Here is a 57,671-nt window from a genome sequence, read left to right as displayed (position 1 = left end):
CTGTCGTAATGAATGCCTGCCTCAGATAACGCGTTAAACAAATGCTCCAGATCAGGAGGCGGCATGCCGAAGCGATTTCTGACCGTCAGTACATCCATGGGGCTTGTTGGCGACAGGGTGTTTCTAAACGGCGACTGATTGGAGTTGCGCACGACATGACTGATGTCCTGATAGCTTTCTCCGTAAGGGCTCTGGAATTTTGCCAGTGTGTAGTTTTTTATCATTCCCGGCCGGGAAGTCCCTGCCAGCAGTTTGTCGGTCAAGACGTAGGGATGCGCCAGTGAGCTTGAGGTTGAGGGTGTTGGGCGCTGGGTATCCAGAAGGGCGAACGGGCTTGCCTGCTTACTGACTGCCCGATGCAATCCGGGGTCGACCAGCTCATGGCCATGCGGCGCATAGACGTGCAGTTCAGTGCCATTCGGGATGGCTGCATTTTTACTCCATGGCAGGTAATAACCATGGCTGCTGACCACCAGTGTGCGCGCTTGTCGGGTTTCGGCGGTCCACAGCAGAAACTGACGTTTGAGCTTCCAGGCTTTCACTGCCAGGGTGGAGAACCCGGGGTGACCTGGAAGGGTCCAGGCTTTTAGCACGGCCTCAGTACTGAAAAAACTTTCCATACGGGTTTCCCGGTTCAGCATCGAACGGTTGAGCCAGATGCTGAAATTTTTAGTGCTTGATGCTGAAGCGATCGCACGCGTTAAAACAGGTTTGACCGGTGTTGTCAGTTTGCGCAGGGCATTGGTCAGACGGGGCATGGCAGGTGGCAATTGCAGTAATCCCACAGACAGGGCACTGAGCAACGCCTGTTGCTTCTCGGCATAACGCGCACCCGGTAGGTTCGCCGAGCTGATATTCAGTACCGTTACCCCCAGTTCGATCGCCAGTGAGGCAATCAACGCAGGCGTCAGCAGTATCGACATGGGCGCCATCAGAAACTGCAGGTGGTGGAGCTGGCGAGTCCAGTAGCGAAGTGAGACCTCTTGGGAGGTGACCACCGTGTCATCCGCGTTCCATAGGCTGTTCTGCCTGAGCATGCTTGCAATGTGGGCGAAGGGTGACTCGGTGATGTTCTGCTCACTCAGTTCCTGCGCCAGAACCTTGCGCGTGTCTTGATTGATCAACACGTCAGTCCATGGGCGTAACAAAGAAACCGGTTCGCTGGGCAGACGATCACCAGCCCAGACTTTCAAAATGTAAGTAAGCCGCTCGTGGTGTCGCACGGGGACGTAATCAAGAAGCGTTCCTCGCCACGTCTGACTGCGTGCAGCATGGCGCAGGTAACGATTGAGCAGCTCCTCATTTTCGAATTCGACGAACGCCTTGAGTGCGCCTGCCTGATAGAGCACCCGCTGCGTTTTGTCTGGACGGCTCAGTACCAAAAGGCTTGGGCAGTATTGGGCGGTCGGACCGTCGAACAGGGAGTGCTGTAGATACACGCCGGGGATCGACCATTGGACCCGATCGCCCCGGTTTTTGATGTTCAGTTGCTCCAACGCGTTGACGATCAGATCGAACCCGTGGCGCTGCACAGTGCGGTGTTTGAGGCATAGCAATGCCTGGGTCACGAACTGGCCTTGCAGGGTCGCCTCGATGGCAGCCTTCTGCTGCGCCCAGAACTCACCGATTTCCTGGTGCATCACGTTCAGAAAATTGATCTCACGAATGACATTTTCAATAGCCTGAGCGTCCATGGGCAGCTCTTGCCGGGCATCCCACTTGCCCGTGCGGGTGACGTCGAGATACACCGCATTACGGCCTCCGTTATCGATGTAACCGACTGGCGATGCGACGCGGTAATTGCTTACCAGGGCCTCGCTCAGACTGATGGGCTTTTCATCCGGGACCTGAATGTCGAGGGCAGGATGACGGGCGTCACCTAGCGGAGTGGTGGACTGCCCCCGCAGATAACGAATGAACACTTGATCGGGGTTAACGCCCCATTGATGTTTTTCCCGCAATGCCTTGGCCATGATTCTGGCGGCAGTGGTCAAAGGAACCGGGATCTGCTGCAGAACTTCGGGGTGCGACTGCCAGATATCCACCGCGCCGAGCAGGCTCAGGCCTCGTTCTATGATTTTGAATGGATGGGGCTGAGCGCTTAGGCCGACCTGTGTCTCGATATAGTCCCGGCAGCGTTTTTCCTGGGCTGCGGTGATAGCCGAAAAAATATCACCGTTGATTTCCGTCAGTCTTGCTGGCCCGGAGTAGTCATTTAGGCCAGGGAGTGTCTTCAGGGCATCAACGAACTTTTTACTCATGTGCGTTGGTTCATTGCTGATGTACTCCACAGTCGGCGTTCGACCTCCCGGCATGTGGATAAAGCAATGTGATGTGTTGTTCGACCTTATCTGAAACGCGTCGGGTAGATTCTGGTCGTTGATAGACAGCAGGTGCGCAACAGCGCGCTGTCCTCGCGCGGATATTTCAAGGCAGGCTGCCGAATCCGGGAATGCCTCGAGCCCCAAGGCGTCCAGAGCGAGTTCATAGCCTTCGCGCGTGATCTGTTTGCGAGCGTATTGCCGCGCCAGCTTGTCCAGAAAAGACAGCTTGGCCAGCGCCCGGTAGGTGCCCCGATGCCTGGCCCAGAAACTTTCCATCAGCGCGGGGTAGTCGAGGAACCAGCGGCTATTGATGATCAGGTTGAGTGCAGCCTGTGCGGTAAGAGCAGGAGTTGATTTATCCAGAGGCTTGTCTGCGAAGGTGTACTGCAGAAGCGCACGCATCATCGCGCCGTTGAAGGACAATACGCCGATATCGGTTAGCGTCATGCGCCGCGAGTAACGCTCACGGCCTTGATCATCGACCTCAGGGTTGGTTTCAGTGCAAAACCGGATGCTGAGCTTGTCGGGGGACAGTACTTTACCGGTGGTCTGTTGCAGCAGATGCTTCAACTGCTCGCGTACGTAAGCGCGCAGGGTGGGAGGGTAGTCCATGTCCAGCTGGGTGGCTTTGAGCAGCAGAGGCGAATGGGCGATGAGTTTGAAACCGGGGCTTTTGGTAAGGTTCTCCAGGCGTTGGCGATGAGCGTCTGTGTGCAGCGTTTGATCATTCATGAAAAAGCCGATGTAGTGAGTTGAAGCTTCACTATGTCGGCTGGTTTTTTGTGATTGGGCTAATTATGTATGGGGCTCAAGCACAAGGCTCTATGCACTCATGAACAACATAAAAACTACAGATTGAAATGCACTTTTGAAGGAGCTGCCGAAGGCTGCGAAGCGTTCATCCTGACACACTGCCATCGCAGCCTTCGGCAGCTCCTACAAGGGTGTGCTTGCACCTGTTTTTCGTGGGAGCGAATTCATTCGCGAATGCATTTCTCCTGTAAAACATTTGCGTCTGACACACCGCTTTCGCGAATAAATTCGCTCCTGCCGGGATGGGTGGTTCAAGCCGATTTATCAGCCTGCAAATAAGCCCGCCACCCGCCTAAATGGCTGATGTTTTTCGCATCCCCCAGCCCGTAAGCTTCGCAGATAAACCCGCACTCCCAACGCCCGTCGGCCAGTTGCACTTTGCCTAATCCCAGTGGTGCCGGAATGCCGGTGAGGAATGAGCCCAGTTCGCGGCTTGGCAGCTCCCAGACTTCCACTTCAATGGCGACTCCACCTTGATCGACCCGAACCATGCCCGGCCGGAACGGCGGGCCGCCTGCCAGTGCATACAACTGATAGTCCGCAGAGCTTTGTGTGGTTTCAACCAAGCGAGCGCCGCGCTGTTTGAGCTGCCAGTTCAACGCCAGACCCTCCAGGTGCGCGCCGCACACCACGAGGCGAGCCATGTCATTACGGGCGACGGTGGCCGGTTTGGTCAGCTGCGTTTCAAGAGTGCCAATCAATGGCAGCTCGGTGTGACGTTGCAGGGCGTCAGCAATGCTTAGCAGGTATTGGTCGGTGAACACCCTGCCGAACAGCGTCACGCCCCAAGGCAGTCCGTTGTTCATGAACGCGCTCGGTACGGCAATGGCGGCGTAGTCCAGCAGGTTGACGAAGTTGGTGTAGTAGCCCAGGTCCGAATTGCGTAATACCGGCTCAGCTTGCAGCTCGGCATTGGTCACCGGGCGGGGGATGCTTGGCGTTACGACGAAATCCAGACCCTCCATGGCTTTGTCGCAGATCGCCTTGAGCGCTTGCAGACGGTATTGCGCGCGGAATGTTTCCACGCCACTGACTGCCGGGGCCTTGGCCAGCACCGCTTTTATTACCGGCAGCACGGCGTCGGGGTTGGTTTCCATCAGCTCGCCCGCAACGCTGTAGCGCTCGGCGACCCACGGCCCTTCGTAAAGCAGGCGCGCCGCTTCGAGGAACGGGGACAGGTCCAGTGTGACCGCTTGGCCACCCAGTTCGATCAGGCGCTCGACGGCATCGCTGAATAGCTGCGGGCCCTGAGTGCAGCCGAAGAACTCCAGGTCCTCTTCGCGTGGAACGCCGAACCGGAATGGGCGCGGCACACCGAATGCCGAAGCATCGTTCCACAGAGGATTGCTGCGGCTGTATTCGTCACGTGGGTCCAGTCGTGCGGTCAGGCTCAGCAACTGGCTGGCTTCGCGTGCAGTGGCGGTGAAGGTCGTCACGCAGTCCAGCGTGCGGCAGGCGGGCACGACGCCTGCTGTGGAGATCAAGCCTTTGCTGGCCTTCATACCCACCAGGTTGTTCAGCGCGGCGGGTACCCGGCCCGAACCTGCCGTATCGGTGCCCAGCGAGAAGCTGCTGACGCCCAGCGCAACAGCAAGTGACGAGCCAGAGCTGGAGCCTCCCGATGGATAATCTTTCAGTACGCTGTTAGGGCACGCGCCGTAGGGCGAACGGCTGCCGTTCAAGCCGGTGGCGAACTGGTCGAGGTTGGTTTTCCCCATGGGGATCGCCCCTAGCGCCAAAAGCTGTTCGACGATAGTCGCCGAACGTTCAGGCGTGTAGGCATACGCGACGCAAGCCGCCGTCGTCGGGATACCCGCCAGATCGATGTTGTCCTTGATCGCGAAAGGGATGCCGTAAAGCGGCAGGTCCTTGATATCACGACCCTCCAGAGCGGCGAGGTAGGGCTCCAGTTCGTTCGGCGTCAGCAGGTGAATGAACAGGTGATATTCGGGGTTCAACGCAGCGGCTTTTTCACGCAACGCGAGGATCAATTGACGGGGTGTCAGGTTGCCGGATTCATAGGCCGCACGGACTGAATCAAGGCGCAGGTCGTGCAACGTTACTTCAAGGCTCATAGAAGAATTCCATCAAAAAGTAAAAGGATCAGTCGGCTTGCAGCACGACGACACGCTGACCTGCACGCACTGCTGAGCCTGGCTGGACGCGCACCTCGCGGACCACGCCTGAGGTCGGTGCCAGCAGCGGAATTTCCATCTTCATCGACTCTAGGATCACCAATGCCTCACCTGCCTCGACACGCTGGCCGACCTCGACCTGCACTTGCCAGAGGTTACCGGCGATATGGCTATCGACGCTGTGTTCTCCAGCGTTGAGCGGCGCTTCTTCGGTCAATGACGCCACGGCTTCTTCGCTTTCGAAATTGGCCTGGCCGCTGGCGATCCAGCGTTCACGTTCAGCGTTGAATGCCCCTTGTTGCTGGCTGCGGAAGGCGGCGATGCCCTCGGCTTCGCGGTTCAGGAACGCCTGGTAATCGGCCAGGTTCAGGGTGCTGTGTTCGATCTCCAGGTCATAACGGCCCAATGGGAAATCACGACGGATGCGCAGCAGTTCATCAGCGCTGACCGGGTAGAAGCGGATCTGATCGAAGAAGCGCAGCAACCAGGGTTTGCCATCGAAGGCGGCGACTTCGCGGTAGCGATTCCACATCTGCAAGGTGCGACCCACAAACTGATAACCACCGGGGCCTTCCATGCCGTACACGCACATGTAGGCACCACCGATGCCCACCGAGTTCTCGGCGGTCCAGGTACGTGCCGGGTTGTATTTGGTGGTGACCAGCCGGTGGCGGGGATCCAGTGGTGTCGCGACCGGCGCACCGAGGTACACATCGCCCAGGCCCATGACCAGATAGCTGGCCTCGAACACGGTGCGTTGAACTTCGTCGAGGTTGGGCAGGTCGTTGATACGCCTGATGAACTCCAGATTGCTCGGGCACCACGGCGCGTCCTTGCGCACAGTAGTCATGTATTTCTCAATGGCCAATTGGCAGGCCGGATCGTCCCAGGACAACGGCAGGTGCACAATGCGCGACGGCACTTGCAGGTCTTTCGCGGCGCAGACTGCATCCCATTCGCCGGCAACGCTGTCGAGCAGTTGCGCCAGCGGCAGTTGTTCCGGTTGGTAATGCACTTGCAGTGAGCGAATGCCTGGCGTCAGGTCGATTACGCCTTGCAGGTGCTTGGCTTCCAGTGCCTGCATCAAGGCATGACCGCGGAAGCGCAAGACCAGATCCAGCTCCGGTGCGCCAATCTCCAGCAACAGGTGCGTGTCGCCAGAAAGGCGAGCGACCAGGCGGGTGTCGTCCTGACCGATGTCCAGAACGATAGGGGAGGTGAGTTGGAATGGAACCTGTAGGAGCGAGCTTGCTCGCGATGAGGCTGGTACAGCTGATACATTTGCAGCGTCTGAAATACCGCCATCGCGAGCAATGTGGAGCGCCACCCCGGTCCTCCTACAGAGGTTTGCGGTTTCAGAGAACAAGCTGCGTGCCTGTTCAAGACTCACCGCATGAAACATCACCTTGTCCCCAGCCTTCAGCTGGCCCAGTTGCCAAAGGTCCGCCTCAATGATGGTCACCGGGCAGACGAAGCCACCCAGAGATGGACCATCCGGGCCGAGGATCACGGGCATGTCACCGGTGAAATCCACTGCGCCGATGGCATACGGGTTGTCATGAATGTTCGACGGATGCAGGCCTGCTTCACCACCATCCGCCCGCACCCATTCCGGCTTGGGTCCGATCAGGCGCACGCCGGTGCGGCTGGAGTTGAAGTGCACTTCCCACTGGGTGGCGAAGAACGTCTGCATGTAATTTTCGGTGAAGTATTCCGGTGCGCCGTGCGGGCCGTAGATCACACGGATATGGCGTACGCTAGGCAAGTCCTCCAGTTGCTCTGAAGGGACTTGCTGCCCGGCGCTACGGTCAACTAGAGGCTCAATATGCAGCACGTCGCCCGCCCGCAAAGCGCGTCCGCCGTGGCCACCAAACTGGCCGAGGGTGAACGTGCTTTTACTGCCCAGATAATCCGGCACATCCAGCCCGCCACGTACGCACAGATAACTGCGCGCCCCGGCTCCGGCAATCGTGCCCAGCGCCAGTTGTGAACCAGCGGGTACGAACACTGCTGTGTTCATTGGCTGCGGCTGACCGTCCAGCGTCAGCGGAATAACGGCGCCTGTCACTGCCACCACGGCATCGGTATTGAAGCGCAGCAACGGGCCGCTCATGGTGATTTCCAGTGCGGCGCAACCTTCGGCATTGCCCAACAAACCGTTGCCCAAGCGCAAAGCACGGCTGTCCATCGGACCGGACGGCGGTACGCCTACAGCCCAGTAACCCAGGCGGCCGGGATAATCCTGCACGCTGGTTTGCGTACCACCGCTGAGCACTTCAAAGGTGTCAGCGTGATAGACCAGATTTTCCAGGCAGCGGGTCCAGGGCTGGCCGCTGGCGAAAGGGGCGTCGGCGATGATCTGGCGCAGATAATCGCGATTGGTTTCCACGCCATACAGGCGGGTTTCGCTCAAGGCATTGGACAGGCCATCGCTGGCCAATTGGCGATTGGGTGCCCAACTGATCACCTTGGCGATCATCGGGTCGAAGAATGGCGGGATTTCGCATCCGGCTTCTACCCAGGTATCGATACGCAGACTTTTGCCATCGACTGCGGGGAAGTTCACCGCCGTCAGCAAACCAGGGCATGGCTGGAAATCCCGGCCTGGATCTTCAGCGTACAGGCGCGCCTGGATGGCGTGACCGCTGGGCTTGAGCGCGGCTTGCAGGTCGCTCAGCGGCGGCAGCTCACCAGCAGCCAGTTGCACCATCCAGCTGACCAGATCGACGCCCCATACTTGCTCGGTGACACCGTGTTCAACCTGAAGGCGAGTGTTCACTTCGAGGAAGTAAAAGCGCTGATCGTCGCTGTCGAAAACAAACTCCACGGTCCCGGCGCTGCGATAGTTAACGGCTTTGGCAAGCTTGATCGCCGCCATGCACAGCTCTTCCCCCATGCCGTCAGGCAGATTCGGGGCCGGGGTTTCTTCGAGGACTTTCTGGTTGCGTCGTTGCACTGAGCAATCGCGTACGCCAAGGGCCAGTACTTCACCGCAACCGTCGCCGAAGACCTGCACTTCAAGGTGCCGGGCGCGCTGAATGTACTTCTCGATGAATACGCCGGAGTCGCTGAAATTGTTCTGCCCGAGGCGTTTTACGGCCTCGAAGGATTCACTCAGTTCTGCGGCACTGCGGCAGACGCGCATACCAATCCCGCCACCTCCTGCGGTGCTTTTCAGCATCACCGGGTAGCCGATGACTTCAGCCGCACTCAGGGCAGCCTCCACGTTGTCGAGTAGCTCAGTGCCTTCGAGCATCGGCACGCCGTGCATCTTGGCCAGCGCGCGGGCCGTGTGCTTTAGGCCGAAGACACGCAACTGCTCGGGCGTTGGCCCTACGAAGGCGATACTTGCGTCTTCGCAAGCCTGGGCAAAGGCCGCGTTTTCCGAAAGAAAGCCATAGCCCGGATGGATGGCTTTAGCGCCGCTGGTTTTGGCGATGGCGAGGATTTTGTCCACCGCCAGATAGGTACCGGCTGCGCCGCCTTCACCCAAGCTGTGGGCCTCATCGGCCTCCAGCAAATGCAGGCTGGCAGCGTCCGCTTCGGAGTACACCGCGACGCCTTTGACGTGCAGTGCACGCAAGGTGCGCAGGATGCGGCAGGCAATGGCACCGCGGTTGGCAATCAGCAGTTTTTCGAACATGTCTTGAACCCCGGAAGCCGATCAGCTCGACCTCAAACTGGGAAGCGGGCCGTCCCGCTATTGATGTGTCTGCACGAGGGTCGTCCGTCGTGGTGTGTTCAGGTGCTGCAAAATCTGGATTGCAATGGAGATTCCTTGTGGGAGCAGAGCTTGCTCGCGATAAGGCTAGACTCGGTTCACTTTGGATCGCGTCTAGCCTTATCGCGAGCAAGCTCTGCTCCCACAGGTATACATGCAGCCGGAGAGATCAATTCCAGACGTGCAATTCAGCCGGTGTCGGGTTGTAGCCATTGCATGGGTTATTCAACTGCGGGCAGTTGGAGATCAACACGATCACGTCCATTTCAGCGCGCAGCTCCACGTACTTGCCGGGTGCGGAAATCCCGTCTTCAAACGTCAGCCCGCCATCCGCGGTGACTGGCACGTTCATGAAGAAGTTGATGTTCGGCCCGATGTCGCCTTTGCCCAGGCGACCATCGTGGGCACAGGCCCGCAGGTAGTTGTCGCGGCAGCTGTGCATGTGGCGTTTTTCCAGGGCGTAACGCACCGTGTTGCTCTCTTGTGCGCAGGCGCCGCCGAGGGTGTCGTGGCGACCGCAGGTGTCATCGACGATGGTCAGCATCGGTTTGCCGAGGTTGGAATACAGCACGCTACCCGTCGTCAGATAAACGCTGCCCTGACGGCGCAACGTGCGCTGCACGTCATAACGCTCACGAGGGTTGGCGAGGCTGAAGAACAGCGTGTCGACGGCCTGATTGCCTTCCAGATCAAGGATGCGCAGGGTTTGCCCAGCCTTGAGTTCGGTCAGCGACGGCTCGCCTGCCGGGATGTGAGTGGTGGTGGTCGGGATGTTGGAATGCAGACTCATGACGATGCTCCTCAGGCGAACAGGCGGTCGGTGTTGATGAAACCGCGCTCGTTTTCCGGGCGGGATGTGCGGCAGTGTTCGGCGACGCTGGCGTCGGCTTTCATCCAGCTCAGCTTGAGCGGCTGCGGCGCGTATTCCGGGTTCGGGTCCATGGGGTGTTGCAGCGCGGTGAACACAACCAGCGTGTCCATCGGTGCATACAGCTCGATGTAGTCACCGGCTTTGGAGTTGTTCGCCACGAAGTGCAACTTGCCTGCTTCGTCGACGTTGACCCGGCTGAACAGGTTTAAGGTCATCAGCAGGTCGGACAGGCCCAACCCCCACTTGCCCAGCTCGACCAGCAGGTTGTCGACGCCATTGCGGAAGAAGCCGTTGCGCAGCTCCTGATAGCGGCCCTGGCCATATTTTTCCGCGACTTCGTCTGCGCAGAGCACGCCGCCAATGCTGTCGCTCCAGCCGCAGGTATCAGCCGTAATCGCTGCCAGTACACGGCCCATGTCCGAATACAGACAGTGGCCGCTGGTGAGTTTGGCGGTGTGTTGGCACTTGAGGCTGTCGGGCAGGTTCAGTCGCTCGGTTTTTTCGTGAGCGTTGAGCATCGTCACGCTGACGTTTGCGTTGCCGTTCAAATCGGTCAGGCGTAGCAGTTCACCGCGCTTGAGGATGAACGAACGGTGACCGCCGCCGGGCAGGAGTTCTTCGGCGAATACGGGGAACAAGGTGCTTGATGTGGTCATGATTAAAAATCCTTCAAGCCTGTTGCAGCGAATCAAACGCGGCGCGTGCTGCGCGGCGGTCGCTGTTCAGGGGGATGTCGTAAGTAATACGCGCGCCATAAGCGCCGGGGGCGTGCGGATCGATGCGCACTTTGTCGAAGACCAACAGACGAGTGCCGAGGTTGAAGCCTTCGGACAGGTCGTGAGTGACCATGAACACAGTCAGTTGGGTCTCGCGCCACAGCTCCAGCAGCAGGGCGTGCATGTCTTTGCGAATGCCAGGATCGAGAGCACCGAACGGTTCGTCGAGCAGTAGCACCCGAGGTTTCATGATCAGCGCCTGAGCAATGGCCAGCCGTTGTTGCATGCCGCCGGAAAGCTGCGCCGGGTATTTATCCAGTGCGTGGCCGAGGCCGACTTTGTGCAGCAGTTGCGCGGCCTGTTCCCGGGCTTCGCGCTTGGCTGCGCCGAACAGCCGACCGAGCAGTGCCGAGCGGGGCAACTCCAGGCCCAGCGCCACGTTGTCCAGTACTGACAGATGCGGGAACACCGAGTAGCGCTGGAAGACCACGCCACGACTGGCATCTGGCTCGCTGGCCAGTGCTTTGCCGTCCAGTGTGATGCTGCCTTTGCTGGCGACTTCCTGGCCCAGCAACAGGCGCAGAAAGGTTGACTTGCCGCAGCCCGAAGCGCCCACCAGTGTGCAGAATTCACCTTCGGCGACGCTCAGGTTCAGGCCTTCGAGAACCACCAGATCGTCGTACTGCTGCCAGACGTTATTGACTGAAATGAAGCTCATCCGCGTGCCCCCTCGTACCATGGGAAGGCTTTGCGGGTCAGCGCCTTGAGACCCCAATCCATGAGCCAGGCCAGCAGGGTGATCCAGACCACATAGGGAAGAATCACGTCCATGGCCAGGTAACGCCGAACCAGAAAGATCCGATAGCCAAGACCATCGGTGGAGGCGATGGCTTCAGCTGCAATCAGGAACAACCATGCCGAGCCGAGCACCAGGCGCAAAGCAATCAGCAGGCGTGGCAGCAATTGCGGCAAGATCACCCGCAGGATCAGCGTCCAGGTTGATGCGCCCAACGTCTGCGCCTTGATCAGCAACTCGACGGGAATTTCCCGGGCGCGCTGTTCAAGGTCGCGGGCCAGAATCGGCGTGATACCGATCACGATCAGCATCACTTTTGACAGCTCGCCCAGCCCGAAGACGATGAACAGAATCGGCAGGATGGCCAGCGGCGGCACCATCGACAGCACCGTCAACAGGGGAGATAACGGCGCGCCGAACAACGGCAGGATCCCCGAGGCAATGCCCAGGCACAGGCCCAGCAACGCGCTGATACCCAAGCCGATACCCAGACGTTGCAGACTGGAACCGGTGTCCTGCCACAGCAGATAGCCGCCGCTGCGTTGGTCCTCGGTGAAGGCCATGCGTTTTACCGCATCGGCCATCTGCACCGCGCTGGGCAACAGCTTGTCGTTGGGGTTTTCCGTCAGCCGTGTTGCCGAGCCTGTGAAGTAGGCAAACAGCAACAAGGCGAACGGCAGGAGCACCAGAATCAGGCGGCTGGCGCGATCCGGGCGACGATTAATCAAACGCATGGCAATGACCTTTGAGCAGAACGCGGATTACAACTTGCCGTCGGCAGCCATCTGCACATAGCTCGGGTCGAAGTGCAGCTTCTGGTTAGCCTTGTCGCCGGAGGTCACACCGTTGGCGAACGTCATGCCCACTGCGCTGGAATCTTTGGCACCTTCACCCAGCAAGCCATGCTCGAAGGAGAAGTTGGCGACTTTGCGCATGGTGTCCGGCAGCTGTTTGCTGGTGGCGAACTCAAGCGCTTCCTTGGGCGTAGCAAACAGTTTGGTGGTGTCCAGTTGCGCCTGGAAGCCGGCCAGATCGGTGCCGGAAGCTTTGGCCATGTGCTCAAGAGCGGCTTTGCTCTGGGCGTTTTTCGCGTTCATCAGCGCGACCACTTCAAACCACGCGCCAGTCAGGGCTTTGCCCAGTGCCGGGTTGTCTTTCAGGGTCTGGGTGTTGACCACCATCATGTCCATGATCTCGCCAGGGATCTGGCTGGAGTTGAACACTTCAGTCACGCCGGGCTTGGCCTTGATATCGGCCAGCATCGGGTTCCAGGTGGTGACGGCTTGCACGTCGTCAGTGTTGAAAGCCGCAGAGATATCCGCGTCGGAGGTGTTGACGACTTTCAGGTCTTTTTCGGCAAGATCGACGCTGTCCAGCGCGCGGGCCAGCAGGTAGTGGGAGACGGAAAGCTCTACCAGATTGACGTCCATGCCTTTGAGGTCGGCAACTTTCTTGCCGGTGCCCTTGATCACGATGCCGTCGTTGCCGTTGGAGAAGTCACTGACTACCAGCGCGGTGCTTTCAACGCCACCCGCCGCCGGGATGGTCAGTGCGTCCATGTTGGTCATGGTGCAACCATCGAACTGGCCAGCGGTGTATTGGTTGATGGATTCGACGTAGTCGTTGAGCTGGGTCACATCAATCTTGATGTCGTATTTCTTCGCCCATTTATCGACGATGCCTTGAGTGCCTGCGTATTCCCATGGCATCCAGCCGGCATAAATGGTCCAGCAAACGTTGAATTCTTTTTTAACGGCGGCGTGTGCCGGGGAGAGGATCGATGCAGCGATGAGGCCTGCGGCGAGCAGACCTGATAGACGGGACTTTTGCATGTTTACCTCCAGTAGCGAAAGAAAGGCGATCAGGAGCAACGCGACACCACTGGTGTCCTGTCTCCCGGGCTTTTATCCCGCCGTGTAACCTCTACTGGAGGTCGCTGACTCTCGGACCAGCCACTCGCCAGAAGCGAGCCGGAACCCTAGTCAGCTATTGCAAATTGTGGTGCCGCGAACCTGAGTTGACTCCTGCACACGGTTTGTTAAGCGAGAGTTGTGCCAAGTCACGCGAAGGCCCGCCAGCCGTGACTGGCAGCGATACTGAAGGCTTTATCCTGGTCAGGTTTTGCTGTGCGATGGTGCGCGGGCGCACTGTGATGGGGCGGCAGCTCGTCAGGTGCCCGTCGGTTCGGGGCACTGGATGGTCTTTTTAATGTCTTATTTTGCGTCCGTCGCTGTTGGACGGACGCCGACCAGCGTCGCTGGTGTGTGCACTATCGCGGTCCAGGAGGCCGCCATGTATCGACGAACCTTGCTCATCGTTTTGCTGGCCCTGAGTCTCGCCGGTTGCTACACAGATTCAGGCTACTATTCCTCCCGGGTGACGGCTTTGCCGACTACCTATGGCGCCACTGAAATTTATTCCTACGACAATGGCTATCGTTCCAACTACTACCAGGAACAGCGCATCTATGTAGCGCCACAGCCACGCTACTATTCTGCGCCACCGGTGCGTTATTACTCACCCCCACCGGTACGCTACTACGCGCCGCCACCGGTCCCGCGCTACTACCAGCCAGGCCGACCACCGGGCTATGGTTGGGGCGATAACCGTTATCGCGGCAACCCCGGTTATCGCAATTCGCCGCGAAATGACTATCACGGCGGTCCAGGCCGACCCGGACCTTCGTGGGGCGATGGTCATGGTGATGGCAGAGGCCACGGCGGTCCCGGCAGGGGCGGTGGAAGAGGTGATGGTCGAGGCGGTCGCGGTGGCGACGGTCGAGGCGGGCATCGGTAGGTGAATCAAAAACGGCGCTCCATTGGGGCGCCGTTTTTTTGAATTTAGCTAAGGCGATGCATCCCGGCTGTTTTAGACGCTTTTGAGTCGAACGTCGCGGTATGGTCGCAGCCTGCAGCATGCGCTGAACGTTCAATCAGACAATCCGCGAAGTCGGCGTTGGAGTCAGTAAACCGCCTCAGTGCTTGCCATACGGTCTCCGCGTTTTCCACTGTCAACTCTCGGGTGCGCAACAGTGTTTCCAGTACAAGAACAATCTCTGACTTGCTGGACTGGTAGCTGGATTGCAAGACCCACACAAGCTCTACAATCGACACCAAGGCTATAAAACCGGGTTCTGACACCGTCAGCGACTCGATCAGTTTCGAAGCTGTTGCCGATTGCCTGGCATCATCCTGGGCTACGTAACGTACTAAAACGTTGGTATCCAGGCCGATCATTTAGCTTTAGAACCTTGTGCTTCAATCGCAAGATTCATGTCTTCAATACTGACCGGTTTGATTGGCTTGCGTATCAGTCCTTTCAAGTCTCTGACCGAATGAGTGGCGGCCATGATCGCAAACCTGCCATCCCCAATATCCACGAACTCAATTCTGTCTCCGGTATCCAGGCCAAGAGAAGCCCTGACTTGGGCGGGAATGGTGATTTGTCCTTTCGATGTGAGCTTCGCAGCAGCCATGCTTTACTCCTTAAGATTAATATTCCTTACTTATAGGTAAGGAATATTAATCTTTAAAACGGAGGCAATCAATAACCCGACAAATCCGCCAGCGGATGCCGTCCTTCCCACGCCTTGCTGAAGTGCGCATCAATCACCGCCAACGGAATCGTCGCTACGTCCTGCCAGTGCCAGTGGGGCGTGTTGTCCTTGTCGATGAGCCGCGCACGCACGCCCTCGCTGAATTCCGGATGGCGGCAGCAGTTCAGACTGATTGCGTATTCCATCTGCAGCACCTCGGCCAGTGACATATGGCGGGCACGCTGGATTTGCTCCCAGACCAGGTGCGCGGTCAGCGGGCAGCCGTGAGCCAGGTTTTTAGCGGCGCGGGCCAGCAATGCGTCATCGCTGTGCTGCAAGTGGCTGATGGCATTCCACGCGCAGGGCAGGTTACCGACGTCGAGCAATTCGTCGATCTGCGCCCGGCGCGGTAGCCACTGTGCTTCGGGCAACTGGCTTAGAGCTTCGTGCTGCAGGGCCTTGAGCAGGCTATTGAGCTGGATGGAGGTTTGCTCCTGCCAGTTCAATTGCTGCAGGCCTTCGATCAAATCTTCCTGTTGCTCATCAAGCATGAAGCGATCTGCCAGATCCAGGTCAAGCGCGTCATGAGCATTGATATGAGCACCGGTCAGCCCGAGGAACAGGCCGAGCTTGCCGGGCAGACGTGACAGGAACCAGCTGGCGCCGACATCTGGAAACAGGCCGATGCTGATTTCCGGCATGGCCAGCCGACTGCTGGGCGTCACAATGCGCGTGCTCGCTCCTTGCAGCAGGCCCATGCCGCCACCGAGCACGTAGCCGTGACCCCAGCAGATCAGTGGTTTTGGATAGGTGTGCAAGCTGTAGTCGAGGCGATACTCAGCGGCGAAGAAGCTCGCAGCCAGCGGCGGGACTTCGCCGGGATGTTCACGACACTGATCAACCAGCGAGCGGACGTCGCCCCCGGCACAGAACGCTTTTGCGCCATTGCCGCGCAGCAGAACACAGACGATTTTTTCATCGCTGGCCCAGGCATCGAGCCGCTCTTGAAGGGCAAGGATCATGGGCAATGACAATGCGTTCAACGATTGCTCAGCGTCCAGACTGGCAATGCCAATGCGTGCGCCATCCTGAGCCGGGAGTTCTTCAAATTGCAGATTCATCGTGACCTCTCGAGGGCAATGCATGTATCCAACACAGGTGTGATTGCCCTGCGTCGGGTTAAGTTGCATGAGGTGCAGTGTAGGAAAAGGCCGGGCGCGACGAGCTGATTTGACATTGGCGGCCAGCTTTCCTAGTGTCCGCGCATTGATTTCAGGGTGTGACCATGACAAGCGACGACCGTATCAAACTTGACCCTAGCTGGAAGCAGGCGCTGCGTGAGGAATTCGAAAAGCCTTACATGGGCCAACTGCGTGAATTCCTGCGTCAGGAGCACGCGGCAGGCAAGGAAATCTATCCGCCCGGGCCGCTGATCTTCAATGCATTGAATTCGACGCCGCTGGACAAGGTAAAGGTGGTCATTCTTGGCCAGGATCCGTATCACGGCCCGGGTCAGGCTCACGGTTTGTGCTTTTCGGTCCAGCCGGGCGTGCCTGCACCCCCTTCGCTGGTCAATATCTATAAAGAGTTAAAGCGCGACCTGAACATTGATATCCCTCGCCACGGCCACTTGCAATCCTGGGCCGATCAAGGAGTATTGATGCTTAACACTACGCTGACCGTGGAGCGCGCCAATGCAGCTTCCCACGCAGGCAAAGGCTGGCAACATTTCACTGACAAGGTGATTGAAACGGTCAGCGCCCAGCAGCCGCATCTGGTGTTCATGCTGTGGGGCGCCCATGCGCAGAGCAAACAGAAACTGGTGGATGCCACCAAACACCTTGTGCTGACATCGGTGCATCCGTCGCCGCTGTCGGCCTATAAAGGCTTTCTGGGGTGTGGGCATTTCAGCAGGGCGAACAAGTACCTGGAACAGAATGGCATGGAGCCGATTGAGTGGCGATTGCCGCAGGATTGAGGGCTTACGCTGGTAGTGCCTGAATGATTAACTTTGCCATTTCGTCGGCTTTTTCACGGTCACTCTGGAAAAGCTGGCGGTAGGCGTTCACGCATGAACTGAATTGGCTCTGCGGACTGCACAACGAGCTGATAGCCTTTTCAGCCATTGCCCTGTGCGCTGGCATGCTGTCTGCCATGGTTAGCGCAATCCATACGTCGCGGATACATTCGGCGCGGCGGCTGGTCAGGTCTTGATGGTTTAGCTGAAAAAATTCTATGTTGGTCATTGCCCGTTCATAAGCCGGACCGTGCTTGTTTACGGGAACAGCCAGCACGCCATCAAACGTGATGATGTGTTCTGGATCATCGGTATCGACCGATGACACTGGATATAACAGCAACGCGGATTCGCCTTGCATGGTAGTCGGGCTTGCGCTTTCAAAGTCTCTGGGGCCACGAACCGGAAAATAATTGGACTTCAGTGTCGAGTTACAGCGCGTGCAGGCAATGGCGTAGTTGAGGTGATGATAGGCAAGCCGGTAATAGCCTTTGGCGCTAGCCTTGCCAGTCGCCCAGTCAGGATTGAAGTCTTTCCAGTATTCGACCTTTTTGTTAGGCCAGGCTTTGATGCTTGACTTGGGTCTGTAGTGCTCGACTTCATGAACCTTACTCGCGAGCACAGCGCCCTGGAGCTTGGTTTCACAATAGGCGCACTTTTCGTGCTGAAGGTCGATATAGACCTGCTTTATCTGCCCCCAGAATTCGCTCTGGTCGGTGTAGCGGTCGGCTTCTATGTAAGCCTGAGTCCTTTCTTTCGCACGCTTGATCCAGTTCTTGCTTTGCTTGTTTATACGTGTAACCAGCTCCGCTTCGGAGATGGGATAGCGAATCACGGCTTGGGTCCTGACGTTTTTTTCACCGCGCGTTTAAGTGCAGATGCTTTTACGGCCTTTGGTTTTGCAGATGTTTTTTTCGATGACGTTGTGAGGTTAAGGCCTTTGGACATCACTGACAGATACTCCAGTGCAGCGTCGGTATTACCCGTGACTGCATTGCGAGCCAGCTCATTAAGTTGTGCCGCCGTTGATGCTGCACGGGTGCTTTCAAGGCCGAAGTAGGGCGACAACAGTATCTGTTCGGCGCTCTTGCCCTGGACTTTCTCAGGCAGGCGTTTGATCACCGTAGCGTCATCTTCCAGAGCAAGGACGAATAGATTCTGCGATGTCAGGGATCCCACCACTAATGGACTGTGTGTGGTGAAAATAAACTGAATGTTCGGCAATGCATTTGCCAGCACCGGGACTACCGTACGCTGCCACTCCGGGTGGAGATGCAGGTCGATCTCGTCGACCATCACGATACCGCGTGTCTGCTTGAGCTTTTGCCCGGATGCAACGCCTTGGCATACGTGAAACAGCATGTCGCCTATCCAGCCGATGTAAGCCTTGAAGCCGTCTGATAGCGCACCGAACGGAAGAACGATTCCGTTCATTTCGAAGAGGTGTTCACGTCCGCGAGAGGTTGTGCTGGCCGTTTCCTGAATACGGCAGGAGGTCGGAAGCAGATCGTTGATGAGATGAATAACTTGCGTGTATCGCCCTTTGTTCTCGTCCTCAAATGCTGGCAACCAGTACGAAAGCGGCATGAGTGTCAGGTGATCTTCGAACAAGCCCGCTACACGTTGATAGCGGCGCAGCCTTGATTTAATTCTGGCGCTTTCGTCCACCCGGCTTGAGGCTTCCACACGACGTGTAGCCCCGTAGCCGACAATGAAAAAGGCCGGACTTTGTTCGTCGAATTGCATGCTTTCAGCGATTTCCTGATCGCCCTCAGGATTCATCGACCATCGCAACTGTTCGGTCAGGCCGCGAAGACGAACTTCGGTATGCATGGTGAAACTATCAGCCATCGACAGGGTGGACTTCTTCGATGCCTTTTCTTCCGCAGTCGAGAGAAGACTGGCGCTAACCGACGTCTGATACTTGTTTAAATCCAGGAGGTTTTTACGAGGAGCGGGAGGGCGTTTTCTGACCAGCCCCTCGGGCACAAAACCGGAGGATCCGCTCAGCAAGGGCCCTAGAACAGCCAGCGCGACAGCACGTAAAACGCTGGTTTTACCCAAGCCATTGTCGCCGAGCAAAACATTGACGTTCGGAAACTGCATGTCCCGGGTATCGGGCAGATTGAATTCGATCTCGGCCTTTTTGAAGGAGCGAAGATTTTCGATCTGTAGTTTCTGAATGTGCATGCGTCACCTCGTGCGAATGGCTGGATGGTAACAAACTCCACTGCGCGAGGTATTGCGTGCCTATAGGGTTTTTTGACGATTCCAATACCGAAAAATCGGCTCCGCCAAAAACAGCACAAATAACAGCCTCATCACCTGCATCGCAGTCACTAATGGCACTGAGAGTTGCAGTACTTCGGCTGTCAGGCTCATTTCAGCGATGCCGCCGGGCATCATGCCTAAGGTCAGCGAACGCAGGTCCAGATGAGTTGCAGTGCTCAGTACCAAAGCGGCGAGGGCGGCGATGGACATGGTCAGCGCAGTGCCGAGCAGGGTCCTGATCATGAAAGACGGTGCACGGCGAAAGAACTGACGGTTGAAGTGGCAACCCAGACCGCTACCGATCAGCCACTGACCGATCTGGCTGCTGCCTTCCGGTAGGCCGATATGCAGATCGAAGCTGACGCTGATCACTGCGCTGACCAATAACGGCCCGAACAACCAGGGATTCGGCTGCTTCAACCGTTGCCAGAGCCAGGCCACCGCTGCACCCAGTGGGAACAATACCGCCAGCCACAGCCAGTTAACGCTCCCGGCGTGAACAATCGGCGTGCCTTCCCCCATCAGGTATTTGAAGATCGCTGGAACGCAAAGCACCACCATCAGTACCCGCAGGCTTTGCCCGGCGGCGACGCTACTGAGAGTGGCTCCATTGCGTGCTCCGAGGTTGACCATTTCCCCCGAGCCTCCGGGCATGCTCGAGAAAAACGCCGTTGCGCGGTCTTCTCCGGTGCGAAGCATGAGCCACACACCCACCACACTGGAAATACTGGTGATCAGTGCGGCGAGAAAAATCAGCCCGAAATGCGCTGTGACCTGCTCGATCACCACCGGGGTGAAGTGCAGGCCAATACCGATGCCAACAATCCATTGGCCGCATTTGCGGCCGCCGGGTATTTCCGCCAGGGGCCAAGGCGTCAGGCAGCGAACAAGGATGATCGCCAATAGCGAGCCGACCATCCAGGGAAGAGGCCAGCCGACCTGGCTGGCGAGGTAGCCGCCAGCCAGACCGACCAGCGGTGTTGCCCACCAGCTTTTGAAAGGTCGATCAGACACCGGTCACAGCACTGCGTTGGGCGGAGCGCTTGCGCCAGATACGAATGATCGGGAACAGCAGCATGAAAATGGTCAGCACCCAGACGCCGATGGTGATCGGGCTGGACCACAGAATCTCCATCGCGCCGTTGGAAATCGACAGCGCACGACGCAGGTTCTGCTCCATCAAACCGCCCAGAATGAAGCCCAGCAGGATCGGCGACAGCGGGAAGTCCAGCTTGCGCAGGATGTAACCGAAGATACCAATGCCGACCATCAGGAACAGGTCGAAAGTGGTCGCGTGGACGGCATAGACACCAATCCCGGTGATGATTGCGATTACCGGCACCAGTGCCCAGTTCGGCACGTTGAGGATGCGGGTGAAGATGCGGATCATCGGGATGTTGAGGATCACCAGCATCACGTTGGCGATGAACAACGAAGCGATCAAGCCCCAGACGATGTCTGGCTGCTGTTGGAACAGCATCGGACCTGGAGTGATGTTGTACAGCGACAGCGCGCCGATCATCACGGCAGTGGTACCCGAACCCGGTACGCCCAGCGTCAGCATTGGCACCAACGCGCCGCAAGCCGAAGCGCCAATCGCGGTTTCCGGTGCTGCCAGACCGCGCATGTCGCCCTGACCGAATTTACCGGAGGCACCCGCCATACGCTTTTCGGTCATGTACGCCACGGCACTGGCCAGCGTTGCTCCGGCACCTGGCAATACGCCCATGATGAAGCCCAGTAAGCCGCAACGGATGTTGACCACGAACACTGCGCCCGCTTCCTTGAGGTTGAACATCATACGGCCGGTGGCTTTTACCGCTTCCTGACCACGGTGGGTTTTTTCCAGCAGCAACAGAATCTCGCTGATGGAGAACAGACCGAGTACCAACACCACAAACTGGATGCCGTCAGTAAGGTGGATATTGTCGCCGGTAAAGCGATAGACACCGCTGTTGGCGTCGATACCCACTGCCGACAGGAACAAACCGATCAAAGCGGCAATAAACGTTTTGACGGGACGATCACCTGCCATGCCACCCAGGCAGACAATGGCAAATACCATCAGCACGAAATATTCCGCCGGTCCGAAGGCTATCGCCCATTTCGCCAGCAGCGGAGCGAATAGCACCATGCCGCACGTAGCGATAAAGGCGCCAATGAACGAGCTCCATGCCGACAGCGACAAAGCGACGCCTGCCAGACCCTGGCGGGCCATCGGGTAGCCGTCGAGGGTGGTCATGACGGTCGATGCTTCACCCGGGATGTTCAGCAGGATCGAACTGATCCGACCGCCGTATTCGCAGCCCAGATAAACCGCTGCCAATAGAATCAGCGCGGACTCGGGCGGCAGGCCCAGTGCAAAGGCAATCGGGATCAACAACGCGACACCGTTGATCGGGCCCAGGCCGGGCAATAGCCCGACGACAGTGCCGATCAACGTTCCGCACAATGCAGTAACGAGGTTATACGGGGTCAATGCAACGCCGAAGCCCTGGCCCAGGTAGCTGAAAGTATCCATTGATTAGTTCTCCAGAACGTCGAGCAGGCCCAGGGGCAACGGAACGTCCATGGCTTTATCGAAAAGCAGGTAAAGGCCGACGCTCATCAGAATCACCACCATCACACTCGGCAACCAGCGGCCGCCATACAGGCGTGCCATAGGGATACCGATCAGAATGCTGCTGAGGATGAAACCCAGCGGCTCGAAAGTCCCTGCGAAGATCAGCAGCAAGGCGACGCATGCGACGATCTTGATAATGGTTTCACGGTCCAGCGCTGGCTCTTCTTCGGTGTGAACAATGGGCGCCGGGCGGAACAGCATGTAAACCAAAGCCAGGCTCATCAGTCCGAGCATCAGCAGGGGGAACGCCCGGGGGCCAACCGGCTCGTACGAAAACGGCGCCTGATAAGGCCAGGCCATTATTGCCAGGCCAGCACAGGCCAGCAGTAGCACGGCGGCGAAAATACGTTGGATCACCATGGTGAAAACTCCCGGGTTGCGCTGCCGCGCAGGCAGCCGCAACCACTAGTCAGTCAATCGATCACTGAATCAGGCCGAATTCCTTGGCCAGGGTCTTGTAGTCAGCAACCTGTTTCTTCACGTAGGTGTCCAGTTCTGCGCCGGTCATGGCGAACGGGAACAGTTCACGCTGGTCACGCAGCTTGGCGAAGTCTTCCGAGGCCAGCAGCTTGTCGAACGCGGCTTTCCACCAGTCGTATTCGGCGTCGGTGACTTTTGGCCCGAGGTAGAAGCCGCGGACCACTGGCCAGACGATGTCGTAGCCTTGTTCTTTGGCAGTCGGAATATTCTTCATTTCCGGCTCGTCCAGGCGGTTCTCGGAGAACACCGCCAGCAGACGCATGTCGCCGCTCAGGATGTGAGGCATGGAGTCGGAGATGTCAGTACTGCCCACCTGGATATGGCCGCCGAGCAATGCGGTTGCGATTTCACCACCGCCTTCGAGTGCCACATAACGCAAGTCTCGCGGGTTGATGCCCGCTGCTTTGGCGATCAGCGCAGTCTGCATCCAGTCCTGGCTGCCTACAGTGCCGCCCGAACCGATCACGACTTTGCTTGGATCGGCTTTGAGTGCCTTGACCAGGTCGTCGAGGGTTTTGTAAGGCGAATCATTTTTTACTGCGATGGCGCCGTAGCTGGTGCCCACCGCGGCAAGCCAACGCACTGCGCTCTCATCGAAACGGCCGAACTTGCCTTGCGCCAGGTTCAGCAGCGAACCACTGGACCAGGCAACCAGTGTGCCGGCGTCGGCAGGACGCTGGGCGACCACTGCGTTGTAAGCCACTGCGCCAACGCCGCCGGGCATGTAAGTCACACGCATCGGCTTGGTCAGGATTTTTTCGTTGATCAGCGCGCTCTGGACCAGTTTGCAGGTCAGGTCGAAGCCGCCACCTGGCGAAGCCGGGGCGATACATTCAGGGCGCTTGGGTTCGTCCGCCGCAAACAGTTGCGTGGCAAACATCATGCAGCCCGCAGCCAGCGCGACACGACGCAAGGATAAAGTCATGGTCAGTCTCCAGATTTTTGTTTTTGGGTGTAGAACTGTGTTCGATTCGTTTTACGAGCGGCCACAAACAGGCTAGCCCGGACAGGCTTCATCGCAGTGAATGAATATCGAAAGCAAACGGGGATGTGTACGCAAAGGAATGCGTGCAATTGAAAGCGTGGAAATCGGTTCTGCAGGCGGGCGAGGGTGCCCTGGACATTGGCTGTGTCATGGTCGACTCCGTTCTTGTTCTTATTGTGAAAGCGCATCGTCTTGGCGCTTTTCTTGACGTCCGCTAAAGCGGCAGTTGCGTGATGCTAAACAGCGAAGCTTTCATAAACCTTTCAGTTACCTTTCAATGGCAACCTAAATTGAGTTTAGATTTGTTTCAGTGCTTCACAGCCTCTGGCGCGCCTGTAAACTCCGGGCTCCATAAAAGCCACGCTATCAGGAGAAGTCGATGCGTGTTCTTCTCGTTGAAGATCATCTGCAATTAGCCGAAAGCGTCGCCCAGGCCTTGAAGGGGGCCGGGTTGACCGTCGATGTATTGCACGATGGTGTTGCTGCTGATCTGGCATTGAGCAGCGAGGAATATGCTGCCGTCATCCTGGATGTCGGTTTGCCGCGCATGGATGGCTTTGAAGTGCTCGCACGGCTGCGTGGGCGGGGCAAGAACCTGCCTGTGCTGATGCTGACCGCGCGCAGTGATGTGAAGGACCGCGTTCATGGCCTCAATCTTGGGGCTGATGACTATTTGGCTAAACCTTTCGAGCTTTCGGAGCTGGAGGCGCGAGTCAAGGCGCTGTTGCGACGTAGCGTGCTGGGCGGCGAGCGGCAGCAGCGTTGTGGGGTGCTGGCCTACGATCTGGACACCCGGCGATTCACCTTGGGCGACGAACTGTTGACCCTGACCTCCAGGGAGCAGGCGGTGCTGGAGGCATTGATTGCACGGCCGGGCAGGGTGATGAGTAAGGAGCAAGTGGCCTCGCAGGTGTTTGGTCTGGATGAAGAGGCCAGCGCTGACGCTATCGAAATCTATGTGCATCGACTGCGCAAGAAGCTCGATGGGCATCCTGTAGCGATCGTGACGTTCCGCGGTCTGGGCTATTTGCTGGAAAGCCGTGATGAACAGCCATAACAGCCTGCGTTGGCGGTTACTGTGGAATCTGGGTGTATTGCTCACGGTGTTGATGCTGGCAAGCGGTCTCAGCGCTTACTGGAATGGTCGGGAAGCTGCTGACATCGCATACGACCGAACCTTGTTGGCTTCGGCCCGGACCATTGCTGCGGGTGTCTCCCAGCGTGATGGAACCTTGAGCGCCGATGTGCCTTACATCGCGCTGGACACCTTCGCTTACGACAGTGCAGGCCGTATCTATTACCAAGTCAATGACATCAACCGAAAGTTGATTTCCGGCTACGAAAACCTGCCGCCGCCGCCTCCCGGTACGTTGCGCACGGATGACTACCCGGCGCTGGCCAGCTTTTATACTGCGCGCTATCAAGGGCAATCGGTGCGGGTGGTGAGCCTGCTCAAGCCGGTCAGCGAGCCGAATATGAATGGCATGGCGGAGATCCGCGTCGCCGAGACTGAAGAGGCTCGGGTCAGCATGGCGCGCAGCCTGATGGCTGATACCTTGCTGCGATTGGGCATGCTGGGCGCGGGGGCGTTGTTGCTGGTGTGGTTTACCGTCAGCGCGGCATTGCGCCCGCTGGAGCGCTTGCGCGCCGAAGTGGAAGCGCGGCAACCGGATGATTTGCGAGCTTTGCCTCTGGTCGAGGTTCAGCATGAGTTGCACCCGTTGGTTAACGCGCTGAATCACTTCACCGAGCGTCTTCGGCAGCAATTCGAGCGGCAAGCACAGTTTATTGCCGATGCGGCTCATGAGTTGCGCACGCCACTGGCAGCACTCAAGGCCCGGGTCGAATTGGGGTTGCGAGATCCCGAGCCTGCTCATTGGCGCACGACGCTTGAGGCTGCGGCGCAGGGGACTGATCGGCTAACCCATCTGGCTAACCAGTTGTTGTCGTTGGCCCGTATTGAAAACGGTGCGCGGGCCATTGCCGAGGGTGGGGCGCAGACTCTGGACCTGAGTCAGTTGGCCCGCGAGCTGGGTATGGCGATGGCTCCGCTGGCGCATGCCCACGGCGTCTCTCTTGCGCTCGAAGCGGATGAGCCGGTCTGGCTTCAGGGCGAGCCTACATTGCTCAATGAGCTGTTGAGCAACCTTATCGATAACGCGCTGGCGCACACCCCATCAGGCGGCAACGTAATCCTGCGCGTCAGTGCGCCGGGTGTTCTCGAGGTTGAGGATGATGGTCCGGGCATCCCTGAGGCAGAGCGCAACAGGGTATTCGAGCGCTTCTATCGCAGTCGTCAGCAAGGCAAGGGATCGGGCCTGGGGTTGGCGATAGTCGGTGAAATATGCCGCGCACATCTGGCGCAGATCAGCCTTCACGATGGTGTTGCGGGTGGGTTGAAGGTGCGGGTGAGTTTTATCGCAGCGCAGTAGGCCTTAATGCATGTGCGATCTGTGTGGGAGTGAATTCATTCGCGAATGCAGTATCAAGGCCGTTAGATTTCTATGAAATGTACCGGCCTCTTCGCGAATGAATTCGCTCTTGCAGGGTTCACGTCCATTGTGCGAATTGCTCCCTAATAGAGCATCATCTTGGCTTCATCCATTTCGGCCCCCAAATGGCCGCCGCTCATGTCCAGGCCCAACTGGTGGAATGCCGGGAGGCTGCTCATATCGATCTGGCTATACGGATGCCCGGTGCCCTGGTAGATGTGCACAGTCGCGATCTGTACCAGGTCGATGTAATCCGCCGATTTCGATACGCGAGTGAAGTCTTGAAAACTTTTTGGCACGCTCGCCAACGGTTCGGGAAAGTCCCAGGAGCGCAACAAGCGTTCGCCGATGACCGGGTGGATGGCCTCAATGACATGGTTGAGGCTGACCGGATCCGATAGCAGCTCGAAGTGATCTTCGGCGTAGGTCAGGATCGGCAGCACACCAATCAGATGGATAAGCCCGGCGAGGGTCGCCTTGTCCGGTTTGAGCTCCGAGCGCCGGTAGCTGAGTGCATAGCTGATGCCAGCGACTTGCAGGCTTTGTTTCCATATTTCGCGTAATTTGCTTTCTACGACTTCGGATTTGGCATGGAACATCTGTTCCACCACCAGCCCGATGGCTAGATTGCAGGTGTAGTTGACGCCCAGGCGGGTGATCGCCGTATTGACGTCGCTGACCTCAAAGTTGGGGCGCAGCAGCGGGCTGTTCACCACCTTGATCAAGCGTGCTGAAAGCGCGGTATCGCTGCCGATAACGCGACTCAGCTCGGCAACGCTGATTTCGGTGTTTTCGGCTGCAAGGCGAATCTTTAATGCTACTTCCGGGAGGGTAGGCAAGAACAAGGCATCTCTATCGATTGCCTTGATCAAGTTCCTTTGCACCTCTTCAGCCATCTTGCTCATGTCGCATCTCGTGGGCGTTTGGGTAGTCCCGCACCTCGGCACACCCAGGGCGTGACGAGGCGGGACAGATATGCAGACATTTCCAGCGTGAAGGTGTTCGCCTGGATCAGCGCTGTGTTTCGAGTTTGCTGTCCAGCGTGTAGGGCAAGTCAGCCAGTTGCAGGCCTGGCCCCTCGGGTGAGCCAAGTTGAATCTGGCCATTTTCCACTGCATCGGCCTGAAGTACTGCCAGTAACTCAAAGCCGTGCCCAGCCTTTGCCGCCAGAACCACGTTGCCGACGGCGCTGGCGTGTACCGGGGAAAACAAGGCTGCACCCGGCTCGGGAAGCTCTTGATCAGCCAGTGTCAGGCGATAGAGGCGACGTTTGAGTTTGCCGAGATACTGCATGCGGGCCACGATTTCCTGGCCTGTGTAGCAGCCTTTCTTGAAGCTGACACCGCCGACGGCTTGCAGGTTGATCATCTGTGGGATGAATTCTTCGCGCGTGGTGCCGAACACCTGGCCAATACCAGCGCGAATCTGACCTAACTGCCAATCGTTGAGTGTGCCTTCGCTCAACTGTGCAGCCAGACGCGATTGAGTTTCATCGGCATGCTCTGAACGGACCCACAATTCAGCCCGGGCGGGAGAGACCCTGACCGCAATCAGGTCGTTGGCGCGGACAACCGCATCGGTGTCTTGTGGGAGATCGAGGCCCAGGTTTACCAGGGCTCCGTCTCCATTGTGCAGGCCGAAACGCACCCAGGAGGCGCTTTCATCGGTCAGTTTCGACTTGGAAAACACGGCGTATTTCTTTAGGTCGGCCAGCTGTGCTTCGATCAGCTCGCTGGCCATCGCCAGCACGCAGCCGTCGCCTTCAAGAAGAATACGGAAGCTCGATTGCATGCGGCCCTTTTGCGTGCAACGGGCGCCAAGGCTGGCCCTGGCTTCGTTCAGGTAATCGAGATTGCAGGTCAATTGGCCCTGCAGGAATTTGCTGGCATCGACGCCGCGGACGGCGAGAACACCTTCATGGGAAAGCGGGCAGTAAAAAGCTGAGTCGGCCATGAGTCATCGCAACGGGAAAAAGTCTGGGCCACATGATAGTGCCGAGTCCGGATAATGGGTACATGAAAACTACTGCGACTATTGTGCGGTTCGCTGATGCGCCTCGCGGCTGTATACTCGCCGCCTATTTTGAGGAGCGCTCCATGGTCGAAGACGTCGAACTCAACCGCCTTTACTGGCACAGCCGCCGCGGCATGCTTGAACTGGATGTGCTGTTGGTACCGTTTGTCCGGGAAGTCTACCCCTCGCTCAATGACGTAGACCGCGATCTGTATCGCCGCCTCCTGACCTGTGAAGATCAGGACATGTTCGGCTGGTTTATGCAGCGTGCCGAATCTGAAGACGCAGAGTTACAGCGCATGGTTCGCATGATTCTGGATCGTGTTCAGCCCAAGTGATCATTTTGAGTGCCGTTGGCATGCCTCCCGTGGGCTGCTGGTGGCGTACGGGGTTGCCTGCTTTCTGTCGTTGATAGCCCTTTGTATGCTTGCGATCCCTGGCTGGGCATTTTTGCTGGGCCTCGTCCTTTGCATGGCGCATGGCTTTTGGGTCATACCGGGTTCGATTTTGCTTTCAAGCCCCACCGCCCTGACGGGGCTGCGACGCAATGCCGAGGGCTGGCAGTTGTGGAGTCAACGTGATGGCTGGCAGCCTGCGCAACTGTGCCGGGACAGCATGGCACTGCCGCTGTTCGTCGTGCTGCGCTTTCGTCTTGCGGGTAAAGGGTCTGATAGAAGGCATGGGGTACGCAGTATTTGTATTCCCTGCGATGCCATGGCGCAGGACGCCCACCGGCGCCTGCGTCTTCGCTTGAAGTTCAGCCGACGTAGGTGGGCGGCACCAGAATAGTGTCGAGCGCTTCGGGCAGCATCCGGGGATAGTCCAGCGTGTAATGCAGGCCGCGAGACTCCTTGCGCTCCATGGCGGAACTGATCATCAGTTCTGCTACTTGAGCAAGGTTCCTCAGCTCGATCAGGTCTCTACTGACCTTGTAGTTGCTGTAGAACTCATCGATCTCGTCAAGCAGCAGCCGTACCCGGTGCCGGGCGCGCTGCAGGCGCTTGTTGGTACGCACGATTCCCACGTAATCCCACATGAAGCGTCTGAGCTCATCCCAGTTGTGGGCGATGATCACGTCTTCATCGGAGTCAGTCACCTGGCTGGCATCCCAGCTTGGCAAGGCGGCGGTCTCGGGCGTTTGCGGCAGTCGCTGGAGAATGTCCGCAGCCGCTGAGCGGGCATAAACAAAACATTCCAGCAGGGAGTTGCTGGCCATACGGTTCGCCCCATGCAGGCCTGTGCAGCTGGTTTCGCCAATGGCATACAGTCCGGGCACGTCGGTACGTCCGTGTTTATCAACCACTACGCCACCGCAGGTGTAATGCGCTGCCGGGACCACCGGGATCGGCTGGCGGGTGATGTCGATGGAAAACTCCAGGCAGCGTTCGTAGACCGTGGGAAAGTGGCTCTTGATGAAGGCTTCAGGTTTGTGGCTGATGTCCAGGTAGACGCAATCAATACCCAGGCGCTTCATTTCATGGTCGATGGCACGGGCGACGATGTCGCGCGGAGCCAGCTCTGCGCGAGTGTCGAAGCGCTGCATGAAGCGTTCGCCGTTCGGCAGTTTGAGGTAGGCCCCTTCGCCGCGCAGCGCCTCGGTCACCAGAAAGCTTTTGGCTTGAGGGTGGTACAGGCACGTAGGGTGGAACTGGTTGAATTCCAGATTGGCGACTCGACAACCTGAGCGCCAAGCCATGGCGATGCCATCACCGCAGGCGCCATCCGGGTTACTGGTGTAGAGATAGACTTTGGCTGCGCCGCCGCAAGCCAGGACTGTGAAGCGTGCACCATAGGTATCCACTTCGCCGCTGCTGCGATTGAGCACGTAGGCTCCCAGGCAGCGTTGTCCGTCGAGGCCGAGTCTGGGCTCGGTAATCAGGTCAATTGCGACCCGTTGTTCCAGCAGTTCAATATTGGGCCGTAACCTGGCCTGTGCGAGCAGGGTGGTGAAAATAGCTGCGCCGGTGGCATCTGCCGCATGGATGATGCGTCGATGGCTGTGGCCGCCTTCTCGGGTCAAATGGTATTCAAAGCCGCCATCCTCGGCGCCTGGCGGATCGTCGCGGGTAAACGGCACGCCTTGGTCAATCAGCCACTGGATTGCTTCGCGACTGTGTTCGACCGTGAAACGTACGGCGTCTTCGTTGCACAGTCCGCCGCCTGCATTCAGCGTATCTTCGACGTGTGATTGCACCGTGTCGCTTTCATCCAGTACCGCCGCGACGCCGCCTTGAGCCCAGAATGTGGAGCCATTGGCCAGCTCCCCTTTACTCAAAACAGCAATCCGCAAATGTGCTGGCAGCGTCAGTGCGAGGCTCAATCCTGCCGCGCCACTGCCAATCACTAATACGTCGTGTTGAAAATGTTGGCTCATCTATGAATTCCGCATGCTGCGGCCACTAGTATAAGTAAGGGGCTAGCGGCACAATAGCCGCGCCTTTATGGCAATGTGAAACCATGAAGGGCCCGGATTGTGCTCCAGTCCGTGTCTGAATGCATACCGTTACCCGTCAGGTTGGTCGCAGATCTTGTAATACTGCAACTGATTTCCCGCGCAGTAAGGGTATTGGTCTCACACCTGCGATCGAACTCCGGGAACTTTTTATGATGGCCCGGGTTCCATAGCTGGTTGCCTGTAAAGGGACGGCGTCGGCTTTTGAGTGGGGCTGGAACAAGCTACCAACGGCGAATTCGACGACTAGATTATTCGCGCAGCCGACCTGGTTCGAGCTGCGTTTTTCGTGCGGGCCTTTGAGCGTCCGCAGGAAACTTGCCTGGAGGGGAGAACTTTTGCGAGAAGCCCGAGTCTATGTATGCAAGCCGACACACTGGCTGGTACAGCGCTCCTTCAAGCGTTATGAGGAGTGTTCATGCTAACCCAGGAAGAGGATCAGCAGCTGGTCGAACGCGTACAGCGCGGCGACAAGCGAGCTTTTGATCTGTTGGTGCTGAAGTATCAGCACAAGATTCTCGGGTTGATCGTGCGTTTCGTGCACGACACCCATGAAGCTCAAGATGTTGCGCAGGAAGCCTTTATCAAGGCCTATCGTGCACTTGGAAATTTTCGCGGTGACAGCGCCTTTTACACATGGCTGTACCGTATCGCCATTAACACGGCGAAGAACTATCTGGTGTCGCGCGGTCGGCGACCACCAGATAGCGATGTAAGGTCTGAAGACGCGGAGTTCTACGATGGCGATCACGGCCTCAAGGACATCGAGTCGCCGGAGCGTGCATTGTTAAGGGATGAGATCGAAGGAACTGTCCATCGAACTATCCAGCTTCTCCCGGAAGATTTGCGTACTGCCCTAACTTTACGTGAGTTCGACGGTCTGAGTTACGAGGACATTGCCAGCGTCATGCAATGTCCGGTGGGTACCGTGCGCTCCCGGATTTTCCGCGCTCGGGAAGCCATCGATAAAGCCCTGCAGCCGTTGTTGCAGGAATCCTGAGACAGCGGCGATAGCCAAGAGAGGAACCGCCATGAGTCGTGAAGCCCTGCAGGAATCGCTGTCCGCAGTGATGGATAACGAAGCGGACGAATTGGAATTACGTCGGGTATTGAATGCCATTGACGATGCGGATACACGTGCCACATGGTCGCGTTATCAGATTGCTCGTGCAGCAATGCACAAAGAGCTGTTGATACCTCACTTGGATATCACGGCTGCAGTTTCTGCCGCGATCGCCGATGAAGTCAGCCCATTGAAAGCTGCTCGTGGTCCATGGCGCAGCCTGGGTCGTCTTGCAGTTGCCGCTTCGGTTACTGTTGCGGTACTGGCTGGCGTACGGTTGTACAACCAGGACTACATCGCGGGTGCACAGTTGGCGCAACAGGCTCCACAGCCTGCAAGCCTGTCTGTTCCACAAGTGAAAGGCCCTGCGGTACTGGCTGGCTACACCGAAAGCAGCGAACCTGTTCAAGGTCCGATGGTGAACGGTGTGCTACAAGGTCAGGCTGGTCAGGACCAACGTCTGCCAGGTTACCTGCGTCAACATGCTCAGCAAGCTGCTTTGAAGGGCACTGAAAGCGCTCTGCCTTACGCACGCGCTGCCAGCCTGGAAAACCGTTAAGGAGGATCATGCGCGCCATCCCTCTATTGCCATTGTTGCTTGGTGGATGGCTTGTCCTCCCCGTTCATGCCGATGAAGCGCAAGACTCGCTAAAGCGTCTTGCGCAGGCTGAGCAGCAGCAAAGTTTTCAGGGCACCTTCGTTTACGAGCGAAACGGTAGTTTCTCTACCCACAGAATCTGGCATCGGGTCACTGATGGCAAAGTCCGTGAACGATTGCTGCAGCTGGATGGCTCCGCCCAGGAAGTGTTGCGCGTTGATGGGGTAACCCAGTGCGTTAGCGGCACCCTCGAAGCGGGGGTTTCCAACGTTCCCGATTCTTCAGTGCATGCATACGATGTTAAAAAGCTCTCCGCCTGGTACGACATGAAAGTTGTCGGCACTTCGCGGGTGGCTGGCCGTCCGGCAAAAATTATTGCGCTGGCGCCTAAAGATCAACATCGATACGGCATTGAATTACACCTCGACGACGAAACCGGATTGCCACTCAAATCGCTTTTGTTGAGCGAGAAGGGGCAGTTGCTGGAGCGCTTCCAGTTCACAGAATTTGATGCTGCCAGTGTCCCTGATGATCAGGTGTTGCAAGCCAGTGCTGACTGTAAGCCTGTGGCAGTCGCCAAGGCCAAACCCGACGCATCCAGGAAGCCAGCGCCCTGGCGTCTGGAGTGGATGCCTCCGGGGTTTGAGCTCAGCAGTAGCGCAGTTCGCAAGGATCCGTCATCCAGTACGCAAGTCAGCAGTCTTATGTATGACGACGGCATCGCCAGGTTTTCGGTTTTCGTAGAGCCTATTAGTGGCACCGCGGTGACCGATACTCGCACCCAGCTTGGACCCACTGTGGCCGTTTCACGTCGACTCGCGACGCCTAAAGGTGATGTGCTGGTGACGGTTGTAGGTGAAGTACCCATTGGGACGGCCGAGCGAGTTGCACTTTCGCTTCGCAGTACTGATCTGCAGACCAGCAAGAAGTAATCCGCAAAAGTGATGGCCGGTGCCCAAGATGTAGAAGGTTTCATCTTGGGCCCGGTAGTCCGCAGCGTAAGCCTTTGCAGGTTATCCGGGCAGTTCGCCGAAATGTTTGGTGAGGTTTCCAGGTTGCAAAAACTCTCTTTTTTTTCTATAGGTCACAGCTTCGCAGCTCTGGCCTTTGTTTTTTTCCGGCCAGGAAAAACGCTGCTGGAAATATGCACTCGGTCGAGTGCTATGGGCGCAGGCTCATTGGGCCGTTCGGTCTGTACTGCTTAACTATGCTCGTTGTGAACGGGAGCCGTATGTCTATACCAAGCTTGAAATCCTATCTTTCACTGTTTGCCGCCGTGCTGATGCTCGGTCAGGTTGTCACAGCTCAGGCCGAGGCGTTGCCAGACTTCACCAGTCTTGTCGAGCAAGCTTCCCCGGCTGTAGTGAACATCAGTACCCGCCAGAAGATGCCGGAGCGCTCCGTTGCTCAGAGCCAGATGCCTGATCTTGAAGGCCTGCCCCCTATGTTGCGTGAGTTTCTCGAGCGCAGTGTGCCGCCAGGGTCGCGTCCGCCAGGATCGGGGCGTGGTGATCGTCAGCGTGAAGCTCAGTCGCTAGGGTCCGGATTCATTATCTCGGCTGATGGCTATGTGCTGACCAACAATCATGTGATCGACGGTGCTGACGAGATTCTGGTTCGTCTTTCTGATCGCAGTGAGTTGAAAGCCAAGCTGGTCGGTACAGATCCGCGCACTGACGTTGCAGTGCTGAAAATCGAAGGAAAGGACCTGCCAACAGTCAAGCTCGGCAACTCCGAGAAGCTGAAGGTGGGCGAGTGGGTTCTGGCGATCGGTTCTCCGTTCGGTTTTGATCACTCAGTGACCAAGGGCATTGTCAGCGCCAAAGGCCGTAGCCTGCCAAACGACACTTATGTGCCATTCATTCAGACTGATGTAGCGATCAACCCTGGCAACTCCGGTGGTCCGCTGTTCAATATGTCGGGTGAAGTAGTCGGAATCAACTCACAGATTTTCACCCGTTCGGGTGGCTTCATGGGGCTGTCGTTCGCCATCCCTATCGACGTAGCGCTGGATGTTGCCAACCAGATCAAAGCCAGCGGGAAAGTTAACCGTGGCTGGCTGGGCGTCGTGATTCAGGAGGTTAACAAAGACCTGGCTGAGTCCTTTGGTCTGGACAAGCCTGCCGGTGCACTGGTTGCTCAGGTGCTCGACAATGGTCCGGCCGCCAAAGGTGGTTTGCAAGTGGGTGACGTGATCCTCAGTGCCAATGGCACGCCTATCGTCATGTCCGCTGATCTTCCGCACCTGATCGGCAATCTCAAGGACGGCAGCAAGGCTGAGCTGGGGATCATTCGCGACGGTAAGCGTCAGAATCTGACTGTGACGGTGGGTGCTTTGCCTGATGAAGGTCAGGAAATGGGCAGCCCTGACTCCGCTGGAGCTGAGCGCAGCAGTAATCGCCTGGGCGTATCCGTTGTCGATCTGACCGCTGAGCAGCAGAAAACTCTGGAGTTGAAGGGCGGTGTGGTTATCAAAGAGGTGACCGACGGTCCGGCAGCCTTGATTGGTCTGCAAGCGGGTGATGTGATCACGCACCTCAACAACCAGGCTATCAATTCGGCGAAGAACTTTGCCGAGATAGCAAAAGGTCTGCCGAAGAATCGTTCCGTATCCATGCGCGTGTTGCGTCAGGGTCGCGCGAGCTTCATTACCTTTAAACTGGCTGAATAGTCGGGGCAATCAGCAATCAAGGGCGGTGCTTACCGCCCTTTTTTGTGAGCGTTGTGCGCTCGAATGTCGATCTGGTCGCCGCTTAACGTGACGCCCAAGCGTTAGTTCAGGTACAATTCCCGGCTATTTTTCGGCGGGCAATCTGCCTGCAACCTTTTTGAGTGTTGATCCGTGAGTGATTTGAGTCATATCCGTAATTTCTCCATCATCGCCCACATTGACCATGGCAAGTCGACGCTGGCCGACCGCTTCATTCAAATGTGCGGCGGCTTGTCCGAGCGCGAAATGGAAGCTCAGGTGCTTGACTCCATGGATCTCGAGCGTGAGCGCGGGATCACCATCAAGGCCCACAGCGTTACGCTGCACTACAAGGCCAACGACGGTAAAACCTACCAGTTGAACTTCATCGACACCCCGGGTCACGTCGACTTCACCTATGAAGTCAGTCGTTCCCTGGCCGCGTGCGAAGGTGCATTGCTGGTTGTAGATGCCGGTCAAGGTGTTGAAGCGCAGTCCGTTGCCAACTGTTATACCGCCATCGAGCAGGGCCTTGAGGTCATGCCGGTGCTGAACAAGATGGACTTGCCGCAGGCCGATCCGGACCGCGTCAAGGAAGAGATCGAAAAGATCATCGGCATCGACGCCACTGACGCCGTAGCCTGTAGCGCCAAGAGCGGCATGGGCGTGGACGAAGTGCTGGAGCGTCTGGTTCACACCATTCCTGCGCCGACCGGTAACATCGAGGATCCGCTGCAAGCGTTGATCATCGACTCCTGGTTCGACAACTACCTGGGGGTTGTTTCCCTGGTGCGTGTGCGTCACGGTCGGGTGAAGAAGGGCGACAAGATTCTTGTCAAATCCACCGGCAAGATGCACCTGGTCGACAGCGTGGGTGTCTTCACTCCCAAGCACACGGCTACGGTGGATCTGAAAGCCGGTGAAGTGGGCTTCATCATCGCTGGCATCAAGGACATTCATGGCGCACCGGTAGGTGACACCCTGACCTTGAGCACCACGCCGGATGTTGAGGTTCTCCCAGGGTTCAAACGTATCCAGCCGCAGGTTTATGCCGGTTTGTTCCCGGTCAGTTCCGACGACTTCGAAGACTTCCGTGAAGCCTTGCAGAAGCTGACGTTGAACGACTCGTCCTTGCAATACTCGCCGGAAAGCTCCGACGCACTGGGCTTCGGCTTCCGTTGCGGCTTCCTCGGCATGCTGCACATGGAGATCATTCAGGAGCGTCTGGAGCGTGAATACGATCTGGACCTGATCACCACAGCGCCGACGGTTATTTTCGAACTACTGCTCAAGACCGGTGAAACGATTTACGTCGATAACCCGTCCAAGCTGCCTGACCTGTCTGCTATTGAAGACATGCGTGAACCTATTGTCCGGGCAAATATTCTAGTACCGCAGGAACACCTCGGTAACGTGATTACACTGTGCATCGAGAAGCGCGGCGTTCAGCACGACATGCTGTTCCTGGGGACTCAGGTGCAAGTGACCTACGATTTGCCGATGAACGAAGTCGTCCTCGACTTCTTCGACCGTCTCAAGTCCGTAAGCCGTGGCTATGCATCGCTGGATTACCATTTCGACCGTTACCAGTCCGCCAATCTGGTGAAGCTTGACGTGCTGATCAACGCCGAGAAGGTCGATGCACTGGCGCTGATCGTGCACCGTGACAACGCGGCCTACAAAGGCCGTGCGTTGACCGAGAAGATGAAAGAGCTGATTCCTCGGCAGATGTTCGACGTAGCGATTCAGGCTGCCATTGGTGGTCAGATCATTGCGCGTACAACCGTCAAGGCTCTCAGAAAGAACGTACTGGCCAAATGTTACGGTGGCGACGTGAGCCGTAAACGTAAATTGCTTGAGAAGCAAAAGGCCGGTAAGAAACGCATGAAGCAGGTCGGCAACGTGGAAATTCCACAAGAAGCTTTCCTCGCAGTGCTCAGGTTGGAATAGTCAGGTCCTATGTCACTAAATTTCCCGCTGTTGCTGGTCATCGCTGTATTCGTCTGCGGTTTGCTGGCGTTGCTCGACCTGGTCATCCTGGCACCTCGTCGCCGGACTGCCATCACGACTTATCAGGGCAGTGTCAGCCAGCCGGATGTTGCGGTGGTAGAACGCCTGAACAAGGAACCTCTGCTGGTTGAGTACGGCAAGTCGTTCTTCCCGGTATTGTTCATCGTTCTGGTATTGCGTTCGTTTCTGGTCGAGCCGTTCCAGATACCCTCCGGGTCGATGATCCCGACGTTGCGGGTCGGTGATTTCATCTTGGTGAACAAGTTTTCCTACGGGATTCGCTTGCCGGTCATTGATGAAAAGGTGATTTCAGTCGGTGAGCCGAAACATGGCGATGTGATGGTCTTTCGTTATCCAAGCGATCCAAGCGTCAACTACATCAAGCGTGTGATCGGCCTGCCCGGTGACAAGATTCGCTACACCGGTGACAAGAAACTCTTCATCAACGGTGAGCTGGTTGCCAAGCAGTTGATCGGTACCGAGCCAGGTACGCTTGGCAGTGCCGAGCTTTACAGTGAGAAACTGGGTGAAGTGGAGCATCAGATCCGTCAGGAAATGAGCCGCTACCGTGCTCCGCCTGATCGCGAGTGGACAGTGCCTGCCGGTCATTACTTCATGATGGGCGACAACCGTGACAACTCTAACGACAGTCGCTACTGGGATGATCCCAATATTCCGAAGGATGAGCTCGGAATGGTTCCGGACAAAAACATCGTCGGTAAGGCTTTTGCCGTATGGATGAGCTGGCCTGAGCCTAAACTGAGTCACTTCCCTAACTTTTCGCGAGTAGGGTTGATCAAGTAATCAATACGGCGCTGTGTTCTACAGCGCCGTATGTCATTTGGGGTTGCTCGAAAATATGCTGCGGCTGGTGAAACATCAGCGTGTGCGATGACGAGCTATCCTTGGGGTCGTACATGACGTTTGCCGGTTCGCAAAAGGGATGGTCGTTTACAGGAGTATTGCTGGCAGTAGCGCTGGGAATATTTTTACTGAGTGTAGCGTTCAAGCTGGTCCCGCATTACCTCGATAATCGAGAGATGAAAAAAATCATCAATGCGGTCGATAGCAACCGGGCTCTGGAAATCAGTACGGTCAGCGAGTTTTACAGTTATGTCGGGAAGAGCATGCAGGTCAACAGTATTCGGGATGTGGATTTGAATAAGGCGTTAAGCGTGACGGTAGAGAACAACAGGTTCCTTGCCCATTTGAAATATGAAAAACGTGAACCACTGATCCGCAATGTCGATCTGGTGGTGATGTTCGACGACACTTTCAGCGTGGGTAAACCGTGAGCGTTTCCTTGAGTCGCCTGGAGCGTCAGCTCGGCTATACCTTCAAGGATCAGGAACTGATGGTCCTGGCCCTGACTCACCGCAGCTTTGCCGGACGTAATAACGAGCGTCTGGAATTCCTCGGTGATGCCATTCTTAACTTCGTTGCTGGCGAAGCGCTGTTCGAGCGTTTTCCGCAGGCCCGTGAAGGCCAGTTGTCGCGCCTGAGAGCGCGTTTGGTGAAAGGCGAAACCCTTGCGTTGCTGGCACGTGGCTTCGACCTTGGCGAGTACTTGCGGTTGGGGTCTGGCGAGCTGAAGAGCGGCGGCTTCCGCCGTGAGTCGATTCTGGCTGACGCCCTCGAGGCGTTGATTGGTGCGATTTACCTGGATGCCGGCATGGAAATGGCACGCGAGCGTGTGCTGGCCTGGCTGACTACGGAGTTCGACAGCCTGACACTGGTCGACACCAACAAAGATCCAAAGACCCGACTGCAGGAGTTTCTTCAGTCGCGTGCCTGCGAGCTGCCACGTTACGAAGTGGTGGATATCCAGGGCGAACCGCATTGCCGAACGTTCTTCGTCGAATGCGAGATCACCTTATTGAATGAAAAAAGCCGGGGTCAGGGTGTCAGTCGTCGCATTGCCGAACAGGTAGCAGCGGCCGCAGCACTTATTGCCCTTGGTGTGGAGAATGGCCATGACTGATTCAACCGCAACACGCTGTGGCTACGTTGCCATCGTCGGCCGCCCGAATGTGGGCAAATCCACGCTGCTCAACCACATCCTCGGTCAGAAGCTGGCGATTACTTCGCGTAAGCCGCAGACCACTCGTCACAACATGCTGGGTATCAAGACCGAAGGCGCTGTTCAAGCCATCTACGTCGACACCCCAGGCATGCATAAAAACGGCGAGAAAGCGCTCAATCGCTACATGAACAAGACTGCTTCGGCGGCATTGAAAGACGTTGACGTTGTGATCTTCGTGGTCGATCGTACCCGTTGGACCGAAGAAGACCAGATGGTTCTGGAGCGTGTGCAATACGTGCAAGGTCCACTGATCCTGGCGATCAACAAGACCGACCGTATCGAAGACAAGGCCGAGCTGATGCCGCACCTGGAGTGGCTGCAAGGCCAACTGCCGAACGCATCCATCGTGCCGATCTCCGCGCAACACGGGCACAACCTGGAAGCACTGGAAAGCCTGATTGCTTCTCACCTTCCGGAAAACGATCACTTCTTTCCCGAAGACCAGATTACCGACCGTAGCAGCCGCTTCCTGGCTGCGGAGCTGGTTCGCGAGAAGATCATGCGCCAACTGGGTGCCGAGCTGCCGTACCAGATCACTGTGGAAATCGAAGAGTTCAAGCAACAGGGTAAAACCCTGCATATTCATGCCTTGATCCTCGTCGAACGTGATGGCCAGAAAAAAATCATCATTGGCGACAAGGGCGAGCGCATCAAGCGTATCGGTACTGAAGCTCGCCGCGACATGGAGCTGTTGTTTGACTCCAAGGTCATGCTCAACCTTTGGGTCAAAGTCAAAGGTGGCTGGTCCGATGACGAGCGCGCCCTGCGTTCGTTGGGCTACGGCGACCTGTAAGCCTGTTTCATCCGGTGCGACTTGTCTGGTCGCACCGGCTCGACTGCCTGCCTTAGCTTTCCTAGAGCCACCTGAATGATCAGCGTGCCTATCGGCCAACCTGCTTACGTGTTGCACAGCCGGGCGTACCGTGAAAACAGCGCATTGGTGGACTTTCTTACTCCCCAAGGCCGGCTGCGTGCCGTGCTGCGTAATGCGCGGGGAAAGGCCGGCACGCTGGCCCGTCCGTTTGTGCCGCTGGAGGTCGAATTCCGTGGGCGCAGTGAGTTGAAAAACGTGGGTCGAATGGAAAGCGCCGGCGTTGCCAGCTGGATGGTGGGTGACGCGCTGTTCAGCGGGCTTTACCTGAACGAATTGCTGATCCGCCTGCTGCCAGCAGAGGACCCTCATCCTGCGGTATTCGATCACTACGCTGCAACGTTGCAGGCGCTCGCCGAAGGCCGGCCCCTGGAGCCATTGCTGCGTTCGTTCGAATGGCGCTTGCTGGATGATCTCGGTTACGGATTTGCATTGGACGTTGATATCAATGGCGAACCCCTGGACGCCAATGGCCTTTACCGCCTGCAAGTGGATGCGGGGCTTGAGCAGGTTTATCTGCTACAGCCCGGTCTGTTCAACGGCACCGAGTTGCTGGCCATGGCTGAAGCTGACTGGAGCGCCCCGGGTGCCTTGTCCGCCGCCAAGCGGCTAATGCGTCAGGCATTGGCTGTACATCTGGGCGGTCGCCCATTGGTTAGTCGTGAATTGTTTCGCAAGTCGTGATCAGGCTTTATGCTCACCGACCTGTTTCGATCATATTTCAGGAGACACCCGTGACTCAGAGCACTCGCATCCTTCTTGGCGTGAACATCGACCATGTTGCCACCTTGCGTCAGGCCCGTGGCACGCGTTACCCGGACCCGGTCAAGGCCGCGCTGGATGCTGAAGAAGCGGGTGCTGATGGTATTACGGTGCATCTGCGTGAAGACCGTCGTCACATTCAGGAACGCGACGTCCTGTTGCTCAAGGACGTGTTGCAAACCCGGATGAATTTCGAAATGGGCGTTACCGAAGAGATGCTCGCGTTTGCCGAGCGTATCCGTCCTGCTCACGTTTGCCTTGTACCGGAAACACGTCAGGAGCTCACCACTGAGGGCGGTCTGGACGTCGCCGGGCAAGAAGCTCGCATCAGGGCGGCGGTGGAACGCCTGAGCAAGATTGGCTGTGAGGTGTCGCTGTTTATCGATGCCGATGAACAGCAGATCGCCGCTTCAAAGCGTGTAGGCGCTCCGGCTATCGAATTGCACACGGGCCGCTACGCAGACGCTCAAACGCCCACTGAAGTCGCTGAAGAGCTGCAGCGGATCGCTGATGGCGTGGCTTTTGGCTTGAGCGAAGGTTTGATCGTCAACGCCGGGCACGGCCTGCATTACCACAACGTTGAGGCGGTAGCCGCGATCAAGGGCATCAACGAACTGAACATCGGCCACGCACTGGTGGCTCATGCGCTGTTTGTGGGCTTCAAGGCGGCCGTTGCTGAGATGAAAGCGTTGATTGTGGCGGCTGCTTATAAAGGTTAACCCCTATGTGTAGGAGTGAGCTTGCTCGCGATTCGCTATCAGCCGAAATGTGATTTGACTGGTCTGGCGCTATCGCGAGCAAGCTCACTCCTACAGGGGTAATAATTTAGATATCTACGGCTTGCGCCCCACAATCACTGCCCGCATCGGCGCAGGCAAGCCTTCTACGGTTTTGCTGTGGTCCTGCGGGTCGAGGAAGTCGCTTAACGACTGATAGCGCATCCATTCTGTGCTGCGTTGTTCCTCAACAGTGGTCACGCTGACATCCACGCAGCGCACGTCAACAAAGCCTGCGCGGCGAAGCCACAGTTCCAGGGCGGGCACTGATGGCAGAAACCATACGTTGCGCATTTGCGAATAGCGGTCTTCCGGGACGAGGACCTGATGCACGTCGCCTTCAACCACCATGGTTTCAAGCACCAGTTCGCCACCCTTGACCAGGCAGTCCTTTAGCGCCAGCAAGTGATCAATGGGTGATTTGCGGTGATAGAGCACACCCATCGAAAACACGGTGTCGAAGCCTTCAAGCCGCGCGGGCAAGTCTTCCAGAGCGAAGGGCAGGTGCCACGCCGGTAGCTCGGGAAGGTATTTCTGCATGGCCTGGAACTGGCAGAAGAACAACCAGTTCGGATCGACACCGATTACGCTGTCAGCACCAGCACCCAGCATGCGCCACTGGTAGTAACCGTTGCCGCACCCCACATCCAGCACCCGCTTGCCCTTGAGGTCGAGATGCGGCGAGACACGCGACCACTTCCAGTCTGAGCGCCACTCGGTATCGATGTGTACGCCGAATACATCGAACGGCCCTTTGCGCCATGGGGATAGTCCCATCAGAGCAGCGTGGGTTTGCGTTCGGGTTTCATCGTCGCAATCGACGTCCAGAGTAAAGCTGTCTTTAAGCTCTACACGGGTTGGCAGCAGATCCGGCAAGGCATTGAGAGCACCTTGCCAGCGCTCCAGATCACCATGACCTTTAGCCATTTTGGTATCGAGTTGAGCCTGCAGGCCGTTGGCCCATTCAGCCAGAGGAGTGCCCGCCAGACGGCGGACCAGTGGGGCAAGATCAATCATGGCAGGGCAATCAACGAGGCAAAGTTAAGGCACTGGAACCACGGGACCACCTTGGAAAAGCCCGCGTCGAGCAGGCGTTGGCGGTGTTCTTCGAGGCTGTCGGGTTTCATCACGTTTTCGATGGCGCTGCGCTTCTGGGCGATTTCCAGTTCGCTGTAGCCGTTGGCGCGTTTGAACGCGATGTGCAAATCGGTGAGCAAAGTGTGTTCTTGCTCATCAGTGAAACGCAGCTTTTCAGACAGAATCAGCGCGCCACCCGGCACCAGTGCCTGACGAATACGGCCTAGCAGCGCCAAGCGTTCTTCGGGCGCAATGAATTGCAGGGTGAAGTTGAGTGCCACCACTGAAGCGGGTTCGAACTCAAGGGCCAGGATGTCGCCCTCAATCACCTGCACCGGCAGTAACTCTTGGAACATCGAGTCCTGAGCGTTCAGGTATTCACGGCAGCGTTCGACCATGGCCGCTGAGTTATCAACAGCGATCACCTTGCAGCCGTCTACTCGTACATGGCGGCGCAAGGCTTGCGTCACAGCACCCAGTGAACTCCCCAAGTCATACAGGACACTGTCGGGTTGGGCAAATTGCGCCGACAGCACGCCAAGGTTTTCGACAATCGTTGGATAACCGGGCACCGAGCGCTTGATCATGTCCGGGAAGACCCGCACCACGTCCTCGTTGAAGGCGAAGTCCGGCACCTGGGCAAGGGGCTGGGCGAAAATGCGGTCTGGTTCTTTGCTCACGGTGGTTCCGGCGGGGGCTGAAAAGTGCGGCATTTTAGCCAAATCCGCGCCTCGGCCGAAACCTCATCTCATCGAACGACAGGAAATCCTGCTCAGTTGACGGTAATGGCGCAGTCGAAGGTCTGTTCCGGAGGGACTTCCGGTGCCCAGGGCTGTTGATAGACCATCAACAAACGCCCGGTCCCCGCCGTCGAGGCCTGGTAGCGCCAGACCGATTGCCCGGCACTGCCGACCGTGTTGCGGTCATCGGAGTTGCTGTAGACCTCAGGTCCGAGGCTACGCAGGATGGATGGCGCAGCGTCCTGGATTTGCCAGCGATATCCGGTGGTGGGCGAACTGGGAAGGCTCAAGATCAAGGTTTGCCCGGTTTTGAGAGGCAGCGGGCAGTCGCTTTGATCTTCGAGGGTGACGATGTGTTTGGGTTGTTGCGCGCACGCGGTGAGCAGCGACAGGCTTAGCAGGGCAAGCAGACGGGCAGGTGGCATGGTGGCTCCGGTCTTCGAACGAGACCGGAGCATAACCGATGAGTTGTGGGTGTGGGAGAGTGTTAGAGGGTGCGCCTCTGTGGGAGAGGGGCTTGCCCGCGATAGATATGACGCAAACATCAGTTAGATCGCGTTAGCTTTATCGCGGGCAAGCCCAGCTCCCACAAGGGTAATATCGCCCGTTAAAACAACACCTTCGCCACATCCGCAAAGCGCTTGGCGAAGTGCACGGTGATGCCTTCTTTCAGGTAGTCCGGCAGCTCTTCGAAGTTGCCGCGGTTAGGTTCCGGGAGGATCAGTTCATTGATCTTCTGGCGCCGCGCCGCGATGACTTTCTCTCGTACGCCGCCAATCGGCAATACATGCCCGGTGAGGGTCAGCTCACCCGTCATGGCCACGCCTTTTTTCGGCGCCTGGTTGCGGGCCAGCGACAACAGGGCGCTCGCCATCGTTACCCCTGCGCTTGGACCATCTTTCGGGGTAGCGCCTTCGGGAACGTGCAAATGCACGAACGCTTCGTCGAAGAAGGTCGGATCGCCACCGAATTGCTTGAGGTTCGAGCTGACGTAGCTGTAAGCGATTTCCGCTGACTCTTTCATCACGTCGCCCAGTTGCCCGGTGAGTTTGAAGCCACGATTGAGGGTGTGAATCCGCGTCGCTTCAATCGGCAGGGTCGCGCCGCCCATGCTGGTCCAGGCCAGGCCGGTGATAACTCCAGTGCCGGCCAACACTCGTTCGTTACGGAATACCGCCATGCCCAGCGATGCTTCAAGGTCCTTGGGGCCGATCTTGATGGTCGACTTGGGCTCATCAATCAACTTCACTACAGCCTTGCGTACAACTTTGCTCAGCTGTTTTTCAAGTTGCCGGACTCCGGCTTCCCGCGCATAACCTTCAATGATCGCGCGCAGCGCCGTGTCGCTGATGCTGAGGCTGCCCTTGGAGACACCAGCCTTCTCCAGCTGCTTGGGCCATAAGTGGCGCTTGGCGATGGCGAGTTTTTCTTCGGTGATGTAACCCGACAGACGAATGACTTCCATCCGGTCAAGCAGTGGGCCGGGGATTGAATCCAGGGTGTTGGCAGTGCAGACGAATAGCACTTTCGACAGGTCCAGACGCAGGTCCAGGTAGTGATCGAGGAATTCGACGTTCTGCTCCGGATCCAGGGTTTCCAGCAGGGCTGAAGCCGGATCGCCCTGGAAGCTCTGGCCCATCTTGTCGATTTCATCGAGCATGATGACCGGGTTCATGACTTCCATATCCTTGAGCGCCTGTACCAGCTTGCCCGGCTGGGCGCCAATATAGGTGCGACGGTGGCCCTTGATCTCGGCCTCGTCACGCATGCCGCCGACGCTGAAGCGATAGAACGGGCGGCCAAGCGATTCCGCAATCGAGCGTCCGACGCTGGTCTTGCCAACCCCAGGCGGACCCACCAGCAACACGATGGACCCGCTGATCTCGCCTTTATAGGCTCCGACGGCGAGGAACTCGAGGATCCGCGACTTGATGTCGTCCAGGCCCGCGTGGTGTTGATCCAGCACTTTACGGGCGTGCTTGAGATCCAGTTTGTCTTTGCCGAAAACACCCCAGGGTACTGAACTGGCCCAGTCCAGATAGTTACGGGTGACCGCATATTCCGGAGAACCGGTTTCCAGCACCTTGAGTTTGTTTATTTCCTCATCGATGCGCTTGCGGGCCTGCGCGGGCAGGGTTTTGCCTTCCAGGCGCGCTTCGAACTGTTCGATGTCGGCGCTGCGGTCGTCTTTGCTCAGGCCCAGCTCCTGCTGGATAACCTTGAGTTGCTCCTTGAGAAAGAACTCGCGCTGGTGCTCACCGATCTTGCGGTTTACCTCGGCGGAAATTTCCTTTTGCAGGCGCGCGACTTCGACTTCCTTACGCAGCATGGGCAGGACTTTTTCCATGCGTTTGAGCATCGGGACGCAGTCGAGGACCTGTTGTAGCTCGACACCGGTGGCGGAGGTCAATGCGGCGGCGAAGTCTGTCAGCGGCGACGGATCGTTGGGGCTGAAGCGATTGAGGTAGTTTTTCAGCTCTTCGCTGTACAGCGGGTTGAGCGGCAGCAGCTCTTTGATGGCATTGATCAAGGCCATGCCGTAAGCCTTGACCTCATCGGTCGGCTCGTTGGGCTGATGTGGGTATTCGACTTCCACCAGATAAGGCGGGCGATGATGCTTGAGCCAGGTTTTGATCCGTACCCGGCTAAGGCCCTGGGCGACGAACTGCAGTTTGCCGTTTTCACGGCTGGCGTGGTGCACCTTGACCAGAGTGCCGTACTCCGGCAAAGCCCCGGTATTGAAGTGCCGCGGGTCTTCAGGTGGCGTGTCCATAAAGAACAGCGCCAGAGAGTGGTGATCAGATTTGCTGACCAGCTCCAGTGTTTCGGCCCAGGGCTCTTCGTTGACGATCACCGGCAATACCTGAGCCGGGAAGAAAGGGCGGTTGTGAATCGGGATGATATAGACCTTGTCCGGCAGGTTCTGCCCAGGCAAAGCGAGCGTGGTGCTGCTGGAACTCAGCGTTACTTCGGGCTCGGCTTCTACGTCGTCTGGCAAATCTCGTGAGTCTGCTTGCTGGTCGCTCATGGGGCACCTGCACAATTGAACATGGTGCTTAGATGGGGCAGTCGCCCTCAGGTTTCAATGGCTCCTGTCGATAGCCTATTGAGAGGAAGGAAAAACAAGCCATTCATGGCGCCGGAACTACCTTTCGTCGAATCGTCATCGATGATGGCCAAATGCCTCTTCACAGTGCGTGATCTTCTGTCTCACCGCAGCTACTCTGCGTTGAGACCCTTCGTTGCCAAGGCTGGCGCTGTTTTATCCGGCTTTGCCGTTGTGGATTGAGGTTATGAGCAAATTATTGTCATTGATCGTTTCGAGCTGTGTCCTGGCTTTGTGTACAGCCTCGGCCTCGGCTGCCACGTTGACCGCCCGCGTGGTCGATCAGCAAGGCAAACCGCTGCCCAACGCCGTCATTACCCTGAAAGGGCCGCCGGGCAAGAGTGCTGTTGCGCTCAAAGCCGACATGGATCAGCGCGATCAGGAGTTTGTGCCGCGGGTTCTGGCAGTCCACAGCAACACGGAAGTCAAATTCCCCAACAGCGACAACATTCGCCATCAGGTTTATTCGTTTTCTCCGGCCAAGCGCTTTGAGCTGCGCCTCTACAGTGGTACTCCGTCTGATCCGCTGTTGTTCGACAAGCCGGGAGTCGTGGTACTGGGGTGCAACATTCACGACTGGATGGTCGGTTACATCTACGTTACCGATGAACCCTGGTTCGCCGTCAGCGATGCCAATGGTGTCGTGAAATTTGAGGATATGTCCGCAGGACATTACTCGGCGACGTTGTGGCACCCCAAGACCATTGATATGCAACCGGCCAGTGGTGGCGATTTTGATGTGCCTGCTGCCGGGTTGAGTAAGGATTTCAAGCTGGAAGTGGAGCCTGACGATGACGATAAGTCCTCGGCGCCTGCCCCTGACGCGTTCGGTGATGCTTTTCATAAAGCTGCCCACCAATGAACCTGCGTACCAGTTTTCAGGCGCGAATCGCCAGCGTGCTCATCGCGTTGCTGCTGGTGGTAGTCGTGGCGGTGTTTCTCGCCGTCAAGGCTGCAACCGGCGACGCTGTTCGCTCCCAGGCGCAAACCCAGCTGGAGGTGGGCGCTCGGGTATTCGCCGATGTGATGGACATGCGGGGCAAGCGGCTGCGTGATGGGGTGCAACTGGTTTCGGCTGACTTCGGGTTTCGCGATGCCGTCGCCAGTTCCGACGCTTCGACCATTCGTTCGGTGCTGCTCAACCACGGTAGCCGGATCAGCGCCAGTGACATGTTTCTGCTGGGGATGGATGGCACCGTCGTCGCCAGCACCATCCCGCAAATCGTTGAAGGTACAAAATTCCCGTTTGATCAGACCTTGCGTGATGCTCGTCGCAAAGGTCAGTCCATGGTGATCGTCCCAGGTGCTGGCGTACCTCATCTTCTGGTAGAGAGCACCGTTCTGGCACCTTTACCTATCGGTCGGGTAGTGATGGGCTTCAGCATGGATGCCGAACTTGCCCAGTCGTTGCGCTCACTCAGTGGTCTTGAGGTGTCGTTTCTCACCGTCGAGAACGGTGAGCCCGGGCATTTGATCAGCACGCAACCTGCCGAGCTGGACGCCAGCCTGATAGAGCTGATGCTCGACCCGGCTAAAAGTCGTGCGCACATGACCGAGCATGGTGGCCTCAGTTTCTTGAGCCAGACCATGGTGCTGGACACCATCGACGGAGGGCAGGAGCAGGTTTTTGCTCTGCTGCAAAGCCCGATTGATAAAGCGATGCTGGCCTTTGCGCCGCTGGACGAGAAGATTTTCTGGATCTCGATCATTGCGCTGCTGGCCTCGCTGATCGGCACTCTGGGGCTGGCCCGCAGTGTTTCCCAGCCAGTTCAGGAACTGGCGGAGGCCGCCAAGCGTATCGGTGAGGGCGATTATAAAACCCCTGTCACACTGGCTCGCAGTGACGAACTGGGGCAGTTGGCAGTGGCCATCAACACGATGCAGCAAGGCATCGCGGTTCGTGAAGACCAATTGGCCCACAACGCACTGCATGACCCTCTGACCGGTCTGCCCAATCGGGCCTTGGCGATGGAGCGTCTGAGCAGTTCCATTGCCGCGCAGCGGGCCATGACGCTGCTGTATCTGGGCATCGATAACTATCTGGCGATTAGCGACGCGTGTGGTGCTGCCGGTGTCGATCAATTGCTGCAGCAGATCGGCAAGCGGTTGCAGGATACCTTGCAACCAGGCGATACCCTGGCGCGTTTGACTGCCAATGAGTTTCTGGTTTTGCTGGACCATACGGGCAGCGACGGCGCGGTAGGCCGTGCGGATCGGCTGCAACGTTTGCTGGGGCAGCCTCAGCATGTGGATGGCAACGACGTAACGCTGGAATGCAGTATCGGCATTGCCAACTTTCCAGAGCATGCTTCGTCCTCTGACGAGTTATTCAGGCGTGCAGCCATTGCGCGTCAGGACGCGGCGAATCTGCCGGGCCGTTTGCAGGTTTATCAGGACGGTCGGGATCTTGCTCACCAGCGCCAGATCAGTTTGATTCGCGATCTGCGTCATGCCGCGAAAAATGGCGAACTCATGCTTCATTACCAGCCAAAGCTGGATATCCGGCAAGGAACTGTGCGTCAGGCCGAAGCCCTGTTGCGCTGGACACATCCGAAATTCGGCAACGTATCGCCGGCAGAATTCATCGTATTGGCGGAGCGCACTGGCAGTATTCACCTGCTGACCAATTGGGTCATCGAAGAGTCGATGCGCCAATTGGCCGAGTGGACAACGCGCGGCCTGTACTTGCAGGTTTCGGTGAATATTTCCGCCGATGACTTGCTCGGTGAACACTTGGTCGACCGCGTGATCAGGCTTCTCAGGCAGCATCAGGTACCCGCCGAGCAGTTGATTTTCGAAATTACCGAGAGTGCTGTGATGCGTGAGCCCGAGCACGCACTGGTCGTGCTAAATCGTCTGCGCGACCTGGGCATCAGCCTGTCGGTGGATGACTTCGGCACTGGCTACTCATCACTGGCGCACCTCAAGCGGCTACCGGTGCAGGAGCTGAAAATCGATCAGTCGTTCGTGCGTAATCTGGATGAAACCAGCGAAGACGCGGTGATCGTGCGCTCTACCATCGAAATGAGCCATAACCTTGGGCTCAAGGTGGTCGCCGAAGGCGTTGAATATGAACACAGTCTCAAGTTACTGGAGCGCTGGCACTGCGATACGGCTCAGGGTTACCTGATCAGCCGTCCACTCCCCGCAGTCGCCTTCGAGGCCTGGATGGCCAAGTCCTTGTCCTCACCCAGCCTGATGGTCCATTGAGCTATGAATTACAAATATTCGGTCGTGCTGAGCTGTGTTCTGGGCGCCTTCATGCCAGTTGCAGAGGCTGACAACGGTCGTTTGATTGCGACCGGAGGCGCTTCCAGTATCGAGGGGGCGGCGGGCGGCGGTATTACGCCGTGGGCCGTGCTGACCGGTTATGGCGAACAGGGCGAGTGGGGCACCAGCGTCTTTGCGACCCATGTCGACCTGCCGGATTACACGCTGGACGTAGCAGGCATGTCGGTCGCTTATGGCAACCGCGTGGAATTGTCTTACGCCCATCAGCGTTTCGACCTTGGGACGCTGCAAAGAGATTTGAGCTTGCCGGAAGACAACCTGACCCAGGATATCTTCGGTGTGAAGGTGCGATTGTTTGGTGACTTGATCTACGACACCTTGCCGCAAGTGTCGTTGGGTATTGAGTACAAGAAGCAGAATGACTTCCTGATCCCCAGCCTCATTGGCGCCAAGCGTGATTCGGACGTCGAGGGTTACCTGACTGCCAGTCGTCTGTTCATGGGGGCGGCGTTTGGTTACAACCTGGTGGTCAACGGCGGTGTGCGTTACAGCCGCGCCAATGAAACCGGTTTGCTGGGCTTCGGTGGTGATCGTCGCGATACCCGCAGTGTGCTCAAGGAGGGGTCGGTCGCTGTGCTGTTCAATCCGCACTGGGCTGTGGGTGTTGAGTATCGTGAGAAACCGGACAACCTTTCTTTTGCCGGTGAGAGCGATTGGGCTGATTTGTTTGTGGGCTATTTCCCTAACAAGCATCTCTCCGTGGTGCTGGCTTACGCCAAGCTAGGAGAAATCGCTACGCTTGAAAACCAGAACGGGGCCTATCTGTCCATTCAGGGGAGTTTCTGATCATGCGCCTGCTGAGCTGGTTTCTGTTTGCATTGCTGGTCGGTTGTGCTCAACAACCGCCCAAGGATGACAGTCTTTACCAAGCACTGGGGCAGCGTGCCGGCATTCAGCGCATTGTCGAAGGCTTGCTCATCACTTCGGTAAAAGATAAGCGTATCGGCGAGCACTTCAAGAAGATCGATATCGTGCGGCTGCGTGACAAGCTGGTTGAGCAGTTGTGTGTTGAAGCGGGTGGCCCGTGTAAGTACACCGGTGACACTATGGCTGAAGCCCATAAGGGCCAGAAACTGACGCGCAGTGATTTCAATGCCCTGGTTGAAAACCTGATTGACGCCATGGATGCCGAAGGTATCTCAGTACCCAACCAGAATCGATTGATCGCCCGGCTTGCGCCGATGCGCGGTGACGTGATCGAGAAGTAAATCGACGCAAAACTCTAAAGGGGATGATACCTGTGGGAGCAGAGCTTGCTCGCGATAAGGCTGGACGCAATCTAATTTGAACCGCATCCAGCCTTATCGCGAGCAAGCTCTGCTCCCACACAAAAAAGGCGGCCCTCTTTCGATGGCCGCCTTTTTCATTGCATCAGCGAAACATCAATCCGGCAGTTTGAACGCCATCACGTAGTCGCCTTGCTTGGTGCCCAGCGAACCGTGACCGCCTGCAACGACCAGCACGTATTGCTTGCCATCCTTGCCGGTGTAGGTCATCGGTGTGGTTTGCGCGCCTGCTGGCAGGCGGCCTTCCCACAACTGCTTGCCGTTACGAACGTCGTAGGCACGCAGGTATTGGTCCAGGGTACCGCTGAGGAACGCTACGCCACCGGCAGTGGTAAACGTGCCGCCCAGGCTTGGAACACCCATGGACAGTGGAATCGGAACCGGCGAGCTGTCACGCACGGTGCCGTTCTTGTGCTTCCAGATAGTCTGATGGTTGGTCAGATCAACCGCTGCGACATAACCCCAGGCCGGTGCCTGGCACGGCAGGCCCATCGGCGACAGCAGCGCTTCGAGGATTACGCCATATGGCGCGCCTTTGTTCGGCTGTACACCTTCAGTTTCGCTCTTGCGACCAGGGCCGCCTTCGACTTCTGCCGCGGGCACCAGCTTGGAGCGGAAGGCCATGTAGCTTGGATTGACGAAAGCAATCTGACGCACCGGATCAACCGAAATACCGCCCCAATCGAACACGCCGAAGTTACCTGGATAGACGATCGAACCTTGCAGCGATGGCGGCGTGAACGGGCCGTCGTAGCGCAGCGATTTGAAGTCGATCCGGCACAGCGCCTGATCGAATGGTGTCACACCCCACATGTCGCGTTCTTTCAACGGCGGCGGCATGAAGTTCAGGTCGGACTTGGGCTGGGTTGGCGAGGTGCGATCACCCGCTACTGCGCCTTGCGGAACCGGTACTTCATTGATCGGGATGATCGGCTGACCATTGCTGCGGTCCAGCACGTAGATGCTGCCCTGCTTGGTCGATACCAGTACCGCTGGCTTGATGCCGTCGGCGGTTTTCATGTCCATGAGGGTCGGCTGCCCGCCCACGTCCATGTCCCACAGGTCATGGTGAGTCAGTTGCATGTTCCAGCGGACTTTGCCGGAAGCGATGTCCAGGGCCACGATACTGGCGCTGTACTTCTCTGACTCGTCAGTACGGTCGCCGCCCCACTGATCCGGAGTCTGGTTGCCCATCGGCAGGTAAAGCATGCCGAGTTTTTCGTCGACGGCGAACATCGACCACATGTTGGGCGAGTTGCGAGTGTAGGACTGACCTTCTGCAAGCGGGGTCGTATCGTCCGGGTTGCCGCTGTCCCAGTTCCAGACCAGACGGCCCGTATGAACGTCGAACGCGCGGATCACGCCCGAAGGCTCATCAACCGAAACGTTATCGGTGACGTGGCCGCCAATCACCACCAGGTCCTTGGTCACGGCAGGTGGCGAGGTGGAGTAGTAACCGCCCGGGGCGAAAGTACCGATGTTGGCACTCAGGTCGATGGCGCCTTTGTTGCCGAAGTCTTCACAGACTTTGCCGGTGTCGGCGTTCAGTGCGATCAGGCGAGTGTCGGCCGTTGGCAGGAAAATACGACGCGGGCAGGCATTGGCCGTTGCTGGTGCAGCTGGTGTGGCCGGGCTTTGCGCCGGTGCCGCTGCATAAGCGGCGTCATCGTGGTACGACACGCCACGGCAGGTCATGTGCGCCCAGCCTTTGAAGTTGGCTGCGTTCTGGGTGCTGATCTTCGGATCGTAGCGCCAGATTTCCTTGCCGGTGTCCGGATCAAGGGCAATCACCTGGCTGTGCGGTGTACACACGTAAAGCATGCCGTTGACCTTCAGCGGCGTGTTCTCGGCAGTGGTTTCACCCGGATCGTTCGGCCCCGGAATATCGCCCGTGCGATAAGTCCAGGCCGGAACCAGTTTGCTGGCGTTGTCCGGAGTGATCTGTGCCAGTGGCGAGTAACGGTCACCGAAGCCGGTGCGCCCGTAGGACTGCCAGTCGCCATCAGGCATGGCTGGCGCGGCACTGGTGGTGCCCGCAGTGTCACGGTCCAGTTGACCCTTGATTTCACCGGGGTTGGTGAACTGGCTGGCCAGCGCAGTGAGGCCTGCCAGCACTACGGCGACGGTCAGTGCGCCGGTGCCTTTACCGCCAGGCTCGCCACGCAGGACGGGGCGGCGGAACCATGGCAGCAACATGACGATGCCCAAGGCAAACCACAACGCCAGACGTGGCACCAGTTGCCACCAGTCCAGACCCACTTCCCACAATGCCCAGACGGTGCTGGCGAACAGGATCAGTGCGTACAAGCCGAATGCCGCACGGCGTCCGGTGATGAGCAAAATGCCCGTCACCGCGAAGCCAATGCCTGCCAGCAAGTAATACAGCGAACCGCCCAGTTGCAGCAGTTTGACGCCCAGGCCTAGCAGGATCAGGCCCATCAGCAGTATCACCAGCCCGAGCAACGTCGGTAGCAGGCGATTTTTACTCAAAGCACCGTCAGTGCTCATAGTGTGAATCTCCAAGGACAGATTTAAGTGATGAAGCTTTGTTATTCGCGCAGGATTCGCTGAGGAATTGCCTGCAATACTTTGAAACTAGTCGTTGATACGAACTAATGACAGCAGAAATCAGCCGTCGGTCAGAACGATGACTGAATTTTTAGCCCCGCCACCAACGCATCGTCCACCTTGTCCACTCCACCGGGATGGCGAACGAACTGCAGATTCGGGCGCACCGTCAGCCAGTTGGTCAGGTGCACGCCGTAATACAGCTCTGCGTTGTATTCGGTGTCCTGCAGGGGTGTGAATGCCGGATCGTTGTAGTCGAAAACAGCGGCCGCCTGATTACGCGCGGCGGCATTTTTGCGGTAGGCAGGGTTGACGTGGATGCGCGAGACGGCGAGGCCGATATCATCTTTGGGACGAGCGTCGAACGGACCTTTATAAAACGCGCCGACGGCGACGTAGTTGTCGACCATGTTGGTCTTCTTGTCGTGCATCGTGCTATTGGCGAACACGCTCAAGCCGCGGCTTTGATCGCCGTCCCTGCTGGTCACCTGCTGCAGCAGGTTCAACCACATGCCGTGTTTGCTCGAAGCACTGCGATAAGTACCGTCAGTGAGCGCTGCCGGCTGGCCATTGCTGTTCTTGTAAACGTCCTGGCTGTCGGCGGTGCTGTAGTAATAACCGGCGCGGTACTCGCCTGGCAGACCGTTCACCTTTGGCGACCAGACCAGTTCTACCGGTAAGACGGCGCCTTGGGTGCCGCTGCCGCTGAGCTTGAAGCCGTTATCGTTTTCCAGATTTGACGGGTTCTGCTCGAACGCGCCGATCTGGGCGAAGAACTCGGGAGTGATCTGGTATTTGATGCGCATCGCCCATTGGCTGACCGGCCAGTTGTAAACGGTGCCGCCGTCCCAGTTACCGACTTGAGAGCCGCACAGTGAGAGGTTCTGGAAGTCGCAGGGGAAACTGCCGAAGTCTTCGCCCTGATTGAATCGGCCCAGCTTGATACTCAAGGCCTGATCAAAGAATTTTTGCTGATACCACAGCTGCGTCAGGCGGGTAACGCTGCCACGCCCCCAGACTTCTTGTGACGAAGACAGCGTGCCAGTGCGCGGGTCGCTGACCCGGTCGTTGCTGATGTTGTCACCGTTGCGGTTGGTCACGGTCAGTTGAAACTCTGCATCGTGCCAGCCGAGAATCTTCTGTAGATCGAGGTGAGCGCCGAGGGCGTATTGATCGCTGTAGCGCACTGCGTTGTCGTGGCTGTAACCACCGTGCAGGTTGGAACCCATTTCGGCGGTGTAGTCGAGTTTGAAGTCGTAGCCTTGTTGCGACAGCTCGGTGCGTTTACCGCCCCAGTCGCCCAGCATCCATGGCGAATCACTATCAAATGCCGGGGCGGCTTGAACACAGCTGGCAAGGCCTGCAGCGGCGAGCCCACAGAGCCCGGCAGTAAAGCGTCGGCGTGAAGGGAAGGGCAGGGCAATAGCCAAAAAACGTATCGGGTCGGCAGACATAGGTATCGTTCTTTTGAGTTATTTGAAAAAAAGGCGTGCGGCGCTATGCCGCGGTTTCGCAACGTATTTAGAGGTTGCAAAATCGGTTCAGCTGGCAGGTTGTAATGATAGGGGGCTATCGAGTTCGTAAAAAGCAACAAAACTGACATGGATCATTGCGGGGATTGCAACAGTGGAAGGGCGGTCTGTTGGAGCGAGGGGCGCGAAATACCGTCACGCGGTGTCTCGTTACTATCGATGTATTGCCTTCGCGGGCAAGCCTCGCTCCAACAGGTTTTACACCACCCTGTAGGAGCTGCCGAAGGCTGCGAAAGCGGTGTGTCAGACAGAATGCGATCGCAGCCTTCGGCAGCTCCTACAAGGCGATCGACGCAGATTTTTACCGCCCGCACATTGCGCGCGGGCGGCTTTGGATCTAATCAGAACGTCGTCCGTAACCCCACTTCAACACTGCGCCCCGGCGCCGGGGCGATGTCGCGCAGGATCGAGCTGGCGTAGCGCACGGTCTGGTTGGTCAGGTTCTCGCCGTTGACGAAAGCCAGCCACTGGCTGCCACCCAGATCAAACTTGTACCCCGCGCTGGCTCCAAGCGTCGTATAGCCATCAGTCCCGCTCTCGTTATCCGGCACGCGACGCTGAGCGCTGGCGTGTTCCACATCGATCCGGGCCTGCCATTTGTCCAGTTCCCACAACAGGCCGCTGTTCAAACGCAACGGCGCTATACGAGGTAACGCTTCGCCAGTGTCTAGGTTCTTCGCTCGGGTGTAATCGCCGGAAAGCTCCAGTGCCAGGCTACCGTACTGGTTTTGCCCCAGCTTCCAGTGATCTTGTGCCTCAACGCCACTGAACCGCGCCCGAACGCCCGAGTAGTTATATTCGGGAATGCCATCTGCGTCTTCTTCGCCGTCGTCATCCAGCGTGCGACCTGTGCCCAGCAAACCAATGTAATTGGAGAAGTGGCTGTAAAACACACCAACGCTGCCTTTGTGGGTGCCATTGTCAAAGCGTAAGGCCAGATCGCTGGATACCGCTTTTTCTTTGGACAGACCTGCATCGCCGCGCTCGTAAGTGCCGGTCGCGACGTGTGCGCCGTTGGCGTATAGCTCATAAAAGGTCGGTGCGCGTTCGGTATATCCCAGGGTTGCGGCAAGTGACCAGATCGGGTTCAAGGTGTAGACAGCACCCGACGACAGGCTTCCAGCGGTGAAGCTGCTGGAGTTTTCTGCGTTGGCGAAGCGCTCGTTGCCTTTGGCGTCAGGGTCGACAGTGGTGTGTTCGATGCGACCGCCCAGGCTCAACTTCAGCCGCTCGGTGGCTTGCAGCTCTTCGAGGATGAACAGCGCGCCCGCGTCAGTATCCGTCTGCGGCACGAACGCTTCTTCGCCCAGCGCAGAGAATTCGCCACGGGTAACTTGCGCGCCGACCACGCCTTCAAGCGGGCCAATCGGTTGATGACGCGCTTCAACGCGGGCCTCATAGCCCTTGTTCTTGAACGTGGTGCCGACTTCACCGCCTTCGATCTCGCGGTGCTCGTACTCGGTATAACCCGCGTCAAGTTTCACTGAACTGAAGGGGCCCGACAGGTTGCGGATTTCCGAAGCAAACGCATAGTGCTGCTGCTCCATGCGGATGCGTACATCTTGTTCGGCAGGCGATCCGTAGTTGGAGTCATAGTTGCTGTAGGACACACCCGCGTAGCCATCGTCCCAGGTATAGGAGCCGCCGACCGCGCCACCATCCTGTCGACCGTCGCTGTTGCTCAGGCGGTGTTTCTTGTCGTTACCTTCCTCGGCTGCGCGTTGCTCGCTGGTACGGGCATAGCCAGGGATGCGCAGGTCGTTGAACTCGCGGGCATTGGCGTCGATGTGCAAAGCGAACTGGCCATTACCGGCTTCAAGTTTGCCCGCGCTGCTTCGCGTTGTGTCCGCGCCTCCGTAACGCAGTTCTCCTGCGCCATGGATACCTTCAATGGCTTCGGTCGGGATACGGTTGTCGAAGGTGTTAACCACTCCACCGATGGCATTGCCGCCATACAACAACGCGGCCGGGCCACGAACGATCTCGATGCGTTCGACGTTCACCGGGTCCAGCGGAACCGCGTGGTCATAGGACAGGGACGATGCGTCCAGTGCGCCCACGCCGTTGCGCAGGATGCGAATCCGGTCGCCATCCAGGCCGCGAATGATCGGCCGACTGGCTCCCGGCCCGAAATAGGAAGACGAAACTCCCGGCTGTTTGTTGAGCGTTTCACCCAGGCTGCCTTTTTGCTGCAACGTCAGATCGTCGCCTTCAAGCACTGTTGCCGGGGATGCCAATTGGTCGCTGCCCAGTGGGTTGGCGGTAATGACCTGCGGCTGCAGATCAACGGTGTTGGCGGCGTGGGCAGGTGAGACGAGCAGCATGGCAGCTGCCAGTGGCGTGAGGTGCCAGAGCAAGAAATTGGAGGGACGAGACATGCGGAATTCCTTGAGCCGAGCGCGTTCTGAGGCGCCCTGCAAAGCGTTGATATCAAGTGAGATGGATAACTGTTGTTACAATATAACATCTCTTTATCGGCTGAAAGAGGAACTTTTCGGAAACGTCCTACGCTCTCGGTAGGCGGAAGCTGACTGCCGATACAAAGACTTCGCACGCTAAGCTCTTCCCGCTGTCTGAAGGCTCGGCTAAGGTGCGCAGCTTCCGGGAAGTGCCCCTATCCATTCAGCATGAAGGTTTCGCATGACTACACCCCACTCCAACCCTTTGCACGGTGTAACGCTGGAACAGATCCTTAACGCTCTGGTTGAGCATTACGAGTGGTCAGGCCTGGCTGAACGCATTGATATTCGCTGCTTCAAGAGCGATCCAAGCATCAAGTCCAGCCTGACGTTTCTGCGCAAGACGCCTTGGGCCAGGGAGAAGGTCGAGGCGTTGTACGTGAAGTTGCACCGCAGTAAAGGCTGGTAATTTCGCCCGGTTCGAAGGCTGGGTTTCAAGGAACAGTGATGTACTTCCAATACATGAAAAGTGCGCAAGGACAGCGCTGTTACACGATGATTGCCGCGTGCCTGGGA

The 57,671-nt window shown here is 57.5% G+C and carries 50 protein-coding genes and 1 riboswitch (2 of these 51 only partly in view); of the genes, 23 read left to right on the top strand and 27 right to left on the bottom strand.

The window, feature by feature from the left end; genetic code table 11:
- The 8 genes from AUC61_RS12090 to AUC61_RS12055 all read right to left on the bottom strand — a co-directional run.
- Positions 1-3,056, bottom strand: the 5' portion of a protein-coding gene (locus AUC61_RS12090) for a dermonecrotic toxin domain-containing protein (protein WP_243246308.1). 76 nt of this gene lie to the left of the window's left edge; the window shows 3,056 of its 3,132 coding nt (coding positions 1-3,056); its start codon is at positions 3,054-3,056; the stop codon falls past the left edge of the window.
- A gap of 332 nt (positions 3,057-3,388) precedes the next feature.
- A complete protein-coding gene (gene atzF / locus AUC61_RS12085; RefSeq protein ID WP_243246307.1) occupies positions 3,389-5,212 on the bottom strand; it encodes an allophanate hydrolase in 1,824 nt (607 codons plus the stop codon).
- A gap of 28 nt (positions 5,213-5,240) precedes the next feature.
- A complete protein-coding gene (uca, locus tag AUC61_RS12080; RefSeq protein ID WP_243246306.1) occupies positions 5,241-8,915 on the bottom strand; it encodes an urea carboxylase in 3,675 nt (1,224 codons plus the stop codon).
- A gap of 247 nt (positions 8,916-9,162) precedes the next feature.
- Entirely contained in the window at positions 9,163-9,783 is a 621-nt protein-coding gene (locus tag AUC61_RS12075) for an urea amidolyase associated protein UAAP2 (RefSeq protein WP_122398365.1), read from the bottom strand.
- An 11-nt stretch (positions 9,784-9,794) separates the two neighbouring features.
- The gene (locus AUC61_RS12070) at positions 9,795-10,520 is read right to left on the bottom strand and encodes an urea amidolyase associated protein UAAP1 (protein ID WP_243246305.1); all 726 of its coding nucleotides are present in this window, start codon (positions 10,518-10,520) and stop codon (positions 9,795-9,797) included.
- A 13-nt stretch (positions 10,521-10,533) separates the two neighbouring features.
- Positions 10,534-11,298, bottom strand: a complete 765-nt coding sequence (locus AUC61_RS12065) for an ABC transporter ATP-binding protein (protein WP_243246304.1) — start codon at positions 11,296-11,298, stop codon at positions 10,534-10,536.
- Positions 11,295-12,110: an ABC transporter permease gene (locus AUC61_RS12060; RefSeq protein WP_122398367.1), complete on the bottom strand. Its 816-nt coding sequence runs from the start codon at positions 12,108-12,110 to the stop codon at positions 11,295-11,297. Before AUC61_RS12060 ends, AUC61_RS12065 begins: the two co-directional genes overlap by 4 nt.
- A 27-nt stretch (positions 12,111-12,137) precedes the next feature.
- Positions 12,138-13,208, bottom strand: a complete 1,071-nt coding sequence (locus tag AUC61_RS12055) for a putative urea ABC transporter substrate-binding protein (protein ID WP_243246303.1) — start codon at positions 13,206-13,208, stop codon at positions 12,138-12,140.
- 59 nt (positions 13,209-13,267) lie between these two features.
- Positions 13,268-13,369: riboswitch (guanidine-I (ykkC/yxkD leader) on the bottom strand.
- Positions 13,370-13,752: 383 nt separating this feature from the next.
- On the opposite strand from AUC61_RS12055, the gene AUC61_RS12050 reads away from it, so the two are divergent.
- The gene (locus AUC61_RS12050) at positions 13,753-14,172 is read left to right on the top strand and encodes a hypothetical protein (protein ID WP_422765270.1); all 420 of its coding nucleotides are present in this window, start codon (positions 13,753-13,755) and stop codon (positions 14,170-14,172) included.
- A 44-nt stretch (positions 14,173-14,216) separates the two neighbouring features.
- On the opposite strand, the gene AUC61_RS12045 is transcribed toward AUC61_RS12050, so the two are convergent.
- The 3 genes from AUC61_RS12045 to AUC61_RS12035 all read right to left on the bottom strand — a co-directional run bounded on the left by AUC61_RS12045 (position 14,217) and on the right by AUC61_RS12035 (position 16,032).
- On the bottom strand, positions 14,217-14,612 hold the full coding sequence (locus AUC61_RS12045; protein WP_243246300.1) for a PIN domain-containing protein: 396 nt from the start codon (positions 14,610-14,612) through the stop codon (positions 14,217-14,219).
- Positions 14,609-14,851 carry an AbrB/MazE/SpoVT family DNA-binding domain-containing protein gene (locus tag AUC61_RS12040; RefSeq protein WP_243246299.1) on the bottom strand — a complete coding sequence of 81 codons (243 nt, stop codon included), beginning with the start codon at positions 14,849-14,851 and terminating at the stop codon, positions 14,609-14,611. Before AUC61_RS12040 ends, AUC61_RS12045 begins: the two co-directional genes overlap by 4 nt.
- A 68-nt stretch (positions 14,852-14,919) precedes the next feature.
- Positions 14,920-16,032, bottom strand: coding sequence for an enoyl-CoA hydratase/isomerase family protein (locus tag AUC61_RS12035; protein ID WP_243246297.1), 1,113 nt, complete (start codon positions 16,030-16,032; stop codon positions 14,920-14,922).
- 164 nt (positions 16,033-16,196) lie between these two features.
- Here AUC61_RS12035 and ung point away from each other — a divergent pair, with 164 nt between their 5' ends.
- Positions 16,197-16,889 (top strand): uracil-DNA glycosylase, encoded by a 693-nt coding sequence (gene ung / locus AUC61_RS12030; RefSeq protein ID WP_243246296.1) that lies wholly within the window; start codon positions 16,197-16,199, stop codon positions 16,887-16,889.
- A gap of 4 nt (positions 16,890-16,893) precedes the next feature.
- Here ung and AUC61_RS12025 read toward each other — a convergent pair whose 3' ends face one another.
- The 6 genes from AUC61_RS12025 to AUC61_RS12000 form a co-directional block, all read right to left on the bottom strand.
- Positions 16,894-17,763: a hypothetical protein gene (locus AUC61_RS12025; protein WP_243246293.1), complete on the bottom strand. Its 870-nt coding sequence runs from the start codon at positions 17,761-17,763 to the stop codon at positions 16,894-16,896.
- Positions 17,760-19,118: an AAA family ATPase gene (locus tag AUC61_RS12020; protein WP_243246292.1), complete on the bottom strand. Its 1,359-nt coding sequence runs from the start codon at positions 19,116-19,118 to the stop codon at positions 17,760-17,762. Before AUC61_RS12020 ends, AUC61_RS12025 begins: the two co-directional genes overlap by 4 nt.
- Before the next feature lie 60 nt (positions 19,119-19,178).
- Positions 19,179-20,213, bottom strand: a complete 1,035-nt coding sequence (locus tag AUC61_RS12015; RefSeq protein WP_243246289.1) for an AbrB family transcriptional regulator — start codon at positions 20,211-20,213, stop codon at positions 19,179-19,181.
- The gene (locus AUC61_RS12010; RefSeq protein WP_243246288.1) at positions 20,206-21,720 is read right to left on the bottom strand and encodes a tripartite tricarboxylate transporter permease; all 1,515 of its coding nucleotides are present in this window, start codon (positions 21,718-21,720) and stop codon (positions 20,206-20,208) included. Before AUC61_RS12010 ends, AUC61_RS12015 begins: the two co-directional genes overlap by 8 nt.
- 3 nt (positions 21,721-21,723) lie before the next feature.
- Positions 21,724-22,182 (bottom strand): tripartite tricarboxylate transporter TctB family protein, encoded by a 459-nt coding sequence (locus tag AUC61_RS12005; protein ID WP_243246287.1) that lies wholly within the window; start codon positions 22,180-22,182, stop codon positions 21,724-21,726.
- A 61-nt stretch (positions 22,183-22,243) separates the two neighbouring features.
- Positions 22,244-23,233, bottom strand: coding sequence for a Bug family tripartite tricarboxylate transporter substrate binding protein (locus AUC61_RS12000; RefSeq protein WP_243246538.1), 990 nt, complete (start codon positions 23,231-23,233; stop codon positions 22,244-22,246).
- Positions 23,234-23,666: 433 nt separating this feature from the next.
- Between AUC61_RS12000 and AUC61_RS11995 the strand changes: the two genes are divergently transcribed.
- Positions 23,667-24,344: a response regulator gene (locus AUC61_RS11995; protein WP_027899765.1), complete on the top strand. Its 678-nt coding sequence runs from the start codon at positions 23,667-23,669 to the stop codon at positions 24,342-24,344.
- Positions 24,331-25,719, top strand: coding sequence for a sensor histidine kinase (locus tag AUC61_RS11990; RefSeq protein WP_122665443.1), 1,389 nt, complete (start codon positions 24,331-24,333; stop codon positions 25,717-25,719). The genes AUC61_RS11995 and AUC61_RS11990 overlap by 14 nt, the downstream gene beginning before the upstream one ends.
- Before the next feature lie 143 nt (positions 25,720-25,862).
- Here AUC61_RS11990 and AUC61_RS11985 read toward each other — a convergent pair whose 3' ends face one another.
- Both AUC61_RS11985 and ygfZ read right to left on the bottom strand, forming a co-directional pair.
- Positions 25,863-26,684, bottom strand: a complete 822-nt coding sequence (locus tag AUC61_RS11985) for an HDOD domain-containing protein (protein WP_122665442.1) — start codon at positions 26,682-26,684, stop codon at positions 25,863-25,865.
- Between the two features lie 106 nt (positions 26,685-26,790).
- Positions 26,791-27,732, bottom strand: coding sequence for a CAF17-like 4Fe-4S cluster assembly/insertion protein YgfZ (ygfZ, locus tag AUC61_RS11980; RefSeq protein WP_243246285.1), 942 nt, complete (start codon positions 27,730-27,732; stop codon positions 26,791-26,793).
- Between the two features lie 143 nt (positions 27,733-27,875).
- On the opposite strand from ygfZ, the gene AUC61_RS11975 reads away from it, so the two are divergent.
- Together AUC61_RS11975 and AUC61_RS11970 are read left to right on the top strand one after the other, a co-directional pair.
- Complete coding sequence (locus AUC61_RS11975) at positions 27,876-28,130, top strand: FAD assembly factor SdhE (protein ID WP_243246284.1); 255 nt, start codon at positions 27,876-27,878, stop codon at positions 28,128-28,130.
- The gene (locus AUC61_RS11970; protein ID WP_243246282.1) at positions 28,114-28,581 is read left to right on the top strand and encodes a protein YgfX; all 468 of its coding nucleotides are present in this window, start codon (positions 28,114-28,116) and stop codon (positions 28,579-28,581) included. Before AUC61_RS11975 ends, AUC61_RS11970 begins: the two co-directional genes overlap by 17 nt.
- Here the strand turns inward: AUC61_RS11970 and nadB are convergent.
- Positions 28,550-30,166, bottom strand: a complete 1,617-nt coding sequence (gene nadB / locus AUC61_RS11965; protein WP_243246281.1) for an L-aspartate oxidase — start codon at positions 30,164-30,166, stop codon at positions 28,550-28,552. The genes AUC61_RS11970 and nadB overlap by 32 nt on opposite strands.
- A 496-nt stretch (positions 30,167-30,662) precedes the next feature.
- On the opposite strand from nadB, the gene rpoE reads away from it, so the two are divergent.
- The 11 genes from rpoE (at position 30,663) to pdxJ (ending at position 41,039) form a co-directional block, all read left to right on the top strand.
- Positions 30,663-31,244 (top strand): RNA polymerase sigma factor RpoE/AlgU, encoded by a 582-nt coding sequence (rpoE, locus tag AUC61_RS11960; RefSeq protein ID WP_020288878.1) that lies wholly within the window; start codon positions 30,663-30,665, stop codon positions 31,242-31,244.
- 31 nt (positions 31,245-31,275) lie between these two features.
- Positions 31,276-31,866 carry a sigma-E factor negative regulatory protein gene (locus AUC61_RS11955; RefSeq protein ID WP_243246279.1) on the top strand — a complete coding sequence of 197 codons (591 nt, stop codon included), beginning with the start codon at positions 31,276-31,278 and terminating at the stop codon, positions 31,864-31,866.
- Between the two features lie 8 nt (positions 31,867-31,874).
- Positions 31,875-32,837 carry a MucB/RseB C-terminal domain-containing protein gene (locus tag AUC61_RS11950; RefSeq protein WP_243246277.1) on the top strand — a complete coding sequence of 321 codons (963 nt, stop codon included), beginning with the start codon at positions 31,875-31,877 and terminating at the stop codon, positions 32,835-32,837.
- A 350-nt stretch (positions 32,838-33,187) separates the two neighbouring features.
- Complete coding sequence (locus tag AUC61_RS11945; RefSeq protein ID WP_422765269.1) at positions 33,188-34,576, top strand: DegQ family serine endoprotease; 1,389 nt, start codon at positions 33,188-33,190, stop codon at positions 34,574-34,576.
- Between the two features lie 171 nt (positions 34,577-34,747).
- On the top strand, positions 34,748-36,544 hold the full coding sequence (gene lepA / locus AUC61_RS11940; protein WP_243246276.1) for a translation elongation factor 4: 1,797 nt from the start codon (positions 34,748-34,750) through the stop codon (positions 36,542-36,544).
- A 9-nt stretch (positions 36,545-36,553) separates the two neighbouring features.
- On the top strand, positions 36,554-37,408 hold the full coding sequence (lepB, locus tag AUC61_RS11935) for a signal peptidase I (protein WP_243246271.1): 855 nt from the start codon (positions 36,554-36,556) through the stop codon (positions 37,406-37,408).
- A 113-nt stretch (positions 37,409-37,521) separates the two neighbouring features.
- Positions 37,522-37,899 carry a DUF4845 domain-containing protein gene (locus AUC61_RS11930; protein ID WP_243246270.1) on the top strand — a complete coding sequence of 126 codons (378 nt, stop codon included), beginning with the start codon at positions 37,522-37,524 and terminating at the stop codon, positions 37,897-37,899.
- The gene (gene rnc, locus AUC61_RS11925) at positions 37,896-38,585 is read left to right on the top strand and encodes a ribonuclease III (RefSeq protein ID WP_122665432.1); all 690 of its coding nucleotides are present in this window, start codon (positions 37,896-37,898) and stop codon (positions 38,583-38,585) included. The genes AUC61_RS11930 and rnc overlap by 4 nt, the downstream gene beginning before the upstream one ends.
- Entirely contained in the window at positions 38,578-39,480 is a 903-nt protein-coding gene (era, locus tag AUC61_RS11920) for a GTPase Era (RefSeq protein ID WP_122665431.1), read from the top strand. Before rnc ends, era begins: the two co-directional genes overlap by 8 nt.
- Before the next feature lie 75 nt (positions 39,481-39,555).
- Positions 39,556-40,242 carry a DNA repair protein RecO gene (gene recO / locus AUC61_RS11915; RefSeq protein WP_279291002.1) on the top strand — a complete coding sequence of 229 codons (687 nt, stop codon included), beginning with the start codon at positions 39,556-39,558 and terminating at the stop codon, positions 40,240-40,242.
- Positions 40,243-40,292: 50 nt separating this feature from the next.
- Positions 40,293-41,039 (top strand): pyridoxine 5'-phosphate synthase, encoded by a 747-nt coding sequence (pdxJ, locus tag AUC61_RS11910; RefSeq protein ID WP_243246269.1) that lies wholly within the window; start codon positions 40,293-40,295, stop codon positions 41,037-41,039.
- Between the two features lie 114 nt (positions 41,040-41,153).
- Here pdxJ and cmoB read toward each other — a convergent pair whose 3' ends face one another.
- The 4 genes from cmoB to lon form a co-directional block, all read right to left on the bottom strand.
- Positions 41,154-42,113, bottom strand: a complete 960-nt coding sequence (cmoB, locus tag AUC61_RS11905; protein WP_243246266.1) for a tRNA 5-methoxyuridine(34)/uridine 5-oxyacetic acid(34) synthase CmoB — start codon at positions 42,111-42,113, stop codon at positions 41,154-41,156.
- Positions 42,110-42,886 carry a carboxy-S-adenosyl-L-methionine synthase CmoA gene (gene cmoA / locus AUC61_RS11900; RefSeq protein WP_243246265.1) on the bottom strand — a complete coding sequence of 259 codons (777 nt, stop codon included), beginning with the start codon at positions 42,884-42,886 and terminating at the stop codon, positions 42,110-42,112. The genes cmoB and cmoA overlap by 4 nt, the downstream gene beginning before the upstream one ends.
- Before the next feature lie 59 nt (positions 42,887-42,945).
- Positions 42,946-43,338, bottom strand: a complete 393-nt coding sequence (locus AUC61_RS11895) for a protease inhibitor I42 family protein (RefSeq protein WP_243246263.1) — start codon at positions 43,336-43,338, stop codon at positions 42,946-42,948.
- 182 nt (positions 43,339-43,520) lie between these two features.
- Positions 43,521-45,941, bottom strand: a complete 2,421-nt coding sequence (gene lon, locus AUC61_RS11890; protein ID WP_122665426.1) for an endopeptidase La — start codon at positions 45,939-45,941, stop codon at positions 43,521-43,523.
- Positions 45,942-46,206: 265 nt separating this feature from the next.
- On the opposite strand from lon, the gene AUC61_RS11885 reads away from it, so the two are divergent.
- From AUC61_RS11885 to AUC61_RS11870, 4 genes are read left to right on the top strand one after another with little or no spacing between them, the layout of a single operon-like run.
- The gene (locus AUC61_RS11885; protein ID WP_243246258.1) at positions 46,207-46,881 is read left to right on the top strand and encodes a methylamine utilization protein; all 675 of its coding nucleotides are present in this window, start codon (positions 46,207-46,209) and stop codon (positions 46,879-46,881) included.
- Positions 46,878-49,229, top strand: a complete 2,352-nt coding sequence (locus AUC61_RS11880) for a bifunctional diguanylate cyclase/phosphodiesterase (RefSeq protein WP_243246253.1) — start codon at positions 46,878-46,880, stop codon at positions 49,227-49,229. Before AUC61_RS11885 ends, AUC61_RS11880 begins: the two co-directional genes overlap by 4 nt.
- A gap of 3 nt (positions 49,230-49,232) precedes the next feature.
- The gene (locus tag AUC61_RS11875) at positions 49,233-50,096 is read left to right on the top strand and encodes a DUF3034 family protein (protein ID WP_243246251.1); all 864 of its coding nucleotides are present in this window, start codon (positions 49,233-49,235) and stop codon (positions 50,094-50,096) included.
- Positions 50,096-50,518 carry a group I truncated hemoglobin gene (locus AUC61_RS11870; RefSeq protein ID WP_422765268.1) on the top strand — a complete coding sequence of 141 codons (423 nt, stop codon included), beginning with the start codon at positions 50,096-50,098 and terminating at the stop codon, positions 50,516-50,518. Before AUC61_RS11875 ends, AUC61_RS11870 begins: the two co-directional genes overlap by 1 nt.
- A 174-nt stretch (positions 50,519-50,692) precedes the next feature.
- Here the strand turns inward: AUC61_RS11870 and AUC61_RS11865 are convergent, their stop codons facing one another.
- The 3 genes from AUC61_RS11865 to AUC61_RS11855 all read right to left on the bottom strand — a co-directional run bounded on the left by AUC61_RS11865 (position 50,693) and on the right by AUC61_RS11855 (position 57,074).
- Positions 50,693-53,104 carry a glucose/quinate/shikimate family membrane-bound PQQ-dependent dehydrogenase gene (locus AUC61_RS11865; protein ID WP_243246249.1) on the bottom strand — a complete coding sequence of 804 codons (2,412 nt, stop codon included), beginning with the start codon at positions 53,102-53,104 and terminating at the stop codon, positions 50,693-50,695.
- 131 nt (positions 53,105-53,235) lie between these two features.
- Positions 53,236-54,618 carry a carbohydrate porin gene (locus tag AUC61_RS11860; RefSeq protein WP_243246248.1) on the bottom strand — a complete coding sequence of 461 codons (1,383 nt, stop codon included), beginning with the start codon at positions 54,616-54,618 and terminating at the stop codon, positions 53,236-53,238.
- Between the two features lie 419 nt (positions 54,619-55,037).
- Positions 55,038-57,074 (bottom strand): TonB-dependent receptor, encoded by a 2,037-nt coding sequence (locus tag AUC61_RS11855; protein WP_243246247.1) that lies wholly within the window; start codon positions 57,072-57,074, stop codon positions 55,038-55,040.
- Between the two features lie 262 nt (positions 57,075-57,336).
- On the opposite strand from AUC61_RS11855, the gene AUC61_RS11850 reads away from it, so the two are divergent.
- Both AUC61_RS11850 and AUC61_RS11845 read left to right on the top strand, forming a co-directional pair.
- Positions 57,337-57,564, top strand: coding sequence for a VF530 family protein (locus tag AUC61_RS11850; RefSeq protein ID WP_087264664.1), 228 nt, complete (start codon positions 57,337-57,339; stop codon positions 57,562-57,564).
- Between the two features lie 38 nt (positions 57,565-57,602).
- Positions 57,603-57,671 carry the 5' end (the start) of a Pr6Pr family membrane protein gene (locus tag AUC61_RS11845; RefSeq protein WP_243246246.1) on the top strand. It continues 585 nt past the right edge of the window, so 69 of the gene's 654 nt are visible here — the first part of the coding sequence; its start codon is at positions 57,603-57,605; its stop codon lies beyond the right edge, outside the window.

This window comes from Pseudomonas maioricensis (assembly GCF_022790535.1).
Taxonomy (GTDB): Bacteria; Pseudomonadota; Gammaproteobacteria; order Pseudomonadales; family Pseudomonadaceae; genus Aquipseudomonas; species Aquipseudomonas maioricensis.
Note: the sequence above shows the minus strand (reverse complement) of the source record. Positions and strands in the feature narration are given on the sequence as shown.

What these genes read in the sequence shown, in the direction of transcription:
- atzF (WP_243246307.1), bottom strand. Translation starts at nt 5,212, where the DNA reads ATGAGCCTTGAAGTAACGTTGCACGACCTGCGCCTTGATTCAGTCCGT.
- uca (WP_243246306.1), bottom strand. Translation starts at nt 8,915, where the DNA reads ATGTTCGAAAAACTGCTGATTGCCAACCGCGGTGCCATTGCCTGCCGC.
- AUC61_RS12075 (WP_122398365.1), bottom strand. Translation starts at nt 9,783, where the DNA reads ATGAGTCTGCATTCCAACATCCCGACCACCACCACTCACATCCCGGCA.
- AUC61_RS12070 (WP_243246305.1), bottom strand. Translation starts at nt 10,520, where the DNA reads ATGACCACATCAAGCACCTTGTTCCCCGTATTCGCCGAAGAACTCCTG.
- AUC61_RS12065 (WP_243246304.1), bottom strand. Translation starts at nt 11,298, where the DNA reads ATGAGCTTCATTTCAGTCAATAACGTCTGGCAGCAGTACGACGATCTG.
- AUC61_RS12060 (WP_122398367.1), bottom strand. Translation starts at nt 12,110, where the DNA reads ATGCGTTTGATTAATCGTCGCCCGGATCGCGCCAGCCGCCTGATTCTG.
- AUC61_RS12055 (WP_243246303.1), bottom strand. Translation starts at nt 13,208, where the DNA reads ATGCAAAAGTCCCGTCTATCAGGTCTGCTCGCCGCAGGCCTCATCGCT.
- AUC61_RS12045 (WP_243246300.1), bottom strand. Translation starts at nt 14,612, where the DNA reads ATGATCGGCCTGGATACCAACGTTTTAGTACGTTACGTAGCCCAGGAT.
- AUC61_RS12040 (WP_243246299.1), bottom strand. Translation starts at nt 14,851, where the DNA reads ATGGCTGCTGCGAAGCTCACATCGAAAGGACAAATCACCATTCCCGCC.
- AUC61_RS12035 (WP_243246297.1), bottom strand. Translation starts at nt 16,032, where the DNA reads ATGAATCTGCAATTTGAAGAACTCCCGGCTCAGGATGGCGCACGCATT.
- ung (WP_243246296.1), top strand. Translation starts at nt 16,197, where the DNA reads ATGACAAGCGACGACCGTATCAAACTTGACCCTAGCTGGAAGCAGGCG.
- AUC61_RS12020 (WP_243246292.1), bottom strand. Translation starts at nt 19,118, where the DNA reads ATGCACATTCAGAAACTACAGATCGAAAATCTTCGCTCCTTCAAAAAG.
- AUC61_RS12010 (WP_243246288.1), bottom strand. Translation starts at nt 21,720, where the DNA reads ATGGATACTTTCAGCTACCTGGGCCAGGGCTTCGGCGTTGCATTGACC.
- AUC61_RS12005 (WP_243246287.1), bottom strand. Translation starts at nt 22,182, where the DNA reads ATGGTGATCCAACGTATTTTCGCCGCCGTGCTACTGCTGGCCTGTGCT.
- AUC61_RS11995 (WP_027899765.1), top strand. Translation starts at nt 23,667, where the DNA reads ATGCGTGTTCTTCTCGTTGAAGATCATCTGCAATTAGCCGAAAGCGTC.
- AUC61_RS11990 (WP_122665443.1), top strand. Translation starts at nt 24,331, where the DNA reads ATGAACAGCCATAACAGCCTGCGTTGGCGGTTACTGTGGAATCTGGGT.
- AUC61_RS11985 (WP_122665442.1), bottom strand. Translation starts at nt 26,684, where the DNA reads ATGAGCAAGATGGCTGAAGAGGTGCAAAGGAACTTGATCAAGGCAATC.
- ygfZ (WP_243246285.1), bottom strand. Translation starts at nt 27,732, where the DNA reads ATGGCCGACTCAGCTTTTTACTGCCCGCTTTCCCATGAAGGTGTTCTC.
- AUC61_RS11975 (WP_243246284.1), top strand. Translation starts at nt 27,876, where the DNA reads ATGGTCGAAGACGTCGAACTCAACCGCCTTTACTGGCACAGCCGCCGC.
- nadB (WP_243246281.1), bottom strand. Translation starts at nt 30,166, where the DNA reads ATGAGCCAACATTTTCAACACGACGTATTAGTGATTGGCAGTGGCGCG.
- rpoE (WP_020288878.1), top strand. Translation starts at nt 30,663, where the DNA reads ATGCTAACCCAGGAAGAGGATCAGCAGCTGGTCGAACGCGTACAGCGC.
- AUC61_RS11955 (WP_243246279.1), top strand. Translation starts at nt 31,276, where the DNA reads ATGAGTCGTGAAGCCCTGCAGGAATCGCTGTCCGCAGTGATGGATAAC.
- AUC61_RS11950 (WP_243246277.1), top strand. Translation starts at nt 31,875, where the DNA reads ATGCGCGCCATCCCTCTATTGCCATTGTTGCTTGGTGGATGGCTTGTC.
- AUC61_RS11945 (WP_422765269.1), top strand. Translation starts at nt 33,188, where the DNA reads ATGCTCGGTCAGGTTGTCACAGCTCAGGCCGAGGCGTTGCCAGACTTC.
- lepB (WP_243246271.1), top strand. Translation starts at nt 36,554, where the DNA reads ATGTCACTAAATTTCCCGCTGTTGCTGGTCATCGCTGTATTCGTCTGC.
- AUC61_RS11930 (WP_243246270.1), top strand. Translation starts at nt 37,522, where the DNA reads ATGACGTTTGCCGGTTCGCAAAAGGGATGGTCGTTTACAGGAGTATTG.
- era (WP_122665431.1), top strand. Translation starts at nt 38,578, where the DNA reads ATGACTGATTCAACCGCAACACGCTGTGGCTACGTTGCCATCGTCGGC.
- recO (WP_279291002.1), top strand. Translation starts at nt 39,556, where the DNA reads ATGATCAGCGTGCCTATCGGCCAACCTGCTTACGTGTTGCACAGCCGG.
- cmoB (WP_243246266.1), bottom strand. Translation starts at nt 42,113, where the DNA reads ATGATTGATCTTGCCCCACTGGTCCGCCGTCTGGCGGGCACTCCTCTG.
- cmoA (WP_243246265.1), bottom strand. Translation starts at nt 42,886, where the DNA reads ATGCCGCACTTTTCAGCCCCCGCCGGAACCACCGTGAGCAAAGAACCA.
- AUC61_RS11895 (WP_243246263.1), bottom strand. Translation starts at nt 43,338, where the DNA reads ATGCCACCTGCCCGTCTGCTTGCCCTGCTAAGCCTGTCGCTGCTCACC.
- lon (WP_122665426.1), bottom strand. Translation starts at nt 45,941, where the DNA reads ATGAGCGACCAGCAAGCAGACTCACGAGATTTGCCAGACGACGTAGAA.
- AUC61_RS11885 (WP_243246258.1), top strand. Translation starts at nt 46,207, where the DNA reads ATGAGCAAATTATTGTCATTGATCGTTTCGAGCTGTGTCCTGGCTTTG.
- AUC61_RS11880 (WP_243246253.1), top strand. Translation starts at nt 46,878, where the DNA reads ATGAACCTGCGTACCAGTTTTCAGGCGCGAATCGCCAGCGTGCTCATC.
- AUC61_RS11875 (WP_243246251.1), top strand. Translation starts at nt 49,233, where the DNA reads ATGAATTACAAATATTCGGTCGTGCTGAGCTGTGTTCTGGGCGCCTTC.
- AUC61_RS11865 (WP_243246249.1), bottom strand. Translation starts at nt 53,104, where the DNA reads ATGAGCACTGACGGTGCTTTGAGTAAAAATCGCCTGCTACCGACGTTG.
- AUC61_RS11860 (WP_243246248.1), bottom strand. Translation starts at nt 54,618, where the DNA reads ATGTCTGCCGACCCGATACGTTTTTTGGCTATTGCCCTGCCCTTCCCT.
- AUC61_RS11855 (WP_243246247.1), bottom strand. Translation starts at nt 57,074, where the DNA reads ATGTCTCGTCCCTCCAATTTCTTGCTCTGGCACCTCACGCCACTGGCA.
- AUC61_RS11850 (WP_087264664.1), top strand. Translation starts at nt 57,337, where the DNA reads ATGACTACACCCCACTCCAACCCTTTGCACGGTGTAACGCTGGAACAG.